The organism is Vibrio zhanjiangensis (genome assembly GCF_030161235.1).
In the GTDB taxonomy this organism is placed as follows: Bacteria; Pseudomonadota; Gammaproteobacteria; order Enterobacterales; family Vibrionaceae; genus Vibrio; species Vibrio zhanjiangensis.
Genome location: NZ_BSPW01000096.1, coordinates 1 through 55701 on the forward strand (window position 1 = coordinate 1; position 55701 = coordinate 55701).

The 55701-nt window shown below is 43.7% G+C and carries 61 protein-coding genes; 38 read left to right on the forward strand and 23 right to left on the reverse strand.

Annotated features, from left to right (window positions below):
• Positions 1-194: 194 nt before the first annotated feature.
• The 4 genes from QQK21_RS20350 to QQK21_RS20370 form a co-directional block, all read right to left on the reverse strand.
• Positions 195-905: a hypothetical protein gene (locus QQK21_RS20350; RefSeq protein ID WP_284193999.1), complete on the reverse strand. Its 711-nt coding sequence runs from the start codon at positions 903-905 to the stop codon at positions 195-197.
• Between the two features lie 623 nt (positions 906-1528).
• Positions 1529-2524, reverse strand: coding sequence for an AAA family ATPase (locus tag QQK21_RS20360; protein WP_284194001.1), 996 nt, complete (start codon positions 2522-2524; stop codon positions 1529-1531).
• Between the two features lie 306 nt (positions 2525-2830).
• Entirely contained in the window at positions 2831-3298 is a 468-nt protein-coding gene (locus QQK21_RS20365) for a cold shock domain-containing protein (protein WP_284194002.1), read from the reverse strand.
• Positions 3299-3509: 211 nt separating this feature from the next.
• Positions 3510-4046: a hypothetical protein gene (locus tag QQK21_RS20370; protein WP_284194003.1), complete on the reverse strand. Its 537-nt coding sequence runs from the start codon at positions 4044-4046 to the stop codon at positions 3510-3512.
• 427 nt (positions 4047-4473) lie between these two features.
• On the opposite strand from QQK21_RS20370, the gene QQK21_RS20375 reads away from it, so the two are divergent.
• From QQK21_RS20375 to QQK21_RS20395, 5 genes are all read left to right on the forward strand, one after another.
• Positions 4474-4875 carry a hypothetical protein gene (locus QQK21_RS20375; RefSeq protein ID WP_284194004.1) on the forward strand — a complete coding sequence of 134 codons (402 nt, stop codon included), beginning with the start codon at positions 4474-4476 and terminating at the stop codon, positions 4873-4875.
• Positions 4876-4929: 54 nt separating this feature from the next.
• Entirely contained in the window at positions 4930-5511 is a 582-nt protein-coding gene (locus QQK21_RS20380) for a DUF3275 family protein (protein WP_284194005.1), read from the forward strand.
• Positions 5502-6593, forward strand: a complete 1092-nt coding sequence (locus tag QQK21_RS20385; RefSeq protein WP_284194006.1) for a DUF6094 domain-containing protein — start codon at positions 5502-5504, stop codon at positions 6591-6593. Before QQK21_RS20380 ends, QQK21_RS20385 begins: the two co-directional genes overlap by 10 nt.
• 103 nt (positions 6594-6696) lie before the next feature.
• Entirely contained in the window at positions 6697-7284 is a 588-nt protein-coding gene (locus tag QQK21_RS20390) for a hypothetical protein (protein ID WP_284194007.1), read from the forward strand.
• On the forward strand, positions 7284-9560 hold the full coding sequence (locus QQK21_RS20395; RefSeq protein WP_284194008.1) for a DEAD/DEAH box helicase family protein: 2277 nt from the start codon (positions 7284-7286) through the stop codon (positions 9558-9560). The genes QQK21_RS20390 and QQK21_RS20395 overlap by 1 nt, the downstream gene beginning before the upstream one ends.
• Positions 9561-9831: 271 nt before the next feature.
• Here QQK21_RS20395 and QQK21_RS20400 read toward each other — a convergent pair whose 3' ends face one another.
• Together QQK21_RS20400 and QQK21_RS20405 are read right to left on the reverse strand one after the other, a co-directional pair.
• Positions 9832-10818 carry a ParB/RepB/Spo0J family partition protein gene (locus tag QQK21_RS20400; protein WP_284194009.1) on the reverse strand — a complete coding sequence of 329 codons (987 nt, stop codon included), beginning with the start codon at positions 10816-10818 and terminating at the stop codon, positions 9832-9834.
• Between the two features lie 11 nt (positions 10819-10829).
• Positions 10830-12041, reverse strand: a complete 1212-nt coding sequence (locus QQK21_RS20405) for a ParA family protein (protein ID WP_284194010.1) — start codon at positions 12039-12041, stop codon at positions 10830-10832.
• A gap of 513 nt (positions 12042-12554) precedes the next feature.
• Here QQK21_RS20405 and QQK21_RS20410 point away from each other — a divergent pair.
• Together QQK21_RS20410 and QQK21_RS20415 are read left to right on the forward strand one after the other, a co-directional pair.
• Positions 12555-13589 (forward strand): DNA mismatch repair protein, encoded by a 1035-nt coding sequence (locus QQK21_RS20410; RefSeq protein WP_284194011.1) that lies wholly within the window; start codon positions 12555-12557, stop codon positions 13587-13589.
• A complete protein-coding gene (locus QQK21_RS20415; protein WP_284194012.1) occupies positions 13589-14542 on the forward strand; it encodes an AAA family ATPase in 954 nt (317 codons plus the stop codon). Before QQK21_RS20410 ends, QQK21_RS20415 begins: the two co-directional genes overlap by 1 nt.
• An 8-nt stretch (positions 14543-14550) precedes the next feature.
• Here the strand turns inward: QQK21_RS20415 and QQK21_RS20420 are convergent, their stop codons facing one another.
• Positions 14551-14856: a helix-turn-helix domain-containing protein gene (locus QQK21_RS20420; RefSeq protein WP_284194013.1), complete on the reverse strand. Its 306-nt coding sequence runs from the start codon at positions 14854-14856 to the stop codon at positions 14551-14553.
• A 276-nt stretch (positions 14857-15132) separates the two neighbouring features.
• On the opposite strand from QQK21_RS20420, the gene QQK21_RS20425 reads away from it, so the two are divergent.
• From QQK21_RS20425 to QQK21_RS20445, 5 genes are all read left to right on the forward strand, one after another.
• Entirely contained in the window at positions 15133-15393 is a 261-nt protein-coding gene (locus QQK21_RS20425) for a sigma factor-like helix-turn-helix DNA-binding protein (RefSeq protein WP_284194014.1), read from the forward strand.
• A gap of 1115 nt (positions 15394-16508) precedes the next feature.
• Positions 16509-18362 (forward strand): MobH family relaxase, encoded by a 1854-nt coding sequence (gene mobH, locus QQK21_RS20430; RefSeq protein ID WP_284194058.1) that lies wholly within the window; start codon positions 16509-16511, stop codon positions 18360-18362.
• Positions 18352-18921, forward strand: a complete 570-nt coding sequence (locus QQK21_RS20435) for a hypothetical protein (RefSeq protein WP_284194015.1) — start codon at positions 18352-18354, stop codon at positions 18919-18921. Before mobH ends, QQK21_RS20435 begins: the two co-directional genes overlap by 11 nt.
• A gap of 47 nt (positions 18922-18968) precedes the next feature.
• Positions 18969-19532: an AcaB family transcriptional regulator gene (locus QQK21_RS20440; RefSeq protein WP_284194016.1), complete on the forward strand. Its 564-nt coding sequence runs from the start codon at positions 18969-18971 to the stop codon at positions 19530-19532.
• A gap of 1166 nt (positions 19533-20698) precedes the next feature.
• Positions 20699-21247 (forward strand): hypothetical protein, encoded by a 549-nt coding sequence (locus tag QQK21_RS20445; RefSeq protein WP_284194017.1) that lies wholly within the window; start codon positions 20699-20701, stop codon positions 21245-21247.
• Positions 21248-21426: 179 nt separating this feature from the next.
• Here the strand turns inward: QQK21_RS20445 and QQK21_RS20450 are convergent, their stop codons facing one another.
• The gene (locus tag QQK21_RS20450) at positions 21427-22020 is read right to left on the reverse strand and encodes a hypothetical protein (RefSeq protein WP_284194018.1); all 594 of its coding nucleotides are present in this window, start codon (positions 22018-22020) and stop codon (positions 21427-21429) included.
• A gap of 250 nt (positions 22021-22270) precedes the next feature.
• Positions 22271-22918 carry a recombinase family protein gene (locus QQK21_RS20455; protein WP_284194019.1) on the reverse strand — a complete coding sequence of 216 codons (648 nt, stop codon included), beginning with the start codon at positions 22916-22918 and terminating at the stop codon, positions 22271-22273.
• A 288-nt stretch (positions 22919-23206) separates the two neighbouring features.
• On the opposite strand from QQK21_RS20455, the gene QQK21_RS20460 reads away from it, so the two are divergent.
• Together QQK21_RS20460 and QQK21_RS20465 are read left to right on the forward strand one after the other, a co-directional pair.
• Positions 23207-23458: a type II toxin-antitoxin system prevent-host-death family antitoxin gene (locus QQK21_RS20460; protein ID WP_284194020.1), complete on the forward strand. Its 252-nt coding sequence runs from the start codon at positions 23207-23209 to the stop codon at positions 23456-23458.
• A gap of 6 nt (positions 23459-23464) precedes the next feature.
• Positions 23465-23806 (forward strand): type II toxin-antitoxin system RelE/ParE family toxin, encoded by a 342-nt coding sequence (locus tag QQK21_RS20465; protein ID WP_284194021.1) that lies wholly within the window; start codon positions 23465-23467, stop codon positions 23804-23806.
• Positions 23807-23886: 80 nt separating this feature from the next.
• On the opposite strand, the gene QQK21_RS20470 is transcribed toward QQK21_RS20465, so the two are convergent.
• Complete coding sequence (locus QQK21_RS20470; RefSeq protein WP_284194022.1) at positions 23887-26577, reverse strand: response regulator; 2691 nt, start codon at positions 26575-26577, stop codon at positions 23887-23889.
• Between the two features lie 235 nt (positions 26578-26812).
• On the reverse strand, positions 26813-27025 hold the full coding sequence (locus tag QQK21_RS20475; RefSeq protein ID WP_284194023.1) for a cold-shock protein: 213 nt from the start codon (positions 27023-27025) through the stop codon (positions 26813-26815).
• A gap of 385 nt (positions 27026-27410) precedes the next feature.
• Here QQK21_RS20475 and QQK21_RS20480 point away from each other — a divergent pair, with 385 nt between their 5' ends.
• Positions 27411-27866, forward strand: a complete 456-nt coding sequence (locus QQK21_RS20480; protein ID WP_284194024.1) for an Hsp20 family protein — start codon at positions 27411-27413, stop codon at positions 27864-27866.
• A 2-nt stretch (positions 27867-27868) separates the two neighbouring features.
• On the opposite strand, the gene QQK21_RS20485 is transcribed toward QQK21_RS20480, so the two are convergent.
• The 4 genes from QQK21_RS20485 to QQK21_RS20500 form a co-directional block, all read right to left on the reverse strand.
• Positions 27869-28048 carry a hypothetical protein gene (locus tag QQK21_RS20485; RefSeq protein WP_284194025.1) on the reverse strand — a complete coding sequence of 60 codons (180 nt, stop codon included), beginning with the start codon at positions 28046-28048 and terminating at the stop codon, positions 27869-27871.
• A gap of 151 nt (positions 28049-28199) precedes the next feature.
• Positions 28200-29579 carry a DUF6880 family protein gene (locus QQK21_RS20490; protein ID WP_284194026.1) on the reverse strand — a complete coding sequence of 460 codons (1380 nt, stop codon included), beginning with the start codon at positions 29577-29579 and terminating at the stop codon, positions 28200-28202.
• A gap of 94 nt (positions 29580-29673) precedes the next feature.
• A complete protein-coding gene (locus tag QQK21_RS20495) occupies positions 29674-30261 on the reverse strand; it encodes a hypothetical protein (RefSeq protein WP_284194027.1) in 588 nt (195 codons plus the stop codon).
• A 434-nt stretch (positions 30262-30695) separates the two neighbouring features.
• Positions 30696-31004, reverse strand: a complete 309-nt coding sequence (locus QQK21_RS20500) for a hypothetical protein (RefSeq protein ID WP_284194028.1) — start codon at positions 31002-31004, stop codon at positions 30696-30698.
• A gap of 364 nt (positions 31005-31368) precedes the next feature.
• Here QQK21_RS20500 and QQK21_RS20505 point away from each other — a divergent pair, with 364 nt between their 5' ends.
• Together QQK21_RS20505 and QQK21_RS20510 are read left to right on the forward strand one after the other, a co-directional pair.
• Positions 31369-32586, forward strand: a complete 1218-nt coding sequence (locus QQK21_RS20505) for a hypothetical protein (protein WP_284194029.1) — start codon at positions 31369-31371, stop codon at positions 32584-32586.
• On the forward strand, positions 32583-32987 hold the full coding sequence (locus tag QQK21_RS20510) for a hypothetical protein (RefSeq protein ID WP_284194030.1): 405 nt from the start codon (positions 32583-32585) through the stop codon (positions 32985-32987). Before QQK21_RS20505 ends, QQK21_RS20510 begins: the two co-directional genes overlap by 4 nt.
• Positions 32988-33005: 18 nt before the next feature.
• Here QQK21_RS20510 and QQK21_RS22385 read toward each other — a convergent pair whose 3' ends face one another.
• Positions 33006-33194, reverse strand: coding sequence for a helix-turn-helix domain-containing protein (locus QQK21_RS22385; RefSeq protein ID WP_431313151.1), 189 nt, complete (start codon positions 33192-33194; stop codon positions 33006-33008).
• A gap of 15 nt (positions 33195-33209) precedes the next feature.
• Positions 33210-33557 carry a recombinase family protein gene (locus tag QQK21_RS22390; RefSeq protein ID WP_431313150.1) on the reverse strand — a complete coding sequence of 116 codons (348 nt, stop codon included), beginning with the start codon at positions 33555-33557 and terminating at the stop codon, positions 33210-33212.
• A 157-nt stretch (positions 33558-33714) separates the two neighbouring features.
• On the opposite strand from QQK21_RS22390, the gene QQK21_RS20520 reads away from it, so the two are divergent.
• Positions 33715-36717, forward strand: a complete 3003-nt coding sequence (locus tag QQK21_RS20520) for a Tn3 family transposase (protein ID WP_284194031.1) — start codon at positions 33715-33717, stop codon at positions 36715-36717.
• Positions 36718-36755: 38 nt separating this feature from the next.
• Here the strand turns inward: QQK21_RS20520 and QQK21_RS20525 are convergent, their stop codons facing one another.
• Positions 36756-37187 (reverse strand): hypothetical protein, encoded by a 432-nt coding sequence (locus tag QQK21_RS20525; protein WP_284194032.1) that lies wholly within the window; start codon positions 37185-37187, stop codon positions 36756-36758.
• A 668-nt stretch (positions 37188-37855) separates the two neighbouring features.
• The gene (locus tag QQK21_RS20530; protein ID WP_284194033.1) at positions 37856-38077 is read right to left on the reverse strand and encodes a hypothetical protein; all 222 of its coding nucleotides are present in this window, start codon (positions 38075-38077) and stop codon (positions 37856-37858) included.
• A gap of 283 nt (positions 38078-38360) precedes the next feature.
• Between QQK21_RS20530 and QQK21_RS20535 the strand changes: the two genes are divergently transcribed.
• Positions 38361-39278, forward strand: a complete 918-nt coding sequence (locus QQK21_RS20535; protein ID WP_284194034.1) for a hypothetical protein — start codon at positions 38361-38363, stop codon at positions 39276-39278.
• On the forward strand, positions 39268-39687 hold the full coding sequence (locus QQK21_RS20540; protein ID WP_284194035.1) for a DUF1240 domain-containing protein: 420 nt from the start codon (positions 39268-39270) through the stop codon (positions 39685-39687). Before QQK21_RS20535 ends, QQK21_RS20540 begins: the two co-directional genes overlap by 11 nt.
• A gap of 182 nt (positions 39688-39869) precedes the next feature.
• Here the strand turns inward: QQK21_RS20540 and QQK21_RS20545 are convergent, their stop codons facing one another.
• The 4 genes from QQK21_RS20545 to QQK21_RS20560 all read right to left on the reverse strand — a co-directional run bounded on the left by QQK21_RS20545 (position 39870) and on the right by QQK21_RS20560 (position 41893).
• Positions 39870-40076 carry a hypothetical protein gene (locus QQK21_RS20545; RefSeq protein WP_284194036.1) on the reverse strand — a complete coding sequence of 69 codons (207 nt, stop codon included), beginning with the start codon at positions 40074-40076 and terminating at the stop codon, positions 39870-39872.
• 102 nt (positions 40077-40178) lie between these two features.
• Entirely contained in the window at positions 40179-40367 is a 189-nt protein-coding gene (locus QQK21_RS20550; protein WP_284194037.1) for a hypothetical protein, read from the reverse strand.
• Positions 40368-40526: 159 nt separating this feature from the next.
• Entirely contained in the window at positions 40527-41456 is a 930-nt protein-coding gene (locus tag QQK21_RS20555) for an integrase domain-containing protein (protein WP_284194038.1), read from the reverse strand.
• Positions 41399-41893 (reverse strand): hypothetical protein, encoded by a 495-nt coding sequence (locus tag QQK21_RS20560; protein WP_284194039.1) that lies wholly within the window; start codon positions 41891-41893, stop codon positions 41399-41401. Before QQK21_RS20560 ends, QQK21_RS20555 begins: the two co-directional genes overlap by 58 nt.
• Positions 41894-42580: 687 nt before the next feature.
• On the opposite strand from QQK21_RS20560, the gene QQK21_RS20565 reads away from it, so the two are divergent.
• The 18 genes from QQK21_RS20565 (at position 42581) to QQK21_RS20650 (ending at position 55676) form a co-directional block, all read left to right on the forward strand.
• Complete coding sequence (locus tag QQK21_RS20565; RefSeq protein ID WP_284194040.1) at positions 42581-43036, forward strand: single-stranded DNA-binding protein; 456 nt, start codon at positions 42581-42583, stop codon at positions 43034-43036.
• A 55-nt stretch (positions 43037-43091) separates the two neighbouring features.
• The gene (locus QQK21_RS20570; protein WP_284194041.1) at positions 43092-43310 is read left to right on the forward strand and encodes a hypothetical protein; all 219 of its coding nucleotides are present in this window, start codon (positions 43092-43094) and stop codon (positions 43308-43310) included.
• Positions 43307-45466, forward strand: a complete 2160-nt coding sequence (locus tag QQK21_RS20575) for a DNA topoisomerase III (protein WP_284194042.1) — start codon at positions 43307-43309, stop codon at positions 45464-45466. The genes QQK21_RS20570 and QQK21_RS20575 overlap by 4 nt, the downstream gene beginning before the upstream one ends.
• Positions 45463-45705 (forward strand): hypothetical protein, encoded by a 243-nt coding sequence (locus QQK21_RS20580; RefSeq protein ID WP_284194043.1) that lies wholly within the window; start codon positions 45463-45465, stop codon positions 45703-45705. The genes QQK21_RS20575 and QQK21_RS20580 overlap by 4 nt, the downstream gene beginning before the upstream one ends.
• 374 nt (positions 45706-46079) lie before the next feature.
• Complete coding sequence (locus QQK21_RS20585; protein ID WP_284194044.1) at positions 46080-46496, forward strand: DUF3577 domain-containing protein; 417 nt, start codon at positions 46080-46082, stop codon at positions 46494-46496.
• 116 nt (positions 46497-46612) lie between these two features.
• The gene (locus tag QQK21_RS20590) at positions 46613-47092 is read left to right on the forward strand and encodes a hypothetical protein (RefSeq protein WP_284194045.1); all 480 of its coding nucleotides are present in this window, start codon (positions 46613-46615) and stop codon (positions 47090-47092) included.
• Positions 47093-47192: 100 nt separating this feature from the next.
• On the forward strand, positions 47193-47600 hold the full coding sequence (locus tag QQK21_RS20595; protein ID WP_284194046.1) for a hypothetical protein: 408 nt from the start codon (positions 47193-47195) through the stop codon (positions 47598-47600).
• Positions 47600-47830, forward strand: a complete 231-nt coding sequence (locus QQK21_RS20600; protein WP_284194047.1) for a hypothetical protein — start codon at positions 47600-47602, stop codon at positions 47828-47830. Before QQK21_RS20595 ends, QQK21_RS20600 begins: the two co-directional genes overlap by 1 nt.
• Before the next feature lie 247 nt (positions 47831-48077).
• The gene (locus QQK21_RS20605; protein ID WP_284194048.1) at positions 48078-48620 is read left to right on the forward strand and encodes a hypothetical protein; all 543 of its coding nucleotides are present in this window, start codon (positions 48078-48080) and stop codon (positions 48618-48620) included.
• A gap of 91 nt (positions 48621-48711) precedes the next feature.
• Entirely contained in the window at positions 48712-48942 is a 231-nt protein-coding gene (locus tag QQK21_RS20610) for a hypothetical protein (RefSeq protein WP_284194049.1), read from the forward strand.
• The gene (locus QQK21_RS20615; RefSeq protein WP_284194050.1) at positions 48917-49042 is read left to right on the forward strand and encodes a hypothetical protein; all 126 of its coding nucleotides are present in this window, start codon (positions 48917-48919) and stop codon (positions 49040-49042) included. The genes QQK21_RS20610 and QQK21_RS20615 overlap by 26 nt, the downstream gene beginning before the upstream one ends.
• A gap of 171 nt (positions 49043-49213) precedes the next feature.
• Entirely contained in the window at positions 49214-49630 is a 417-nt protein-coding gene (locus QQK21_RS20620) for an MbcA/ParS/Xre antitoxin family protein (RefSeq protein WP_284194051.1), read from the forward strand.
• Between the two features lie 3 nt (positions 49631-49633).
• A complete protein-coding gene (locus QQK21_RS20625) occupies positions 49634-50308 on the forward strand; it encodes an RES family NAD+ phosphorylase (protein ID WP_284194052.1) in 675 nt (224 codons plus the stop codon).
• A gap of 248 nt (positions 50309-50556) precedes the next feature.
• Positions 50557-51744: a PFGI-1 class ICE element type IV pilus protein PilL2 gene (gene pilL2, locus QQK21_RS20630; RefSeq protein ID WP_284194053.1), complete on the forward strand. Its 1188-nt coding sequence runs from the start codon at positions 50557-50559 to the stop codon at positions 51742-51744.
• Entirely contained in the window at positions 51741-53228 is a 1488-nt protein-coding gene (locus QQK21_RS20635) for a type II secretion system protein GspD (RefSeq protein WP_284194054.1), read from the forward strand. Before pilL2 ends, QQK21_RS20635 begins: the two co-directional genes overlap by 4 nt.
• On the forward strand, positions 53225-54319 hold the full coding sequence (locus QQK21_RS20640; protein ID WP_284194055.1) for a hypothetical protein: 1095 nt from the start codon (positions 53225-53227) through the stop codon (positions 54317-54319). Before QQK21_RS20635 ends, QQK21_RS20640 begins: the two co-directional genes overlap by 4 nt.
• Entirely contained in the window at positions 54316-54909 is a 594-nt protein-coding gene (locus QQK21_RS20645; protein ID WP_284194056.1) for a hypothetical protein, read from the forward strand. Before QQK21_RS20640 ends, QQK21_RS20645 begins: the two co-directional genes overlap by 4 nt.
• Positions 54910-54914: 5 nt before the next feature.
• Positions 54915-55676: an ATPase, T2SS/T4P/T4SS family gene (locus QQK21_RS20650; protein WP_284194057.1), complete on the forward strand. Its 762-nt coding sequence runs from the start codon at positions 54915-54917 to the stop codon at positions 55674-55676.
• Positions 55677-55701: the final 25 nt, after the last annotated feature.

The following is a 55701-nucleotide window of genomic DNA, read 5'->3' on the forward strand; positions in this document are numbered from 1 at the left end:
GTTAACGTAATGACAAAGTCGCTTGGTAATTAAGGTACGACAGAATCGCTTGGTGATCACATTCGAGAGCAGATTCGGGGTTTATTAAGAATGGACAGAAATCGTTTAGGAGTATCACTCTAAACGATTTATCTCAGGTTAGAAAAAGTATCTTGAAGCCATAGTCGTTTGTTAGCTTGTTACGATTACCTATCTTATTCGGGGTAGTAAATGCTTTCACCGACTGAATTTATGAGAGCAATTAAAAAGTGGTATGAAGAAGATATATATCGTTGTAGGTCAAAATCAATTGAGTTTAAGCTTTGACCTTGGCAACCATTAAAATTTTCAAACTGCGACAATTGTTCATCAACATAATATAAGTGCTTAATTTTATTATTAACCACTCTCAACTCATTTATATTTCCGTATGAACTTATAGCTGTAACATTAACCCCGAAGTTTGACAGATTTTGTTCCACAACATTCCAACGATGAGAAGAGTTACTATCAGGGTTGACCAGTTTCGTCGTCCGATTAGTAAATTGTTCTATAGTCGCCCATAAGTTTATGATTAAGCTTTCATTGGAAATTGCCTTAACTTGCTCTTGTTCTTCTTTCCAATTGAAGTTGGGAAATGACATTCTAGCTAAATGCTTGTTTTCATCAGGAATTTCATCGAACATATGTGCATGATGCTCATTAAACTTATTATATACTGGATCGTATTGTTCTTTATTGCTTTCATATACCGTCATAACATATCGATGAAACATTACAATATCATCAATTCTCTGCTCGGCTTTTAATTTCAATTCAAACCTTTCACTCGAGTGCTCTCCTCTTGGAAAAACAAAAAAATCTTCTTTAAGTGCTAAATAGGTAACATCTTGAGACTTTTCTAGCTCATTTAATGTAAGTAACATAAAAATCCTTTATTAAAATTTTCAATGAAGTAATTTTTGCAAGCTAACGCCCAATTAGGGGTTTTGTGCCCATTTCATCGATAAGTCCAAAGGTGGCCTTTGAAGCCTTACTAGATAAGGGCTCAAAACTTTCAGTATCACGCCGAGATTAAAGTTCGTTATAGGTGTGGTATTCAATATTGGTTCGAGTAGGGTGCTATTTTGCCCTATTTCGAACCAAATTAAGCATAACAACTAGTGATTTGCTTGAAGTGCACTCTATTCGAACCAAGTCAAAGATTCATCGAATACTAATTTTCATACTGCGCCCAATTCACCGAAAAGTTCCACAGAATCCGATTTGTGTTTTAGTTTCAATAACTTAAAATCTTATTTTAAATATAGTCACTTTACATAGCTATAAGTTTAATGCTTATTGCAAAAAGTACCCCTATCCCACAGCCCTTGGTATATAAGGGCTGCAAGCAAAGTTTGGACTTATCGATGAAATGGGCGCAAATCCCCAATTAAGGTGTGAAGCACGCATCCACGACATTCAAATTGAACACCTTAATCACTAAACTTGACCCAAACCTAAAATGCCAAGTGTGCTGAATCACTCTTAAATTGTTTGTTATAAGCAATTATTTGCCCACTTTATCTACAGCTTTCTTTGCAAGATCTAACAACTCTGATGCTGGCAAGTCTTTCTTAGGATTTGACTTTTCCAAGGTCGAGCTTGGGTTGAAATCAATGGTGTTAATCGTTGTTTGTGCCAGTTGAACAAGTAACGAGTCTTTTTCATCACTTTCAGCGAGCTTTTCAATTTGACGCTGGTGCCCTACAAAGGTTTTAGTTACGGCTTCCTTGTGAGCGTATTCTTGCTCAAGGCGCTTGTTCTGCGCCTGTTGCTTGCTGGCGAATAGAGCTAGCCATATCAATGGACCAAAGACCATTAAGCGTTTACCTAAGTCATACAAATACTGAGAGCCTTGACCGGAAATTGAAGCTGCATCTAAACCGAGATAGATCATGAAACCAATAGTTAAGATGAATAAAATAGCCCAACCATTTTTAGGCAGTTTGTATGACTCTTTTTGGTCTTGAAATGCTTTAGCAAGTTCAACATTCGTGGCACCAGTAAGCGCCCCTTCAATTTGAAGTAAAAGTTCTTCCGCTTTAGTTCTATTGGTTTTTAGACTTGACTCATAATCTTTTGCCAAAGTTCTTAACTTTGACTCTAACCCGTCATTTTGGTGACCATATAACAGCTCGGAAGACTGGTTGAAGGACTTCATCAACGCATAACATTCATCGTACACACTCTTGATATTAGTATGTATAGATTCAATGCTTGGAACTAAGCCATCATGAGAATTTGTTATTAGCTCATATTTTTCTTCTGTGTTCTCAAGCAGCGTACTAATTTCTTCTAATTTTTTGTTTGCTTCTTCTCTGGCGTTTAATACCTCAGACTGAATTGATATACCGTCATCATCGCCTTCCAAAAGAAGCACTCTCATTTCTTCAATTTGATCACGCTTCTCTTTAATTTCAGCAATTAGGGTTTCAAATTCGTCTTTGATTTGATTACGTAGACGAGTAAATGAACTTTTTTGACCACTACTTAAATTTTCCATTACTACATACTTTCCTAAAATTGCTTATAACGCTTATTAGACGACAAATTGTCGTCTTTCATCCTTCGATTATGCATTCATTTTTATATTAACTAAACGAACATTCAATACCTTATGCCACATAAAAGCAAGTTAGACTGCAAGATGTCGCCTAGTGACGGGAGTGATGAGTTATCAACGCAATCGAAAAATTTTAAGTAGGGTAAACGCTCGCCCTCTGAATTATGTAGAGTATTTAATCTAAGTAACTTTGGGGCAAATATTTGCTAGCGATATGTGTATTAAAAGATTCAGGCATTGCTGATACTACCAGCTACGACATAATTGCCTTTCACAAGGAATGCCATCATGGTCTCCATCAATTTTAACGCCAGGGCAGTTTGCTAAATAAAATTTAGCTTCATCACACGATCTCATTTGGTTACAGTAGACTTTACTTTGGCAACTAAAATTCATGCTTTCATGCGGTCGACTCAGCTTTGGCATTATTACAAAAAGGTATAAACCAGCACCTAGGATACCAACCAGAAATGCAGAGATTACTATTGAGGGAACTGGATTTTTTTGTGGTTTTACACCAATAAGTAGAGCCTTATCTACACTCAGATTTGTGGATTTTCTATCTAATTGAAATTCGACCTCATCACCAACTTGAGGACGGCGATCCCCCTTTTTAAACTTAGATACATGAACAAAAATATCACCATTAAGTTCTTCCGTATTGATGAACCCAAAACCTCGTTCATCGACCCATCGAACAATTTTTCCTTTCATATATCTTCACTTTTCTCATAGGGAAATTTAGCAATATGATTGGCAAGGCGTCTCTGTATAACAAGCCATACCGAATAAAGTACATGATTAGCCATTAAAAATGGGGCAATCCCAATCCCTTGATTTAAAGAACCACGGGGCAATTCCAAAATGCAGACACCTGCGTCGAACAACCCACTTACTCTATCTCAATCTGACCTATAACCAGCGTTTATTCAAGAACAGCGGTAAAACGAATGTCTTCTGTTTGCGCTATGCCGTTGTTGTTACACATCATTTTGCCCGCAATAAAGTCATCTGAAATATAGGTGAGTTCGTAACGTATGTTATCACCGTACTTGGCGAGCACTCGATTGTTATCTAAGCGCATATTTGCCGCGCAGGCCTTATACCGCTCACTACGAAGAATAAAGATCTCACGTTGATGGTTAGTGACGAGTGTCGTATTGTATCGGCTGTCACCTACCAGTGACACACTCATACTAAATCTCTTATTTTTTAGGCTTTCAAACTGAGCCTCGTCGATTAACCCTCGCCCTAGACCAATTAATTGCGAATACTTAAGCTGTCCACTTGCTGTGACAAAAACAAGCTCATTCACACCATCACCATTAAGGTCTGATATAGAAAAATGTTTAATATCTTCTCCTGGTAAGAGCACTCTTGGATCGCTGACCACATAATCTGAAGCAGCAATATTTGAGGAAAATAATACGGACACAGTAAAGACTAACATCGATGTTCTCATAGTGAATAGGCTCTTTGAAGGAATGCGTACCACATGAACATAGGATCAATCTGTGCGTTGCAGGCGCTGAGGTTAATCTTTGCGACCGAACACACGTTCTAGCAAGAGTGTAAGGCCGTTAGCGCTGGCATACATAATTATATCAATAGAATATCGGCTTTTCGCTTTTCCTTAACGTAGACTTTTGCTACTCTTACCGTGTTCAAAACGTTCGTCACTCACGTTAAGCAGTGTCAAGCACACGGCTCAGCCTTAAATGCCTCTTGGAAGCGTGTCGCGGTCTGACTTAGTCAGATTGAAGAGATTAACCCCCTTCTTTATCGAGAGAAGGAACACAGCGGGCCTTATGCTGTGGCCAACACAATCATACCCATTGGGAATAACATTCCCATTGGTGAAGGTTGTTCCCTGACAATGGAGCAACCTTATGGAAACACAACCCCTACCCTGTTCGGGAACCTTACCCAGTGTTCACAGCGCACCGACTCAACCTTTGGTTGATGTCACGGCGATGGCGAAGTCTGCCGGTATTTATGCCGATTATACAGGAATAACCCTAACCACATGGCATCAAGCCATTGATGTGAAAGAGTGTGCGATCACCTTTAATCGTGATAAGCAACTGCATCGATTATTGGTTCTGGCCAGACGGGCGGCATTAGCGGCATCATCCGACCAGACCATCGTCTTTACCGTTGCCTGCCCACCGTCACGAGGCAGTACCTACCTCCATCAAGCCCTCAAATTAACACTGAATTTGAGTCAAACGGAGCAAGGCACTCACCTCATCATCCAAACCGAATCAGAATGCCAGCATTCTGTCCATTAACCCCCACTGAGAGGCCCCCAGTGGGGGCCTGTTGTACTGTAATCAGGAGTAAACATGGTTCAAATAACTGGCACTCTGACCATCAAAACCATCACCGGTCGTTTCGGTGACTTTAACGTCGGGAACTTAGAATGCGAACTGGGAGAATTCGCTATTCGTGACGCGCTGCTAGAGGAATACACCGAAGGGACGTACCAAGGTACGTTTGGTGTCACTCGTATCTATGCCGGAAGCTATCAAGCCCGTCAACGCATCATCATTGAAGCGCGGGCAGAATTGTCAGCGATTTGGTTGGACGATTACCAAGAAGGGCCTCTGCCGGAGCCCGAATCACTTGAGGCTGAACCGCAAAGTTCAACTCAGCCCGATTCTGAGGTCGTGCCCAAAGTGGCGTCTAACCACGATGAGTCCTCAACACATGCCCATTTAGCGGAGGTCTTCGGCGAGTTGTGGCCTCTCGGTGAGCACGTGGGCGATATCGTCAAACTTGCCCCAGAGGTCGGTCGAGAGCGAATGACTCAACAATTGGCGTTTTTGAAGCGAGAAGTCGACGGCGAGCGTCGCTGGCGGTTTGAACCTCGAGCGCAACATTGGACCCGTATTCGACAAGATGAGGTGCCTTTGTTATGGCCGTGATGCATCCAAGAGTCGCAGGGAACTACTTAAAAGATGGGTATTACCCAACCGATGAGGCCACGTTATCAAAGCTTGCTCGTCTGTTGGTGTGTTTGCCAGGTCATCACCGATTTCTCGATCCGTGTTGTGGTGAAGGTCTCGCTATGGCCCAGCTGCTGCGTGAGATTGAGGGAGAAGCCGATTGCCAGATTGACTCTTTTGGTGTCGAACTCGACGCCAAACGGGCAGCGCTGGCAAAACCTAGGCTGCACCGACTCTTACACAGTAACGTGTTTGACACCGTCATTGGCCCAGGCAGTCAGAGCTTTTTGTTTTTGAACCCGCCCTACGGTGATTTAGTGGGCGATCAACTGGGTAAGACTCAACGTGCGATGGCCAGACTGGAAATACAATTTACTCGCCGCGTGCTGCCGACGTTAAAGCGCGGGGGGATATTGGCGTTAGTGATCCCTTCAACGTCTTTAACGCCAGCCTTTAGCCGCTTTTTGTCAGAGCGCCTCGATGATGTGCGTGTGTTTCGCGCAGAAACGGACCGGTTTAAACAGGTAGTATTACTGGGGGTTAAGCACGACCAGCGAGGAAAGGCCACAGAGCAGCGCCAACACTTGATCGAACATTTAACTCAAATTGGCCAAGGTGAGCGTCAAGCAGGCCCAATGCCAGAGGGCGTGACGCTCTATCAAATCGCTCCCCTATCCCCTCAACCTTTTCGGTTTGAGAAAGTCTGTCCATCAGTGGATGAACTCAGGGAAGCGTTTGAGGCGCATCAAGGATTGTGGCCAACCTTTGATTTGACGTTTGATAAACGCTCTCGCCACTCAGTACCAAGACCATTAAAACGACTCTCGCCCTGGCACCTTTCTTTGTCGCTTGCGGCAGGACAGGTTGCAGGTCGTGTGGTCAGCAATGATGGTAAAACGCAGTTATTAGTGAAAGGAGGGACACAGAAGGTCCAAAAAACTCAGACTCAGGTCGAAGGAGACCAAGTCGTCACCACGAAAGTGGATCAATTTGTTCCCCTCATCAGAGCCATACACATCACCTCTGGTCCGGCCTTTGGCCAAATAGTGGTGATACGCTAACTCAAGGCAGCTTTGCTGCCACTCCCCCCGACTGGGCGTTTTTCCCAGTCAGGGGAAATGCGCTCAATAACCATGACTTTAGACAACTTTAGGAGAAAAAATAATGAACGCATGTCCTCTGATTGAATGGGAAGAAGGGCTTTATGTCGATGCTTTTGTCACAGACCACGACCGCCATGTGCAGTTTCTGTCTTTGTGGGGTCGAGATGGTATCGTTCAACATTTCTTGGCGTCCTTAACGTTACCCATGAGCGACGGCGGGTTGAGAGTGAAAACCCTCACCTTGTCGGACTCGCGTCAGTTTGTTCTTGATTTTGCCAAAGCAAAACAACTGAAAAAACAGACGACACGCTTAGATAAGTACAGTGAGGTCGGTGAATGGGTACATCTGTGGCTCTACGACGAGAGTTTGAATCAACTACAAGGTCAATCGTTGACTTTATTGACTCAAACACCGCTCAATTGGTCTCTGCTTTGGCCAACGGTCAAACAGGTCTGTCACTTGCCGCTCCTTGACAGCTGGCAAGCACCATTAGGACGCTTGCTAGATGACTATTGGACGACTTTACCCAGCTTTGGTGTGTGTGGCACCCAGTTGTCATTGCCCATTGAAGACATCGAACCTTTGGTGATGGAAGGCATTCAGTCCCTTCAACTGCGGTTCGACTCTGTGGAAGAGGAGTGCATGTAATGGAAGGGTTTCAGTCTGCATCGGAGAGCGCATCAACACCCGAAGTGATGACACTCAATGCCTTTATCAATAATTTTGGTGAAGGTCTGCTCGATAATATTGAGAAGGCTCACCCACCTCGGTACACCAGTGACAACCCTCTTCGCCATGCTTATCTCTCGACGCTCAAGCGTGCGCCCTTTGCGGCGCAGGCAGAAGCCATACAAGCGATATGCACCACGCTCCTTGATGACCACGCGCCTGCGGGGATCATCAATGGCGAAATGGGGACGGGGAAAACGCTCATGGGAATTGCGGCCACGGCGGTGGCGTATTCTGAGGGTCAGGCACAGCGCTTTTTAGTGTTGTCGCCTCCGCATCTGGTTTATAAATGGCGCCGTGAGATCTTAGATACCGTCCATGGGGCGAAAGTCTGGGTATTGAACGGACCAGATACCTTACTGTCTTTATTGAAGCTTCGGCAGGCTCAACCACACGACGGACCAGAATACGTTATTTTAGGGCGCGTGCGTATGCGGATGGGCTATCACTGGTCGCCTGCTTATCGAACTCGGTCAGTCAAAGTGGAGGTCGGTCATGATGGTATGGCAGCTCAGCACGTTTGGGTAAAACATTGTGTTTGTCCAGATTGCTATGCCACGGTGCTTAACGAAGATAAAGATCCGATTGCACCCAGTCATTTCCCTACAGACCGACAAGTCGTATGTGACCAATGCGGCGCAGCGCTTTGGACCTTGAGACGCCAACGTCAGAATCAAGGTTTAGGTGACACGGTAAAACGTGCACTGCAAACGCTGCCAACCATTGGGAAAATCACCGCTGGACGTCTGCTCGATGATTTTGGTGAAACCACACTCGCCAAAGCACTCACGGATAATGTGTATGAGTTGGTGAACCTGCTCGATGAAGATGGAGAGTTTGTTTTTAATCAACGTCAATCTGAGCGGATAGAAAGAAAACTTGCCAAGACGCAGTTTGCGTTCGGGCAAGGCGACTTTCAAGCCAGCGAGTTCATTAAACGCTATTTCCCTAAAGGCTTTTTTGACTGGTTAGTTATCGATGAGGTGCATGAGTATAAGAACGCGGGCAGTGCACAGGGGCAAGCCATGCAAGTGCTGGCCAGCCGCACTCGTCAATGTCTGTTACTCACTGGCACCTTAATGGGTGGCTACGCTGAAGATCTCTTTTACTTACTTTGGCGAACCATGCCAGGCATCATGATGAAAGACGGTTATCGTTATCATCGTGGCAAGCTGGGACGGGCTGCAATGCAGTTCTCTCAAGAGCACGGCATCATCAAAGAAGTCATGAAAGTCAGTGACGAAGGAAATCATAAAACGGCCAAAGGGCAGTCACTTCGTATCAGTCAAACCAGAGCACCTGGTTTTGGTCCATTGGGCGTTGCGAAGTATGTCTTGCCCTATACCGTGTTTGTTAAGCTATCGGACATGGGGGAGGGCGTATTACCAGGCTATAAGGAATACTTTGAGGAGGTGTTACTTACCCCTGATATGGCATCCCATTATCAAGAAATGGAAACCGATCTCATGGCTCGTCTTCGACAAGCTTTAAGGGCAGGGGACCACACCTTACTTGGCGTTGTAATGAATGCATTGCTGGCGTGGCCAGACTGTGCCTTTCGCTGTGAAGAAGTCAAACACCCTCGGTCTCAAGAGGTGCTGGCTTTTATTCCCGCGCTGTTTGATGCCAACACACCAACGCCCAAGGAGGAGCGTTTATTAGACATGGTGTTAGACAACAAACGCAAAGGCCGCAGGACCTTAGTGTATACCACATACACGGGTAAGCGAGATACGGCTTCTCGACTCAGGGCATTGATGTTGGAGCAAAACATTCGTTGCTCTGTTCTCAGAGCGACAGTGAAAACAGAAGACAGAGAAGATTGGATATTGGAGCAAGTCGATAGGGGAATTGACGTCATCATTACCAACCCTGAGTTGGTTAAGACGGGATTAGACCTATTGGAGTTTCCATCGATCATTTTCATGCAAACGGGCTTTAATGTTTATACTTTGATGCAAGCGGCGAGACGCAGTTGGCGCATTGGTCAAAAGGAAGACGTCGATGTGACCTTTCTGGGTTATGCTGAAACCGCTCAAATGTCTTGTCTCAGTTTAATGGCCAAAAAAATTGCGGTCACTCAATCCACATCAGGTGAAATGCCAGACAATGGTCTGGATGATTTGAACAGCGACGGTGACAGTGTTGAAGTCGCGCTGGCTAAATCGTTATTGAATCAAACACGTCCCTGTTGAGGTGTTCTATTGCGTCAATCATTTCCCTTCTAAAGGTGCTGGCTTAGGTCGGCACTTTTTTTGTTCATGATATAGCGAGATAAAAGGAAAGGAGCTGCGCCAAAGGAAAAGGACGGAAGGGAAGGGTTTTCCCCAAGGGAAAAGCCCTATCCAAAAAGGAGAAAGGATTGAAATCTCTCAAGAAATGCAGCTTTCACGCACGTGAAACCATGTTAAATTAAATAAATAATTAATCATATTCAATCACTTAACTACAGCGAACATGTCGGCACTAGTTCATCAATTCTTTAATAAACTCTTTTATTTTATTGCGTTTATCTTCTGAAACTTTACGAAGATTGATCACAGCAGAATCTTTACTTCTTATAGCAAAAGTAACACCTCCTCCCAGCTTTTCGATCTTAGGTAATTTTTTATCTTCTTTAGCAACGTCAATTTTTGAATTTTTAATTTTTTTTGCAGACGACAAAAGAATAGCGAGAACCATTTCTGTATGCTCTTCGGGTGTGTTAGATTTGCTTAATGCATTAGATAATTCATCCTGTATTTGTTCTATGAAGCTTTTAGGGGATAATTCATTACTTCTCAAAGTATTACCGATCTCCACAAGAACCTTTGTGTCCTTCTGCGAAGAAACCAAGCTTAAATCTATAAAAACATCGATAATTTCTTCAGGTAACTTAGCAGCATTAAGACATAATGATACGTATCCAGTAGAAACTCCCTCTTTTTCAGCTAAGCACTTAGCGCTAGGATATATATTTCTATCAAGTTTGGACTGATAATATTTTCCCCACTCAATATACGATAGCTTTCTTTTTTGTTCCGAAATTCGAACAATCTCTTCAGCATCTTTTAAAGAAATTTTACAGTCCGCGACTTCCACAGAGAATGAACAATCTCTGAGAATAGCGGCCTTTCTGCGTCTAGAACCATCTACAACTTTAACAATACCATTTTCCATGTAACCAATTGCAGGATAAAGCTGACCTACTTCAATACTAGACAATATATCTTTTAAGCTTTCATCATTTAGTAAATCTTGATTCCTTATGTTTGATGCATCAACATCTGTACAATCCTCTATACTAGACTTTCCAGTGAATGTATAAAGTCGTAACTCAACTGCTTTTCCAGACGCTAGGCTTAATGTTCTGGTTATTTTATTGTCTGAAACAGCATCTTCCGAACTGTAAGAACCAGCCTCAATGGCTTTTTTTCTCTTCTCTAATCTCAATGCAAGTGCGCTTTTACTCATGATTGTTCCTATCAGTTAAGTTTGTGATAATGCATTAACATTTCAATAAGTTCCTGAGCCCAATTAGTAGCTGTAGTTAGAGCTCTACTATAAGCATCTTTGCTACCTGTATAGTCTTTTTTCAAAACTGAAAAAATAGTAGAAGAACTATCAGTACAACGCTCATAAGCTTCCTCTGCTGGGAGAGAGTGCTTCATAACAAATTGATGGCCAAATATTTCATACATTTCAGTTACAGCACTCTCATAGATGTCAATATCATGCTGTTGTTTATGACTCGTATCTTTAGATGTATACGCACCTATAAACTTGAGGTTATCCAATGACATGCCATCAGCTACCATACTTGATAGAACTTCTGGTAGTCTTTCTATAAAACGAATCGTAGAATCCCAATTATAGAAGGTTGGAGGAATAGGAATAACAATACCATTAGCAGCAGCTAAGCAATTCTTCATTACCTTATCCATGTGAGGACCCGCATCAAGTAATATAAAATCATAACTTTTAGAAAGAGGTTTAATAACTCTTTCTTTTAAAAGGTTAAAATACTTATCATCACTACAAATCTCATGGGAATCTAAATCGTCAGCAAGAAAACCATCAGCTGTACCACAAGGTAAAACGTCTACACCTGTTGTAGAAGTCCTTTTTATACCATGCTTGATAAGCTCTTCTTTAGTTATACCTATAGTGGCCATTGCCAATATAGAAGTAAGATCAGAATCAGATATCTCAAAACCAGGAAGAAGTTGTTGAGTACTAGTTCCTTGAGGATCTAGATCTATTACAAGTACCCTATTTTGAAGTAAAACATAACGGTCTAGCAGTTTTAACGCGTCTGCGAGCATGTTTGTTCCTAAAGACTTACCCACACCTCCTTTTAGGTTTTGAAGGATACAAACAAAAGCATCAAGGTTATTGTCTCTATATTTTTCTACTCCAAGGTAATCCGCAACTTCATAACAATGATCAATACTGAGCTTATACTGGTTCGTAGAAGTTTTAGGGAAACTAGATCCTGACTCAGTCATATTAATCATCACATCCTTTAACGTATTCATTGCTATAGGTTTATTAGTAAACCTAAGCAATCTATGGAGTTCCCTTTGGGAATATGTCCTACTAGTAACTTCTTGTTTGACTTCCTGTTGAATCTGAGAACGAACGATTCTTGATCTCTTTGCTTTTTTACCTAACTCTTCTACTTGATTTAGTAACATTATCAATCTCCTATTTATATTCTCATTCTGACTCAAAAAAATGAGTTTGCAACATATTTTTGATATAATAATTCTGAAACGCAGCATGGCGAAAATATCATCTTAGATATTTTTGTTATGCTGGGTTGCCACAAATCTCCTGTGAGATGCAGTGGAGAGAAACTAAAGATCCTAATGGATCTTTAGTTTCTTTATTTCTTAACGAACATGCCAATTTATCGTAATCTGCGTGTTTATTATGGTAATCTGCGTTATCTTTATAGTAATCAGAGTGACACATATCGTACTTATCGTGACACATATCGTATTTTAAGTGAGGTTATTATAGTATTCTGAGTTTTTACTATAGTAATTTGCGTGTTCTATGCGATAATAACTAATAATAAATAGTAATCTGCGTGGTTTTGAGTATACTGTATATATCGTAATCTGCGTGAGTCAGGGTCTTGAAACGTTTTCAAAGGGGCACTGGAACTATAGTATTCTACGTGTTTTTATGTTGGGAGCCATAGAATGGGTAAAGATTTGGGTAGTATTGTTGTTCATGAAGAGTCGGAGCGAAAAAATGCCTTCATTTCTTCACTCTTATATTCTAGAGCAACGGTATTCCATCCTTCGTTGACACTGACAAGCTATATGAAGAAGAGATTGATTGAAGTTGCTGAAAAAGGAGGTACTACATTTGATACTCCTTTAGGTACATCAATCATTTCAAGTTATGGTAATAGCTATCGAGTTGATCTCTACGTCGATTACCTCTTGCAAGGTCACAGAGATTTATTGGACACTTTGTTGGCGTACGCAACAAAGATAACCCTTGATAAAAAATCTCGAGAAGAGGGTTTACCTTTTACATGGTCATCAGTTCTCAAAACCATACCAGGTTTGGAGGTTGTATCAGAAAACCATCCTTACAATATTATCGACGATCAATCTTCCATCGTTCTTTCTATGAGCATGTATGAGTTAGCTATAAGAATGGGGTTAACTCCGCATAGAACTAACTATAAAAAAATAGAAGACCGTATAGCAAAACTATTTGCTGTTTTTTTAACAGTTAGCCAAATAGACGATGATGGAAGCGTAATGGACCGAAAACCTCTTAGATTTATAAAAGACTTTCGAGTTTGTTATGATCCTTCAAAAAATAGAAATGGAAAAAACAATGGAAATGCTGTAGCTAACCATGTCTTTGTCATTTTAGAAAGGTCATTACTTAAGTCTATAAAAGATCACGGATTTTTCTTGAGAGAAGAACAATTTTTAATGGCGAATTATAGTCAACCGTCTATCCGAAGCTTTTTAAAATATCTGAAAACTCATAAAAAACAGTTTGCTTCTGGAAAAAAACTAGATTGGATGATGGAGCAATATATACAGTCAATGGCTAGTCCGGTTGGCGTGAATTTTAGAACTTCTCTAAAGAAGTTAATATTAGAGCCAAATATGATGAAACAAATAGAGAATGATTTCTATATTCAAATTAGGAACAAAGATGATGGTCAATTGTATATATATTACATTGGCACTATCGAGGATGATAAATAATGATTGTTACCAGCAAGATTTCTCAATTGATTAACAATCATCAAAGTGGTGCTAACAGGCCCAGCTATACACTTAAAGGTTTGCTATCTGGGCATTTAGGTATGCTTATCGCAGCTCCTGGAATAGGCAAATCACACCTTGCAATTAGTATTGGTATGGAACACTCAAGCTCATATAACTTTTTAGATATATCAGCCAGAACTGAGCCTAAAAGGACTTTAATAGTATCAACAGAAGACGATTACTCGATTCTAGGAGAACGACTAATAGATAAATATGCTGAGCTTGATGACGCTACAAAGCTTGAGATTAATGAAAATTTAGACTTTTTAGCTGAAATTGAACCTCTCGTAATACCAGCTTCTAGTTCGCCATCCGAGCTGATGAATCATCATCAATACCTATCAGAACTAATCGTTGTGATGAAGGACTATGATCTTGTTATCATTGATACTGTGACAGAAGCTATTGGCGTGTGTGATGAAGTGAAAGATGATCGTCTGATAAAAAACACGTTTAAACAACTAGCTAAAGAATCAGGAGCTTCTATTTTGTTAGTTCATCATGTTAACAAAGATGAAATAAGAGGTAAGCAGGCTATAAATATGGCGTCTGGAGCTGGTTTAACGACAGTCATAAGGTTAGCTAAACTTATATTATCATTGTCTCATAACGGAAAAAATCTGGTATTGAATTTTGTCAAAGCTAATCACCTTAACAAAGAAGAGAGAACACCGATATTATTATCAGATATTAATAGCGGTAGTATTATTAGAGGGTTAGACATGAATAATCAGTTCGTTAACTCGCCAGTAAAAATTAGCGTAGATGAGTCCGCTAGCAAGGGACTTCAAAGAAAAGGGATTAATAAAATTTTTCAAGAACCACCCAAAATAGAAGTTCCTTCAGTTATTGAAGAGGGTGATAATGAAGACTTGTCTGATGTTTTATAGAGATATGATCATTCTAATAAATCTTCAATACGTTTAATAAGATCGAGTTGATTATAATCTAAATCTGCAATTTTTTTAATAATGTTAATTTTTTTTAATGGCATTTCTGAAGATATTTCATCAGAGTAAAAATCCCGTTCACTAACCCCTAAAATACTACAAAGTTTCACTAAATTTTCTCGTGTAATTTGTCCAGTTTTTTTCCACCTTCCTACACTTACGCGAGAAACACCTATCTTTCTGGCGATTTCTGAATCACTTTGGCCACTACCATCTATGTGAAGTCGTATCTTGTCCCGCAAATTGAGCAGCATTTTCTTTTAACCAGTAATTATCTACATATCAAGCATAACCAAAAATTTATTCAGGCGAAATTGAACTTTTAAGGTAACGGTGTTACCTTTTGGGTTACAAGGTTGCTCTTTAAAAACTTACTCAATCCACATTGCTTGAACTTCGCCATACTTTTGCTCTGATGAAGTTCAAGCACAAACACTCCGTCTAACACGAGTGCGACGGTCTATAATGATAGACATAACAACGTAGACAATTGACAGTTGGCGTATTTCTTATGTGATTTAGGGTTAAAGATGCCAGATAAACGCATAGTAGAGCACGCTCAGTTGATTGCAACGATCACTTTTCCGGAGTTACCTCCAAAACAAGCGGTTGCTTTGCTATTGAGTCTCTTCTATTCCCGAGAAGAGTTGTGTGAGCTCATGGATATTCAATCATCCACATTGCGAACACATTTATCCCGTGGGATGAAAACGATTCGTCAAATTAGGGGGAATTCTGGTGTTGATGAGCTGAAATTGGTGGTCTTCGAACGTCTTTCTCAAATGGTGTAAATTTGCTCAACGTATGCCATTCTGTAAACCAATTTTATGATATTACATTTAAAAATGAGAGGTCGTGCAATTCTTGTAGACGCCCCATAAGAGGCGTCTACACGCTCATTTTTATGTAATTGACTATTCGCGTAAAATAGATCCCCTAAAAAGATAAAAAATTATTATTCATTACTGGGAAACATACCTGTTTCACCGGTGAGAAAACGAAACGTCATTGGCTCTTTAATAATCAACCTAACTCAACGAAGGAATCTTTTTTCTTTAGTACAACGTTTTGAGACAATAATCCTGTCCCTAGATGTACGCCTAAGATCTAAGAACTGGGTCAACCTGTTGCCAATTGGTTGCGGTTTGGGTCAATTGACTTCGCCTACACTCGTGTAGGAACACTCTTTTCTGTTTCCTTTGTTTCTTTCATTTGGTGGGTTCGACTCATTATATTGAACTGAACAAGAAGCAGAATTTATCAAATAACATTTTCCATTCTAGAAAGTAATTGAATACTGTGCGCTGTGCCGCTTCACGAGCTTTAGTGAGCGGTTTATAGAGTTTTTGCTTGCATTTTTTTCAGTGATACCTAGACTGTGAACAATATTCACTTGTGTGGATAAAAAGCACACGGCTCAGCCTTAAATGCCCCTAGGAAGCGTGTCGCGGTCTGATTCAATCAGATTGAAGGGATCATCACGAAAAACCTCGATGTTTTTCTTCGGACGCACTGCGGTTGTACTACGTAGATTTGCGGCCACACCAATACCATCAGAGCACGTTGTCTATGACAGCGAGGGCCTGTGTTATTCACTGTCCATTTGCTCTTTACAAGCCAAAAGAATCGATGGCGTAAGCGATACGATGCGTTGTTATGCGCAGCGTGTGCTGATGTATCGATTTCTATACCAAAACCAATGTGATTTATTCACAGCAATGTGCCTCTATCCGGCACTCTATTCGCGCGCCTTGCGTTTGCCTCGGTGTGTCTGGAGTGGGTTGAGTTAGGTATGCCTACGTGTGTCTGAACGTCAGACAGGGCGGGGCAGGGCAAAATGAATATGTTGTCTATCTCGATGCTGCTCTGCAGTGTCATGGCTTAAGAAGAACAAAAAATGAAATGGATGCAGACCTTAGATTCTTTCCTTCGTTGGTGGGGTGAAGAAGAAAAAGTCGCGTTACCTAAGCCTGCTGTCTTGCCCGATGGATTTTTGGCTCCCTTATCACGGGAAGCGTTATTGTCGGACTCGCGCATACAAAGCAAGCTGGTAACGTTAAAACGCAGTGGTATCGGCTTGCCGTATGAGCTTTGGGAATCGTATGTTGTCGATACGGTCGTGAATCTCGCGTCGTATGTGCAGGCCTTACCCGCGTCTCAATATCATCATCATGCGTACCCCCAGGGATTGCTGCTGCACAGTCTTGATACGGCGATTTATGCACTGAGGATACGACGTAACTATACGCTGCCGCCTAATGTTGAGCCGGAAGATCGGATTTTTCGGGAGATCATCTGGGTGTATGGCGTCTTCCTCACCGCGTTGCTGCACGATGTGGGGAAACTCTTTGATTTCGAGATCCAATTGTTGGGGGACAATGATGAGCCCCTAGCGTGGGATTATACAACGCCCATCAAGCAGCCTTATCGCTACCGTTACTTAGACGAGCGCCAGTATGAAACTCACCAAGCGCTCGCTGTGTCTCTGTTGTCGCGTGTGGTCTCGACCGAGCCGATGAAAGCATTAACGCACGATCGAACTCTGTGGGCCACCATGGCGGCGTGTCTGACGGGCCAGCCCCATGATGACAATGTCGTGGCAGATATCGTTATCCAAGCGGATGCGGCGAGCGTTGCCCAAGACCTTGGGGCGGAAGGAGAGGCCATTTCTGAGGCGGCAGAGCAGGCGGCGTCCGGTCATACCCGCTCTTTATCCGGCCAACTTCGCACCACATTAAAATACCTATTAGGGTCGGGCAAACTGCCTTTAAACCGAAAAGGGGCGGAAGGCTTTGTATTCGGGGAGTATGTGTACCTCGTGTGTAAGCCGATCGCGGATACATTACGTATCCAGTTGATGGAGCGAGGGATACAAAATGTACCCAGTAACAACAGTAAATTGTTTAATGAGCTTCAGCAATCAGGATTAGTGGTCTCAGGAGAAGATGGGCAAGCGATTTTGCGCTGTGAAGTCCATTTGTCTGACAGTGATTGGACGCAGACGCTCACGTGCTTAAAATTGGCGTGGTCTTCCCTATTGCCTGATGCCAATTTGGCTTCTCTAACCGGAGAGGTCACGGAGTTGCCGCCGGTGTCCGAGGAAGCGCAAGACGCGGATGTTCCCACGATTGAGCAAGCCAACCGTTTACCGCCAACACCGGATGAGAGTCCTTCACCAATGGCACTGCCCGTGTCTTTGACGTCATCACCTACGGGATCGTTACCTGAAATGGACGATGAGTTGATGCAACTGGCAATGAGTATGGGGTCGGCTCCCGTTTCCACTGAAGATCAAGGGGCCGATGAGCAGGAAGAGACACCTGATCCAGTGACGCCGTCACCTGACGTTTCCATTCTTCTTCGTACTTTATCCCTCACCGATTCGTCAGACGAGCAGCTGACGGATGCCTTTCTCGAATGGGTTGATGCCGTGATTTGTGGCGGCGTTCATCGAGTGAATACGCAAGGCGCCTTATTTCACCGTGTGGGCCGCTATTTAGCGGTGTCATCGCCGAATGTCTTTCGAACGTTTCTCAAAGAGCGCACGACGGGCGGGGATTGTGAACAACGTTATCCAGGTATACAGCGCACCTTGGGTCAAAAAGTGGACCTGAAACCTCAGCCGACTGGACAAACGATACATCGAATTAGCGTAAAGGGAGGCGATAAACCTCTCAACATGATGCTGTGGCCATTGACTGACAAGCTCAGGGCTCGGCTTTCGGTGAACCCTGCATTGGAGTGGAGTGATGATGAATAAGATTGATATTGATTTAGAAATTTCACGCAGCGTGTTGATGAAAATTACGGAAATGAGCATTTCTCCGGACCATCGTCAGGCGCTCATTGATCAATACGGTGTGTCCCCGCAGCGATTGAGACAAATGTCGACGCTTGGAGCCGCTGATATCGCAGAAATCGCCCGCTCTCGTCCCGCTCAAGGTGTGGCTGCGCAGGTATTGGAGCAGTGCTTGGGAACGGGTGTGCCTAAAGAGTTATTGCCGTACCTTGAGTTTAATGCTTGCCGAGCCTTTATTCGCCATTTCTTTGGGGTGACACCCAAACAATACGCCTCATGGGCGGCAAGAGTGCCGATCGATGAGGGGCTTCGCCAGCGTGTAGTGCCCGCCGATAAAGAAGTGGAGGTGTACCACCTTCTATGTGACTACGCCGGTACGTTTCAACGGGAAGGGTCGTTTTGCAAAGAGCCAAACGTGGTGGCATTGACGCACCAAAACATCTTGGCCATTGCCCAAACCTGTCAGATATCGATACGAGCGATTTGGTCAGAATGTGAAAAGTGGAAGAAGTTATCATGATAAAAGAGATGGTGTTATTTACTCATCCTGTCACCAGCCTGTGGGATGTGAACCCCAAATTTTCGAAAAGCTACGCCGAGTTTATGCTAGAGCGGCTGACGGCTTTGGAGATTGCCACCAAAAAAGACGATCCCTATGCAGACTTAGCTCTGCTCAACATTGAGCAAGCCTTATATCAACTTGAATCTGTGGCCAAAGAAGGCCTGTCACAAGAGAGTGATCGTGCTGGAGAAGCCAGTTGGTTGGACTTGCAGGGGCGATGCTTGTGTCCTGATCGTCATACTCCCGCCATGGGATGGTTGATGCTGCGGGTGTTTGGCACGGTAGACCAAGCTTTGGTTCAAAACATGATAGCGTTTCGAACGGCCAGTGTGACGCGCGCGGTGTATGAAAAGCGCAAGAGTCAGTTAGTCAAAGCGCTGCACGCCATGATGAACGTCTTTCACCGTTTCCGCTTTCATACGTCGGGTCTGAATCGTGAGACCATGGCCCAAACTGCGCCAAGTCCAAAACGCGACAAGGTCATTAAGCGCCTCGGTGTGTTGCCACTTGAGATCATGGATTCCATCGAGCGCGCCGATCACGCTCCCTACATTACCCGACGGAATTAATGATTGTGGAGATATTCGCCCACTTACCGCGTTGCTCTGACAATAACACAGCAGCGCGGGTTCGTCCGCGTGATTTGGCGTTCGCTGGCTCTACGAACCCATTATTCAACCAGGTATGGCTCCTGGCTTATCGTCCATTTTTTATCGTTTGGCTGGCTTTGAGAGCGGAGTGTTCGGCCACTACCACGAAGGTATTCATCATGTAGAACGTTCCCAGCACTTAGTCACACTGTGGCTACGCCGCCGTCTGCACATTTACCGGCTTTTTTCTGTCAGGTTGTAACGCTGTTTTAGTTGAAACAGTGCGACCTCTTACGCCTGAAAGTAGAAAGAGGCCCTTTACAAGTTTTGGAGTGAAAATTGGTTTGTTTCTTGTCTCAATTAAAAATGATCACACGTTTCTGTGGCGATGGAGCTGTGAGTTCTCGCTGCTTTATCCTTGCTTATTGTTGTTCAAGTTTCCGGTGAAGGGCTTATATGTGGCTGTTTTCTGAGTGGTTACATATAAGCCTTTCACTAAATAATTAACGGGTTTAAAAAGCACTCATTACCCATTAAAACTAAGTGTCACTTTAGTGACTCTAGCGTTACGGGCGGTTATAGAGACAGGTGGACGCTAGGGACAAACAGAGCAACCAAACACAGTCCGGTGGTTGTTAGCGGTTGGTGCGAATCACAGAGAGCGTATGTTGGGGAAACCCTCGCGTGACACTCTGGCGAGAGGCATAGAGCGAGTATTCTCCTCCTCTATTGATTTGCGGTACGTGGCTAGGAAGGGAGTTGCAGAAGCTTGTTAGGCTGACAAGTGGAGACTCTAAACACGTACAGGTAGAGAGAGACTACGCACTGGATGATTCCTTTTCGACCCGACGGGCGTGATGGACATTTAAGGAGAACCATTACCTGCGCAGTGAGCGAATAGAAGCCTGCGTGGGTAAGGGTTAATTTTACCTAAAATCAAGCCTTTCTCGCCTCTGAGCGTAATATCCACCGACTTTTCGTCAAGTGACATTCGAAAGTAATTATTACAACTTTTGAATAAGTATTTAACAAAATGAATAGGGATGGTGCTTGTAGGAGTAGTCCAACATTATCTTATAAGAACGACGAGTCTGAGAGTCAACGGCCGTTGTTCTTATTATCAACGACAAAAGGGAAGATTGAATATGTTTGAAACAGGTCAAAAAGTACAACTCTGTATGGATGGTGAGCCAATACGTGACGCGATTATTTCAAGAGTTATCAAGCCTCACCCTCATAATGGTGTCAAGTTCTATGAAGTTGAATCGATATTTGATGGAATGGAGCAGGCCATCATAGTGAAAGGATCGCAGTTGTTGCCTAACATTCTGGACACAGGGAAAATGTTAAAAGCTGCATTTATCAACGCCATCTCGATTGATGATTTTCTCCTTAGGGTTTCCGATGAATTACAATTAGATAACAAAACTGCCCTCATAGCATGGCAAGCGATGAAAGTGATTTCTCTAACGGGTATGAAGGGAGAAGAAGCTGAGTACATTAAAGCTTATAGCCAAGGCTTTTCTGCGTCTCAATCAAAGTGTGAATATTCCAATCCTTATCCAATGTATGCGACATGGGGTAATAGCTATGAACGTTGTGAGCATTTTCCAGACGGTGATAGCTTAGAACATCGTGCATTCGAGAATGGTTATTTTGACGCAAGATCACTCAGTGAGCATGGCGAACAATAACCCATTTTAAAAGCAACGTTGTAATGGTATGAAACTATACTAAATTGGAGTTATTTGAGTTGTTTACGCCATTGAGGGGTGTTATTTTGTTGCTCATACCTGACTGACGGTATATTTGACAAGTTTTGTGTTCCAACAGCCCGTCTCATTTTGTGACGGGCTTTTTTATGGCCGACGAATCATGGACTGGGATTGAGATCGAGTGGATACTTTTCTAGATCCAGATAGTCCCAGTTATTTCGACACACCCAAGTCATGATTGTACCAGGGTGGTCCTGCTTTTTAGCAAAGCTCTCCACTGCACTTTCATATTGTTTGAGTGAGCAAGAGTCGTTACCAAATAACGCTTGGTTAGTTCGTAGTCCTGATAGATTGTGGTTCTCTAATCGAGATCGGAAGGTGGTGACAGTGTGATCTGGATTAATCGCGAAGAAAAAGTAATCCTCAGTTTCGAGCATGGTTGAAATGACAGCTTGAACAATCGGATTGCCGGCTGGTACCAAACCGTGATATATCGTATGGCCATAGAATTCAAAGGCAAAGTGAAGCACTTTATATTGGTCAGTGCCAAGAACGGAATGCCCAAAATTCATCCCTTGCTGTGTTACTCTGCTCGGAATTGGGCTTTCGGGTCGAACAGCGATAAAACCGGACTTTTGTTTTCCTTCCGTAACATACCCCAACGCAAAACAAGGCGCTGGGGCGTCCATAAGATCACTAATCAATAATTGATTGACGGTGAGTCGCGGTAGGTAGTTGTGAACATTACCCATCGATTTTAGTTCCTTATGTTTGATAGTGCCCATCAACTTTTACAGCATACATAGACGACGAGATGACTATCTCGAGATTTGATAGGGTGAGGTGAGAGCCCATAAAATAGCCGCTTCTGTATGAGATAGACAGTAAGCGGCGTAGCTTAAGCAATAATAATTCAGATGACCGAGGGGCAGATTATTTTTCTGATCCCATGGCCATCTCTGGAGATAATACTGGATTTTCGTTTTTCTATCGAGTTTTGTGTTAGCTAATATTTGAGTTAGCTTGACGCTCCTCTGACAGCTTCTTGGCCACCCTGATAACCGTTCTTGTCGATACGTTGGTCAGTTTTGCTGTATCGCTAATACTTAGGCCGTTGATCACCCTAAGTTGGTAAATCTTTTCATGTAGTTCGAGGTCGGCCTGCCGTCCTCGATATTTTCCTTCTTCCAAGGCTTTTTTGATACCTTCAGCTTGTCGACGACGACGGTCCTGGTAATCTTTCCTCGCGATAGCGGCGAGCATATCCATCATCATCCCATTAATAGCTTTTATCATCGAACGGGTGAATTCATCGGTGATTTGTGGAGCAAAGGCAATATGACTGGTTGGCAAATCGAGACTGATGACCTTGAGTTCTTTTTTGTACAGCATTTCTTTTAATTTGAACCAACTATCTTCATCAAGACGAGAAAGCCGATCAATCTGTTCAATGATGATGACATCACCAATCGCTGCATCATCAAGTAATCGAAGCAGTTCAGGTCTTTGTAATGACGCACCGGATTCGTTCTCAATATACCATGCTGCTACTCTGAAGCCCTTATCTTGAACAAAACTATTTAGAGTGCCTTGAGCACGTTTTGCGTTTTGATCACTTGTTGAAGCTCTGAGGTATCCGAATATGTACATAAAGTCGTCCTAGGTGACATTAAGGTAATGATCTAACTATGTATGACATTTAGATTATGACAAATATGCTTTTAATGTCAATTTTAGATTATGACATAGAGATATACCTTATTGTCACTGTTTTTATACACAGCCTCTGTAGCTTTGAGTTCAAATTTGGTTCAAATTTGAACTCTTTAGTGTTTGGGTTTATTATCGAGTAGTGCAGCCGAATTAATTCTTATGTTAATAGAGGCTATTTATAAATTTAATAGTTTGTAGAGTCATTAGAAAAAGGTGAGTGTTACTATGGATACGGTAAATGTGGAAACGGTCAGTTTCCTTAAAAAAAATGCAGCTAATCTTCCCGTTGAAGAGCCTCTGACCATTACGCAAAATGGTAAGCCCACTTATGTAGTGGAGTCATATGAAGATTATAAGAAGCGACAAGACGCGATAGCACTTTTGAAGTTAGTTAGTTTTGCTAAAAATGATGTCGTTCAAGGTAGAGTGATACCAGCTGGAGAATTGAGGCGTCGTTTGTCCAACAAAAAAAGTTAACCGACGATGACTAATAAGGTCAATATTCAATACACAGAAACGTTTGAAAACTCAATGAATGATGTTATCGAGCACCTGAAGCAATGGAGTGAAGTGCAGGATGTAATTGAGAAGGTTGAATCATTATTGGATACTTTTGAGGCTCAGGTAAGTGAGAACCCCAATATATACTCGCGTTGCTCAGAGCTTGTAGAGCTTGGTGTGACAAATATTAGGGATTACACAAGAGCAGGGTTTAGGCTACTTTATGAAGTTATGGATGAAGATACGGTTATAGGATTAATTCTATTGAGACAACGTCAGGATATTTCGATGGCTCTTGTTGATTATTGTATTTTGTATAAATAGTTGCAATTGGTTCTTGGTGAAGAGAAAGGGGCCAACCTTGGTGCCCAAGCCCCGATAAAAATGTAGCGAATTATAGGAAACTAAATAGTATTTTCAATCTGATAGAGAAGGGTATCCGTCTTCAATGGTTTGGGCAAATACGCGTCCATACCTGAGTCGTAACAGCGTCGAATGTCATCGTCAATCACGCTGGCTGTTAGGGCGATAATCGGTGTTTTGGGCAATCCTAACAGTTGTTCATGGGCGCGTATTTTTTGTGTGGCCTCGAACCCGTCCATTACTGGCATCATACAATCCATTAGGATAAGACTAAAAGAGGTATCCTCTTTGTATTTATCCACAGCAATTTGACCGTTTTCTGCGACTTCAAACTGGTATCCCGCTTTACTGAGCATAAGCGACGCTACTTTCTGGTTGACGTGATTATCTTCCACTAATAACACACGACCTACTCTTCCCGAAACGAAGTCATTTTTTTGAGGAGGGATACCAGATGTTTCTATTGGGTCATGGTATAAGTTTGAGACAATACCCATGGATAAAAATTTATTTAACTTATCTTTAAGTACGGCGGCTTTAAATGGCTTAGGCATATAATCATCCATGCCCACATCAAAACATTTTTGGATATCATCGTCTGCAACGCTTGCGGTTAAAGCGATGATAGGAATGTTTGATTTTTTATTCTCTTCCTGTTCGAAGTAACGAATTTTCTTCGTGGCTTCAAAACCGTCCATCACAGGCATCATACAATCCATTAGAATTAGACCATAATGATTATGCTTAAACATCTCCACAGCTTTTTGCCCATTTTCGGCTAAATCAAAACGGTAACCAGCTTTTTCTACATGCAGTCCTGCAATCTTTCTATTCACCTCATTGTCATCGACAATGAGTATTTTTTTTGATTGACTACCTTCATAGATATTGGCATCAGTTTGAGGTGAGTGGGTATGGACATTCTGCTCCAGCCGTTCAAGGATTTTTACTAATCTCAGGCCTAGCAATGGCTGAGTAATGATGGCATCGACACTGTCTCCAAAGTTGAAAGTATCGCTATGTAGGTGTTTTATAATGCACACAGGAATACCGGTATTGCTTAGGTGGTAGAAGCAATGTTCACTTTGGCGTGCTAAGTTGGGAACTGTTTCAACATAAATGACGATCACATTGTCTTGCTCTGTGTTCCAAGTTGGCAGTCCATCCAAACGGGTAAAGGAATGCTGAACTGGTATATGATAAACATTAAGTTCATGTTTCAACTGGCGTTCGCGATCTTTATCATCACAGACTAGGCAAAGTTGAGAATGTTTCAACGTGTGCTTAGTATCAACATGATGCTCTGCAATAGGAAGAGAAAGCGTAAAAAAGAATCGGCTACCGTTTCCTTTTTTCGATTCCAGCTGAATAACACCCCCCATTAGTTCTACTAGTTGCGTGCTAATGGCCAAGCCCAGTCCAGTCCCTCCAAACTGGCGAGTCGTGGAATCATCTTCCTGTGCAAACGGCTCAAATATTTTTCTCTGCTGTTTTTCGTCAATACCAATACCGGAATCTCGAACCGAAAATTCTACGATAGCTTGAGAGTCGATGATGTGTAATGTATTGACGGCGAGCTCTACTTCTCCCGTTTCTGTGAATTTCACGGCGTTGGACATAAAGTTCATGAGGATTTGACGTAGGCGGTGATCGTCTATCATCAGACAATAGGGTGTATTGGGGCTAATGGAGACTCTAAGGTGGATCTGTTTTTCTTTCGCTTTTGTTGAAACAATAGAGGCAATGTCGTATATGGATTCACGTACATTGGTAGAATGCGGGCTGATCACTAACATCCCCGATTCTATTTTGGAAAAGTCTAAAATATCATTAATCAAATTAAGAAGAAGGTGTGATGATGTTTCAATGGTGTCCACATAATCACGCTGAGTCGCTGTTAGTTCGGTATCCGAAAGGACTTCTGAAATGCCAATCACGCCATTGAGCGGAGTGCGAATTTCGTGTGACATATTCGCTAGAAAGCTACTTTTCGCTTTGCTTGCTTGGATGGCTTTGTCTTTTTCTTTTTCGGCTTCATCTTTTGCCAAGCCAAGCTCTGCGTAATGCCTGGCAATAAGGTCACTGGACTCGTTAAACTTGTTCGCCAAATGGGTGATTTCATCGTGAAACCAAGGGGTAGGAAGACCTATTTTTCTTGGAGTGTGACAGGGGTTATTTTCGCTGACAGCTTTCTCCATCATGTTAATGCGCCTTATGATAAAAAACCATGTAAAGGTCAGTACACCAGTGAGTAATAATATTATGCGAATACTTTCTGCTGATAGGATATGAAGAAATTGAGACCATAGGCTTTGGTAAGTGTTTGTTAAATCAGATTGAATGATTAGTTGACCCAATGTGTAATTTTTTCCACCGAAATGATGGATTAAAGGCCATGTTTGAGTGATGACGTTATCTTTAATCGCTTCACCTCGCTCGATGATGGATTCTGTCTCTGTCGAAATATGCGCATAATCTACGTTTGGTAAGGTGAATAAGCCATCGATTTGGGCTCGAAGCAACAATCTATCTTCAACCCATACGCTTTCTGTGATACCCGATAGATGACTGTTTTTAATATTGGATAGGTTGTCATTAATGGATTGGATATCTATCTGGAGTCGATGATGAAGGTTGTAACTGGCGGTTGCTAAAGCAAGTACTGTACTCATTATTGCAACAGCGAACAGAAGCTTTTTATTGATACTCAGGTATCGATGTTTTCTACTCATTATTAACCTAGCCTTTTTATCGAATATTCTTTTATTTTTTAAGGATAGTTGCGCTTGGAGGCCGCTGCCTTCACGCCAACAACAAACTTTGCGACAGAACCTTATCTTTTGCTGCAAGCACCAGAGCTTGGCATTAACAACAGTAGACAAAAAAATTGGGCCATCGGCCCAGAAACATCAAAGGATAGTGTACGTTATAGCAAGAATAAAACTTTATTTTTTGGCATTGTGGTTATCATTGACCACGGACATTTTCTGCCATTGGCCCTTTACTACCTTGACCGACGGTATACGCCACCTTTTCTCCATCATGAAGTGTTTTAAACCCAGTTCCGTCAATATTAGTGTGATGAACAAACAGATCTTGAGAGCCATCGTCCGGAGTAATAAAACCAAACCCTTTCGTCTCACTGAACCATTTTACCGTGCCTGTTAGCTGTTGTGTCATTATCAGTCCTTGTTCCTATTCCATACGATACAGCGACATGCTATGTGAATATGAATGCCGCTTAACAAAGATAACCCATTTCCTTCCAATGAAAAGAGTATGACGAAGATCGACTTTTGATTAGCTAAGAAAAAAAATATTTCAATGTCGGACAGGTCACAGGGATTGAATCAAAAAATAGTCGTCCTCATTCAATAAATAAGACATGAGCAACACTTTTATTTATTATTCCAAGCTGTTATATCGATATAATAAAATCGTATTTTAATCCCCCCTTGAATACGCAAAAAAAATTCATATACCTTTCTACAAGGTTAAGTCAGTTGTTTTGATTAACCTTATCATGTTCGTTGAACCATTAATGTTGCTTCATCAGGAGGATGTTATGAACTCAATTGATTTAACCCCGCTTTACCGTACTACGATTGGTTTTGATCGTATGGCTTCTCTGATTAACAGTGCGTTAAGCTCAGAGCCTATTCCCAATGGTTATCCCCCTTACAATATCGAAATGCGCAGTGATTGCGAATACAGCATCACCGTCGCAGTGGCCGGGTTTTCGCAAGATGATATCGATATTCAGGTAGAAAATGGACTCCTCACTATCAAAGGAGAAAGAGAGAACCTCAAAGATGAACAAAGCAAGCTTCTCTATCAAGGCATTGTTAATGGCTCATTTGAACGACGTTTTAATCTCGCTGAATATGTCGAAGTCACCTGTGCTGATATGGAGGATGGGCTACTGACTATACAGCTTAGAAAAGAAATACCTGAAGCCATGAAGCCTAAGCGCATCGAAATTAAGGGACAGGATAAGAAAGCCCTCGAGCATAAGGCGTAACTCTACCTGAGGCGCGCGACAGCGCGTCTCTCTGATGGATTGATTAAACAATGGATATTTTCAAGGAGAAGAAAATGATCACTTGTCCAACCTGCAACACCGAAATGACGTCGAGAAACGGCATCCATGTTTGTCCAAGGCATGAGATTGGGGATTGTGCCTTTGACGCGTACCGCGAGCATGAACATTGCTCCAGCCCTCAACATTTAACCACGCCATATCAAGTCGCACATAAGGAAGATATTGGGTAATAGGCGCAGACTATGAACGAATATGTATAATGGCTATATTCTTCATGCGAGAATCATGCGGCATGATTAAAACGACAGCGCACTATCGGTACTGCCACTGCTCCCAGAAACTGTATTTTCTTGGGTGTTTTTCTTTTAAGCAGGTCAAATACGCTTGATGAGTTAAATGACTTTTCCAATCTGTCACTGATTTAGAGAATGTCTCTGCTTGAGATAAATCATTGATGGCATAACGATAATATTTGGAGCGAGCACTATCTAGGATTTGATTGACCAGTAAGCGCCGCATGAGCACTGCCGATAAGGGCCTTTCGTTCTTACTTAGATACGTGGAAAGTTTGCGATAAAAGCTGTAGTCAGAAGAATTAGCCTCTTTCAATCGAGATAAAAATAAGGTTTCAATGGCGTCAATTTCGCCTATATCCTGAAAAAAAGCGATCCCTTTTTCGATAGGTTTAGCCTTCGCCGCCATTTGATACACTTTCTCTTGAGTTTTCAGAGTTTCGTTGCCTGATGTGAACGACAGGTAAGCCAAGTAATCTTTCGAGTCCATATACCTCTCAAAGCGTGCCCAAATCAGCGCTTTTTCTTTTTCTTTATCGCCCTCAAGTTGATAGGCTTCTTGGAGAAGCGTGTATTTATCCAATATCATCCTTGAAGTTTCTGGAATGCCTTCTAGCCACTCAATCGCCTTCTCCGACTGAAATTGATTATTCAGCCTCGAGGCTATCTTGCAGCGGCTCTGATCATCGATACCTGTCAATTGACACAAATCTATATATCGGTCGACATTCTTTTCTTTATCAGCAATTTTTTTATGTATTGACAGTTGCTTGGCATGATTTTGGAATATTTTCCACTCTACTTTTCCATCTCTTCGACTGAGTATGTCCTTTGAAGGCTCAGGTAACCGTTGTTTAAACTGTTCAATCACTTCAGGTGTTAAAGCGTGATTCAATTTGTCGATAATAGCATGTCGATTGCCATAATCATCACTAGAATAAATCTGGGAAATATAATCGACGATAGCGCTTGGGCTAAGTGAAGATAAAGGCAAGGCTTTATCCAAAACATCAAACAGTTGGTAATAAAACCCACCCAAGTCACCATGTGAATCATCCACACGTTCGAATAGTTTCCCATCCATTTCAATGAGCGATTGACACAATTTAACCGCTAAGCTAGGCGCTTGAGTAACCAGGTATTTTTCTGCCTTTTCTGAAATCGCATACAACCTGTCACAAAATGGCCCTGACTCTCGATAATCGATGAACTTCGTTCCTCGTTTAATGGCAGAGACCTCCTTGTTGAGTGCCTTGTACATAGCGTCAGGATCATGCATCGCCATGAGCGTGGTAACGACTTTCTTGCAATCTCGGTTTTCATTGTGAATTTCAACAAGCAAATCCACAAGGGCGTTTTTATCCAATTTTTGGAGTTTTTTGGTCAGAGTGGCAGACATACATCACCTTATCAAGGAAGGGGAAACGATATGTTTAATTCAAACACACGAAACGGTTGTGTTATAGTACCACCCTAAAAAGCACTGAAAAACTTCAAACAAGACGATAGCTCGCCATTTTCCTTTTGGTTCCGGTAAAGCTGTCTGACACGTCAATGCGTTTCATCTCAATGTTGAGGTGAGAATGACGTTTTTTAAGCTTCTCGATATTGCTGGCAATGCGCTTGCACTGTAAAAATAACACCCCATCCAAGGGCGTTAGGGTATCGCCCACTTCAAGGCATTTCAGCAGGTTACTTGAACTCAACGTCTGCGACCTTCCGTTCACTATCCTATGGGCAGTGTATTGGGCCTTATAGTTAAGTGTTTTGGGTATCATTTGCTCACTGCGTGAGTAGACGACCCCCGTCTTTTTGTTGTTTATCACCCGCTGCTCTTTGTAAACCGACGTTTCTTCTGCAATTTTCGCCATGGCTTGCGGTGCGCGCGAGATGAGCAAGCGAAGCTGCAGGTCATCGCTGGTGATGTAATCAACGAGATTAAATGCCAGTCGAGCTCTAGCCAGCTCACCATAACACTCACTGTTGACGATATTCATGACATTCTGCCACTGCTGGGTCAGTGAGCTAGATTCTTTGTCAACGTCTACTTGTAGGCGTTGAATATCGTAGTGAATATTCAATTTGCTCCATCCTTTTCTAGGTAGCGTGATGCTTGAGCTTGTTTGTGTTCGTTTTCGAGATCAGTGACGCTCAAGCCAAACGGTATTGGTTTTTGTTTGTAAACCTTGCCCACACCTATCATTATTACATGACTTTCAAAGCCTCAACAACACACTGTGTTACTCTTACCGCATTAAGTAGCCCGTTAGCATGGCTGACATCAGGCTAGGGTTTACCCTAGATTGATAATCAACTTATCGAACAAAAAAAGAACATCATTAAAGTGTATTTAATCAAACAGTTAAGTTAGGTGAATGGACGTTTTTTACCGCGTTTGTAGTTAGACCACTCGTATAAATCTCATTTCTAAAGTCGGTTATCAAACCTGCATACAATGCAAACGAGACAAAAACGAATATGTCGATAATTTCATTTGCGCCACCGACTTAGAGCCCTACATTGCCTGTACCTGCCAAATTCCATTTATCGACCGATAATCTTTAAGTAAGGTTCTGTTTAAAAATCCTTTCATCTCCTCCCGACTGCTCCAGCGAACCACTTTCTTTAAGTTCGGATCGTAATAGTACAGATATCCACTAGGGCTAAAAAAACCTTTCGCTTTTGTAGAGACAACAGCAATCGCATGAGAGCCACTATCCGCTCTCACCTGCACCACATAATAACGCGTTGTATCACTTAACTTGTCAAACTCAGCGCTCAATCCTATCAAGTTAATATTGTCAGTGGATCTCACTACCTTCATATTGCGAACTCTCATTAACATGATTTTCTTTGTTTTCTGAGAGGTTAAGGGGTTTGAGGTCCAATGGAACGAAAATGTACGATAAGATGATCAAGTTTTTGATTTATATACATTTAAGTGTTTTCACGAAACTCCCTTATGAAAATTATACATTAATGTAGATGTATAAAATCATGCTGATAATGCCGTTAGTCTTATTTGTCTTACATTCAAAGAAATCCAGTGAGTCATGAGCAGATCACAAATATTGGTTTATAGGCAAAATAACAATGGGAAAAGTCATTTGGATTATACATTTAGTCAATATTCATCCAAAACATCCTTTATAATACGGGCAGTACACACCATCACAACACGGCTTATAATGGAAGAAAATAAACCCGACCGCAAAGCAGAGCGAGATCATCATTACGACTTTGGTTACCCGTTTCCCCCAAGGCATTGTGACTGGTACTGGTCTGATGCTGATATGACGTACGACCAAGCGCTAACAGCCTTTCATGCTCAGACTGAACAAGAGCAACGCATGAAGCGCAATCCAGTCAATAGAAACCGACCTAAAAGGCCCGTGGACCCCAATTATCACGATGGCAAAAGCTACCCGTTTCCGCCTCGCTATTCGATGGCGTGGGAAAATAACGAATATGGCATCAGCTACGATGAAGCAGTGGCACTGTACGAACATGAAAAAGCGAAATGGGCCAATATAAGACTCACGACGCCTAACCCTCTGGTTTTGGTGACGCACAAAAACCCGCAAGGCTCACGCTTAGCGGTTCAAGCCATGAATGAAGAACTGGCAGCAAAGCAGAAAGCGGAGCAAGCCGCAGAGAGCTCAACGCCTGTAATTAATCCCAACAATGCCTACTGGCCGCCGTACAACTTTGTGGCCGAAGAGGGCAAAGAGCACATCAATGTGACCTACGAACAACCGATCAAAGATTACGCTTGGTTATCGGTCGAAGAGGCGGAAGAGTTCGCGCAAAACCTCTATGAAGACATGGGAGGCAAAGATACGGTAGGTAATATAAAAAATTATGGATTTGGCTTGGGTAAAGCTACCTACGACGCGCATTCGATTGCCAAAGGCTTGGGCGGCTTACACGTTCAGGCTTACACCAAAAGCATAAATGGGCAAGATTGGATCATCATCAAGAACTACCGCAAGCACCTCAAGACACTCGAACGCGGCCATATGTGGCAAGCGAACAACCCAAGGATTATTCAATTAGGACTTGGACTGAATGACTTAAAGGGGGCCACTCGATATGTGCGTTTTAACGTGGGGTTAGAAATCGCCGTGTCGGTTGGTATCAATGCGGTTGATTATGCTCTAAGAGATGAGGCAACTATGGCCGAATTTGTAGGCAACTCAGCAGGGGATATTGTTAAGGGAATGCTATCCCTCGTCGGGGGAGCACTTTTTACTGCTGTAGTAGTACCTACAACAGTTGGGGTTCTTGTTACATCGGTAGTATTCGCTTTGGCTTCTTTTGCTTTTGGGCATTTATTAAATGTAATAGATGAACAAAACGGCTATTCAAAATCGTTTACTCAGGAAGTCGCGGAGTTTTTTGAGTGAGCTATATCAGAGTATTATTCAGTTTATTGCTAGCCATTCTAGGAGGTTGGATTAGTAAGGGAAATATAGAAATTGCATTCTTATATAAACATCCAGTCATTGAGAGAAGTGGTATAGTTAACGTATTATCTGGTTATGGTTGTCTATCGATAGGTCTTTATTTGGCTTTGTTTTGGTTAAAGGATCAGTTTGGTTTTCCCCTCAACATCGGCAAAGCAAATAAAGTTATTGCAGGACTGATTGTCATCTCTCTTATATTAAGTGTCATGACGTTCTCTGCAATCAATCGCCAAATCGATGGATATGTAGAATGTAAAGATCAGCGAAAGCTATCAAGCCGTTATTCAAGCCGGACTTATGCCATTTCACAAGAGAGGTGCGAGTCTTTAGAGGTCAAATAAGATCATTACGTGGCACACTTATGTCATTTCTTTTAGAATCTTATAGACTGTAGATCTTGCGATCTTTAGCTGCTGGGAAATCTGTGTTGCCCCTATACCATTTTTATGTAAGGTCAGCACTTTTGCGCGATCGATAAAACGCTTTCTTCCAAATTTAACTCCTTTAAGTTTTGCTTCTACTCGGCCTTCGTTTGTTCGCTCAAGTATCCGTTGCCGTTCGGCTTAGGCAACAGCAGATAAAATTGTGACAACCATCTTACCCATCTCCCCTTCGGTACTGATCCCATCGTCCAAGAATTTAATAGCAACGCCAAGATCATCAAATAGTTTGATCAAACTAATCATATCCGCGGTGTCACGCCCTAATCGGTCTAGTTTTTTAACTAAAATGACATCCCCTTCTTCTACTTTCATCTGAAGTAACTCGAGTCCTTTTCTTTCATTGCTACTACCGGACGCTTTGTCGCTAAGAATTCTACTCGGTTTCACACCAGCACTTTTTAAGGCTTTAAGCTGGATATCGAGTGATTGTTGATTAGTCGATACACGTGCATACCCAAATAATCTCAAAATCGTCTCCTATATCGAATAGTAGACACTCCTTGTCTACTATCTCATTTTGTCGATTAAATAGACACTCATAAGTATCTGCTTTATGGTGTCTGATAAATTATAACATTTCGGACGGTTGCGAGATTGTTAAATTTTCAGTTTGTAGGAAAAGAGTATGCCCGTCGATTTTTTGACCGAAGAACAAAAACAAAACTATGGATGCTATGCTGCCGAGCCAAATGATGTTCAATTAGCTCGTTACTTCCATCTTGACGAGCGCGATCTAGCGTTTATCCAGCAACGTCGAGGAAAGCACAATCGTTTAGGGATAGCACTGCAACTGACCACAGTTCGTTTTCTTGGAACGTTCGTTACCGACTTAGAGCCGATTTACCTCAGTGTGAAACAGTTTGTCGCCAAACAAATTGGGGTCCGTCATCCGCAGGTGCTCATGCGTTATGCTCAGCGTCCCACCACTCACCGTGAACACACCTTTCTAATTAAAGAGCATTACGGTTATCGAGATTTTGGTAGTTTTCCTTGGTCTTTTCGTCTAAAGAGACAACTGTTCGCTCGTGCATGGCTGAGTAATGAACGTCCAGGCCTCATGTTTGATTTTGCTACTGCATGGCTACTTCAAAATAAGGTCTTGCTCCCAGGCGCCACAACATTAGCTCGCTTGATTAGTGAAGTTCGTGAGCGAGCACAGAAAAGACTCTGGAAGAAGTTGGCTGCACTTCCTAACCAATGGCAAAATACTCAGTTGCTGGCGTTGTTGGAAGTGCCTGAAGGTCAACGCTTATCACAACTTGAATTACTAAGAAAAGGACCAACCACCATTAGCGGCCCCTCCGTTCTGAGTGCACTCTCTCAATATTCGACTTTACGTAGTTTAGAGATCTCTGAACTGAATTTTACAGGTCTCCCCCTCATACAGCTGCGTAACTTGGCTCGCTATGCGGGGATGGTTTCGGTGAAATATATTTCTCGAATGCCAGAAGAGCGAAAACTTGCCGTACTGACGGCTTTCGTCAAAGCGCAAGAAATCATTGCTTTGGATGATGCCATTGATGTACTTGACCTATTGATCACTGACATTACACGTGAAGCTAAAAAAATCGGTCAAAAAAAGCGACTCAGGACATTAAAAGATCTTGACCGAGCGGCCCTATTGTTAGCTAGAGCTTGCTCTGTTTTACTTGATGAAAACACCGGTGACACAGAGTTGAGAACGTCAATATTTAAGCGAGTTTCAGAAGAGAATCTGCTTGAGTCTGTTGAAAAAATCAATGAGCTCGCTCGCCCCCAGAACAACCATTTTTATGACGAAATGGTTGAGCAATATGGGCGCGTCAAACGCTTTTTACCAACGGTTTTAGAGGAGCTTCATTTCTCAGCGGTTGCCGCTGGGGAAAGTACGCTGGAAAGCATTCATTACCTTGCTGAACTGAAAAAGACGAAAAGACGCTTTCTAGACGATGCGCCTGAGCACATCGTTAAGACATCATGGAAAAGGCTTGTATATGACGGGGATGGTCGCATCCAACGCGCAGGTTACTCTTTGTGTTTCTTAGAGCGTCTGCAAGATTCACTGCGTCGCCGAGATGTCTGGGTGACAAAGAGTGACCGTTGGGGTAATCCTAGAGAAAAGCTTTTAAATGGTGAAGCGTGGCAAGCTCAACGAGTGCCTGTTTGTCGAGCTCTTGGACACCCAACGAATGGTCATGAAGCGATGCAGCAGCTCGCACGACAATTGGATGATACATGGAGAGAAGTCGCTGACAGATTTGATGAAAATACCGAAGTGAGTATTTGTACCGATGGTAAGCACCCATCACTGACCATCTCGAATTTAGATAAACTTGAAGAGTCTCTGTCATTAAAAACTCTGAATCGCCGAGTAAAGCAGTTGATCCCGCCAGTAGACTTAAGGGAGTTATTACTCGAAGTTGATGCTTGGACAGGCTTTACTCAGGAATTTACCCATGTTAGGGAGTCCGAGGCGAGAGCGCAAGGGTTACACATCAGTGTATGTGCGGTGTTGATGGCTGAAGCTTGCAATATCGGTCTAGAACCATTGATCAAATCGAATGTACCCGCCCTAACTCGACACAGATTAAGTTGGGTTAAACAAAATTACTTTCGAGCAGAAACATTAACTAACGCCAATACTAGGTTAGTTGATTTCCATATAAAACAACCATTAACAAATTCTTGGGGTGACGGGAATGTTGCTTCTGCGGATGGAATGCGTTTAATCTCCTCAGCAAAAACAGTGAATGCAGGTCCGAATCGGAAATTCTTTGGTGCTGGACGTGGGATCACTTGGTACAACTTCATTTCAGATAAATATTCGGGGTTTCATGGGATCGTCGTGACAGGAACGTTACGAGACTCACTCTATGTATTGGAGGGAATACTGGAGCAGCAAACAGGGCTCAATCCCATTGAGATCATGACAGATACCGCCGGAGCGAGTGATATTATCTTTGGTTTATTCTGGTTGTTAGGATTCCAGTTCTCCCCTCGATTGGCGGATGCGGGAGAAGCGGTATTTTGGCGAGTAGATAAGTCTGCTGATTACGGGCCGCTAGATGATTTAGCTCGAAGTTGCACGGATCTTTCAAAAGCCGAAGAACAGTGGGATGAAATGATGCGAACCGCTGGCTCATTGAAGCTTGGCACTATTCGGGCATCCGAGTTGGTTCGCTCTTTGCTCAAGAGCAGTCGTCCATCAGGTTTAGCACAAGGCATCATGGACGTTGGAAGAGTGAACAAAACTTTGTACTTGCTTAATTATATAGACGATGAAGACTATCGTCGCAGGATTTTAACACAACTCAATAGAGGAGAAGGTCGGCACGCAGTCGCTAGAGCGGTTTGCTATGGTCAACGTGGAGAAATCAAAAAGCGCTATCGAGAGGGGCAAGAAGATCAGCTGGGCGCTTTAGGCATCGTGACCAATGCTATTGTGTTATGGAACACTCTCTATATGCAGGAAGCATTAGATTGGATGCGATCCAATAATGAAGAAATTATAGAAGAAGATATATCTCGGCTATCCCCATTAATATATAAACATATCAATATGTTGGGTCATTACACATTTACCTTGCCAGAAGACTTAGAGAAAGGAGAGTTAAGGCCTTTAAACCTTAATAATGGTTATAAATACTGAGTCGACGTGTGAAGCATAAATGATTTATAATCAATAACTTAACCCTCTAAGCGTACACTTTCGTTCCGTTGGACCTCAAACCCCGTTAAGGAATCAAGAGCGGGTGTTCTCGCCATAACTAATGCCATTGCTTCATGAGGATGGCTTTGCCCAAAATTTGTTTTCGTCAACAGCATTTGTATATTTTTCTGCGCCTTTAACTGCTCCATACACTCAAGTTGTGCTTGTTGCTGAAAATGAGATTGATAGAATGCATCGTTCTCGGTCGCTGCGTGAGCCGTGGCGCACCACAATTCGCCGTAATTTGTCCCCCGCATCATTTGGCCTAGCCATGCCGTTGTTAAAGATTTGCAAATATCCGGTTGATAACGATTTGCTTCATACAGTGTCATACTCATTATCGTCTTAGCCCTTTTGTGAATTCTGTCGATAAAGACCACCATGGGTTTACCCGTGGATGAATGTTCCAAAATTACGATCACCAGGCGAATTACTTTTGGTTAAAGCTTTAGCGTTGGTCTTCCCAAGGGGGTCTACATTAATTTCCTATGGGTTCTATTTTGTTCAATCAATATAAATATAGTTGAATAATAGTGTCTTTTCACAATGACCAGACCAGGCTAATTGTTGCTCTATAATTTGTCTATAATCGAGTGAGTATCAATGTTTTTTCCTTCAACTAACAAGGCATTGGCTGTCTCTGACCTTTGGTAAACCCTCTTTCTCTTGTCATGATGTTTGCTCGCTCGATGTTCGACATGATTTATATGTTTGTAATAACACAAACCAACTTAGAGCAAAAAGCAGACACAAAATAAGAAGCGTGACAACGTGACTCGAATGTCGGGAGCGAAATAGCTTGGGACAAGGCAAAAAAAGCCGCCTCGCAAACACGAAGCGGCCTAGCTTAAGCAATAATAATCTCAACAAAGTAAGAGTCTCGCAATGAGACACCTCCTTTATCTGAGAAGTATTCTATCAATTTACACATTGGCTATCTACCCTGCTATTGATAAGGCTAAGTAAAGTAAAACCTTTGTCCCAATCACAAAAAAACAAGGCGCGCTAACCCCGATAAATAGCCCCGCTATTTACCTTGGTCTTCAAATACACGGTTCATGGAGAGCGCTATTGTCTTTTACTTATCAAGCTCTGCAGCAATATCACGCAAGACAATGGCCCATTGCTTTCTAATGTCGCTTTTCAGTGCCGCATTATCAAAACACTGCTTGAGCGAGAACGACGACACGGGGATCTCCGGTGACAGGTTAATGCTGACATGGCCAGTTGCGATATTATCAATGACCAAAGTGGGCTTGATAGGCCAGGACAAGCCCTTGGGGTCGGTTTCATACTGCATAACTCACCTATCCGCTGATAGCGTTTATTATTAAAAGTATTAGGGTGACACTTTAATCATAGCGGGTTGGTGGGCATTGTTAATAGGTGGCAATCAATCTCTAACTATCTCTATGACAATCATGATTTTTTATTTACTCCCGTTAAAATCGCCCTTTCATTTTGAGCGTTTCGCTAGTCAGAATAACTATTTGACTGAATTCGTAGCCAAAACACCCCATCAGAGATGATAAGCACCTTAAATTACTGGTATCCTTGTGTTTATTTTATTGACAAAGATTCGTATGAGATATCAGTCTTCCCCTTATGCTCCCGAAGAAAGGCAAGAAACCACAAGAGAGCGCGCGGAGCGTCAACGCCAGGAGCGCAGAGCGGAACTAACCTACACAGCTAAGGATTATCAACGTTGGGCTGAAAACCGTGAACGGGTTATTGCTGAGCGTGCCGCTGCACAGCAGGCCTACGATCTTACTAAAAAGGAGTGGGATAAGGAGTTACAAGAGCAAGCGAAAGAATATCAGTGGGATACATCTCAACAAACCAATGTCAGCATTGCTGTTATGACAGTTGAAGAAGCGAACGAGTACTTAGATTTACTCATGAAAGACACTCACGGAGAACTTTCTACAGGCAAAGACTATACAGGCGTAAGCATGGGATTAAAAGGTGCCTATGAAGTTGCTAAAGAGCTTGGCGGATGGGGAGCAACCGCTAAAGCGGTCGATATCAATGGAGTGACGAATATTGTGGTTGAGAATTACAAACCTCGATATTTGGATCTCGGTATTCGCTGGCAGGAAGCGACACCTCAAATGCTTAAAATCGGTTACGCACTGAATACAGTCAAGGGCAATATTAATTTCTTGAAAGGCAACATCTATGTAGAGCTTGTTTTCAGTGGTGCAGTTAATGCTGTGGATTACATACTGCATGATGAAAAAACTTTGGGGGAAGTTGTCGGTCAATATTCCGCTGACGTGGCCAAGGGAGTTGTTGCTGGCATTGCTGCACAAGGGTTTACTCTAGTTATTGGTGGGATAGCTGCGTTTGCTTTTGGCGCAACACTACCCGTGGCTATCGGTTTAAGTGTTTTTGCTGTATCTGCCTTTGTCATTGGTGGGTACGTTTCGGATATTGATGATCATTATGAATACACAAAGCCATTAAAAGAAAAAATAAAGGAGCTGATTGATGAAAGTTAGTCGGTTTAAAGCTCTTCTTTTCATGCTGGCTTGTAGCCCAATGATTTGGATTTCTTGGGAACAATCTACAAGGATTATTAATAACGTCAATCATCTAAGTGACGTGATAAAAGTTAGCGGTGCTGTCAATGATGCGTCATCTTTTGCTGGTCTCATGATATCCGTTATAGCGTTTACATTTTCAACGATACCTTTAATCACTGGAAAACAGGCGAAATGGGTTCCTAAAATAGTGTTCATCATTTTAGGCTTGCTAACTATGTTGTCGTTTATTACTGGCTGGGGTATGAATGTAGCGTTGAAAAAAGAAATTGCGAGTAGAGGCTATATAGAATGCACATCTAAACGAGAGCTGGCTTTGAAGTTTTCAAGTAGAACTTATGCTTTAGACCCTAAGTTGTGTGATTAAATTATCCCGCAATTCCTTTGCACACAAAACCTGCTAGCGCGTGCACATCCTGCGTATTAAGCGACAATTAGATTGACAGGTTGATCTGCTGGGCAAACTCTCTATTGGGAAGCTTCTGTTCATCAACGTGTCAGCAAGATATTGGCTGACGGATGCGTTATTTGACCGGATTAGGCGTATACTTACTCTTCTTTTTGCTCGTGTCTCTGCGATAGCATACGCCTGCTAAGTACAGTGATAACGATTCCTAAAAGGGTAGTACTTGTACCAACGATAAGAACAAACGGCCAAGAGAAATCTTTGTTTATATACCCTTGAACACCATAGGAGCAAAGTAACATACCAAAGAAAAAACATAGAAATCCTACTGAAGAAGTGAGTTTTCCCATGTGTGATTCCCCATGCGTCGAAGATACAAGACTATTAATGAAGTCAACTGTATTGAAAAGGTTAGAGAGTAAATCAACTTTAATATTAGCTCGATATGAGTTTTATTGCTTATCTTTATTCGAGGGAAGAGCATTAGTAGTTAGAAAAGTATAATTCGACATCAATGCTTCAGCAGCTTCGACATCGATGGTCATTGTTTGATGAGCATTTTGTTTGGCCTGTCCTAATTCATATTGAATGACTGAGAGCTTTGCTTCTATTTCCAATTCCAGTTTAGTGATTTCATCCATTTTCGTTCCTATTCATGCCGGTAGTATTTGTAAGAGTCGCTGAGTAGTATCAAAAAACGCTCCGAAGCCCAACACGAGTGTGCTTAAATGCGAGTGTATAGTAATTTGCGTGTCAATAACCTGTAAGAGTCTCATTTTTATTACTTTAAAGACTCACGTTTATCTTGGCTGACAAGGGTTAAGGTAATGTTCAGTAATGCTAGGCCTGAAGTGACCAAGCTCCTGACTGACGATCCCCAAACTGTGCTCACAAGTACCGCCAGGGACTGCGAACATGCGATTCTGTGCGTAATCATACCTTAGGCCATGAGCGCCCCGTGAATACCCAAGTACCGATTTGGACAGCTTGGAAAATGCATCACTAAAACGTTTACCACCACTGAGGTCATAGTAGGACGTCAGCTTGACCCCACGGTCGATGACCGTTTTTGGTGTGGCAAGCCGCCGCCGCTCAAGCTCATCAGCCAGATCGTGCGGGACCATCACCGCACGCAATAGCCCTCCTTTGCCATTTACGACATACTTAACCCCGTCCAAGCCCTTGAACAGGTCATCTCGCCATTGTCTTCGTGTCGATGGAGCTTGTTCATCAAGCCTTCTCAGTGTCAGTAACTCCTGTGCTCGTAGGCCAGAACGGTAACACAGCTGAGTCGACAGCCTGGTATGAGGCTTTTGTCTGGCCATGATTTTTTCGACAGAACGCGGTGAATAGGCGCGGTTTGTCCATTGTCGCTCGGGTAAATGACTGGGTAATGTCAGCGTGATACCTGGCTTTTTAATGGCAAGCATTCGTTCTAACACGCGTTTTTCATTCTGTAATGTCCGTTTAGATACCGAGTCTTTGCGCTCATTTAACCACTGCTTTGCTTGCTTAGGTTTAAAATATTGAATGTCACGAACATTGAAGCGCTTTAATACCAAAAGCGCGGTATTCAAATGATGATGAAATGTTCTGACACTGCGAATCGCGTGTTTATTATCAGCCGTTTTACTTTCGCCCAAAGCGTTATAATGTTGATTGAAAAACGCCTTTATTTTGTATTTAACAATTTTTTCTTGTTTAGGTGTGAAAGGGGATAGCTTTTCCATTTTTTTAATGACCTAGAAATTGTGTTAGTAGCGCAATGGATCTTTTTGTAAATCATAAGCCACAGTTGTATTTCTCTTAGCGTACAGTCTTCTTCATGTCGAAGAAATAATACCTCATGCTTCATAAGTTCTAGCTTTGGATATAAGTTGTAACCAATCATCCAAGAATCATTCAATGATTTTTTATCTGCCTCAATCGTATGACCTTTCCATTTTTTTATATAGTGGTGTAAAGCGTTATGACTTATCTCTATGGGCGTAATTTTTGCCACAATTCTTGCGATGGAAGAAACAGAGTAGTCTTGTTGGTGCAATAGTAAGATCCAATCTCGATAAGGATCTAACTTGCTTTTATTGAGTTGACGAGCTTGACGCTGGATAATTTGGCTTTGCTGCCTCAATGTCGCCTGTTGTTTTTTTGAAAGAAAGTGAGTCATACTTTATACACAATAAAATAAGCAATTACAGGGTAACATCAATAAAAATCAGCGCTTATTGAGATCACCAAAATCTGCACCCATGATACTTTTGGATCAATCGCCTATGACATGCCTCAAAAGCCACCAAGCATCTACAGTTTGAAGCCTCCCTCAGGGCCAAATCTCAGTCGGCCCTGAGGGAGGTGAAATGGAAAAACAGAGAGAAAATAGCCAAGGTTGAGGCAATCAGCTAATAACACTGAGGCAAATCGTTTTTTATCTCTGTCAATAGGCATCCAGCATAAACAATAAAAGGCGATGTCATCGCCACCTTATTCAAACCTAATAGAAGAGGTTTGACCATGAAACAATGATTAATAGGATGAGGCAATTAATATTAATGGTTAAACCATCATTGATTTATGAATTGCCTTTATTAAATATAAACTGATTAATACTTGTTTAAGCTATTTTATTATTATTTTGTGATGTATTTCAATGAATATAATGAAATAAAAAGAAATTAAAAATGATTACCACAATTGTTATTTTTTGTCATCAATTAGACGGATTTAATTTTGTGTTTTTTTTGTTTCTTCTAATCCGTGACTTATTCGTTTTGTTTTTTAAACTGATGATGATTTGTCTTTTTGTTAGACAAAGTAAACGTAATCGATAAACAAATGAAGATAATAGGAAAAGACGATGGCAAGAGGTATTTTTACATTTGATGGCAATATAGGCCAAGCACCAGAAATCCGTTTTCAACCCGGTAATGAACGTTCTGAAGATCAACCAAGACCATTATTAAAACTGACCGTAAAATACGACAGACTCGTTAAGTCCAATCATCCAGATCGACTGTATGATGATAAAGGCGGTTTTTGGGTCAATGTGGATTATTGGAAAAAGAATGCTGAAGAAGTTGCCAAGTTATTAAAAAAGGGCATGCGAGTGCGAGTCGAAGGCGAGCTCAGAATCGACACATGGGAAGACAAAAATAACCCAGGCCAAATGCAATCAGGAATGGCGTTAACCGCTGAGTCCATCACCATTGTCCCATCACGAATTGAATCGATTGGAATGAAATCCAGTCAAGCGGCGAGTTCTCAGTCGGCGCCTATCGAACACTATAGCAACGCGATGATGGGGATTGACTGAACGTGAACGCATCCAAACGTTCACAGGTTGATGGTTGAGGTTTAACGGAGGGAATATGGCCAATATGAGCCGAGCCATTGTGTTGCTGCGCCAGCGACTCAAAGCCAGGCAAGAAGGAGACGCGGCCCAGCTGACCGCGTTGGATCAGGACATTGCGGCTTGCCAGCCCTATGTCTGGCAAGTTCAACAAGCCCTAAAATTCAACACTGACGGTATGACGTTATCCAAGGTCTATCCCTCTTGGGTTAAAGCACGCTTGAGGAGAATGACATGAGGCTGTATTTGTGTGAAAAGCCGTCTCAGGGAAGAGACATTGCAAGAGTGTTGGGGTGTCACGAGAAGCAGGAAGGCGCACTGAAAGGGCACAGGGAGATTGTAACCTGGGGCTTTGGGCACTTACTCGCACTCGCAGACCCTGATGAATACCACGAGTCGTTGGAGCAGTGGTCTCTTGATGATTTACCGATTTTGCCCTCTCCTTGGAAAATGGTGGTTGGAGAAGGGAAGGCCAAGCAAGTCAAAGTCATTGCGCGGTGGCTTAAGCAGGCAAATGAAGTGGTCATTGCAACGGATGCGGATCGGGAAGGTGAAGTCATTGCTAGGGAGCTCTTAGCGTTTTTGGGCTATCAAGGCCCTGTGCAACGGCTTTGGTTGAGCTCTCTAGATGAAGCGAGTGTGCGAAAAGCCTTAACGCATTTAAAACCGGATCAAGAAACCTGGCCTCTGTATCAGGCGGGGTTAGCGCGCTCGCGCTCGGATTGGTTATTGGGTATGAACCTTACTCGGTTGTGTACCCTAATTGGGCGCCTGCGGGGCTATCAAAGCGTCTTGTCCGTTGGGCGAGTTCAAACGCCAACGCTGCGTTTGGTGGTTGAACGAGATTTGGCTATCGCCCAATTTGTTTCTGCCCCGTTTTATCAGGTGAAAGCGCTCGTGCATCCCGCCTCGCCCTTTGTTATGCAGTGGCAAGTACCGGAAGACGCAAGTGACGAGCAAGGACGTTGTTTATCGAAAGCGCGTGCCCAAGCTGTGCTGTCACGATGTCAATCGCAAATGGGGGAGGTAATTGAAGCGCAGACAAAACGCGTTAAAGCGAAACACCCCGCGTTGTTTTATCTTGGCTCTTTGCAAAAAGCGATGTCGTCTCGTTATGGGTACAGCGCGAAAGCGGTCCTTGATGGTGCACAAGCGTTGTATGAAACCCATAAGCTTACCACATACCCGCGTACCGACTGTGCGTTCTTGCCTTGTACTCAACAAGGCGACATTGCGGCTATTTTTGATGCACTGCACACCCACAGTGACTGGAAGGAGTGGGTATCGATGGCGGACCCGACGATAAAAAGTGCTTGTTGGAACGATAAGAAAGTCGCACAAAGTTCTCACCATGCCATTGTTCCAACCCCAAAATCGGGGGATTTGTCTCGCCTATCTCCGATTGAGCGCGACCTCTATCAAGCCATTGTCCAGCGCTACCTCGCTCAGTTTTACCCTGTCGCCGAAGACGATGCGACCAGTGTCGTATTGGCGTGTATGGGCGAGCGTTTCAAAGCCAGTGGTAAGATTGAGCAAGTGAAGGGTTGGCGGGTGATCATGAAAGACAATGATCGAGATAAAGCAGAGGATAAGGAGGAGCAATCACTCCCCATGCTGACCGCTGGAATGACGATAGCCATGACCCAATTAGAGGTCGTCGATAAAAAAACGTCGCCGCCTTCGCACTACACTGAGGGCACATTGCTTGATGCGATGGCCAATATTGCTCGCAGTGACGCAGTCCCTCGGCAGTTTAAGGCGATTTTAAAAGAAACGGCAGGTCTTGGAACCGAAGCGACGCGCGCTGATGTGATAGAGAGCCTAAAGAATCGAGGCTTTATAGAGACGAAGGGGAAAACCTTGCTGAGCTCTGCATCAGGACAAGCGTTTATTGCTGCTCTGCCAAATGAAATAAGCAGTCCGATCATGACCGCACTTTGGGAGCAAGGCTTAGATAGCATTGAAAAAGGCCAGGGAACCTTGGATGCCTTTATGCATCAGCAAACCCAATTTGTGTCTACGTTAGTTGAGAAAATGAAAAACGGCACAATCAAGTTGAACCTGCCCAAAATAGAGCAGCCGACGATGCCATGTCCTGTATGTAAGAAAACCATGCGATTGATCCACGGTAAATCTCAGTTTTGGGCCTGCGAGGACAAAGACGTTTGTGGGTTGATCCTTGATCACGTGCGTGGGAATGTGGTGAAGCACCAGTCTTGCTCATGTGGCCAAGGCGTGTTGATTCGGCGGTCTGGAAAGAAGAAAGGGGGGCACTACTGGGGATGCAGTGCTTGGAAAAAAGGGTGTCAGCTTCGGTATTTTGACAACAAAGGTAAGGTAGGCGAGCGCATAGCAGAAAAGGCGCCGATGACTTCAAAGGAGGGAGTTTCATGAAAGTTAGGTTAACCGAACCTCAATGTCAGGGGTTATTGTCACTGTACTCTGAACGGGATTTTCCGATGAAGAGTCGTGAGGCGGTCAGGCTACGTCTGGTTGATGGCCTGAGTTATGAACAAGCAGAGCGATGCTCTGGCGTGAGCAAGCGCAACATTCACCGAGGAGCCAGAAAGCTCGAGCGAGCTCATAAAGTCATGATGGCGGTCTATGGTACACAGACGAATGGCCAAAGATGATGCCTAGAAAGATGGACGCTCATAAGTGTGGATAGCACGCGATCACATGAGCAAAAAAGCCATCATTTTCTCGCATTTTTGGCGTCAAACTACTTTACACCTATTGGTTTTTTGCTACCCTAAAAAGGCTTAAAACGTTCGTCACTCACGTTAAGTAGTGTCAAGCACACGGCTCTGCCTTAAATGCCTCTTGGAAGCGTGTCGCGGTCTGACTCAGTCAGATTGAAGAGATTAAACCCTTCTTTATTGAGAGAAGGAACACAGTAACGGTCTTACTGTGGTCAACACAACCATTACCCACGCGGGAAAATCATTTTCCGCAGGGAAGATAGTTTTTTCTCGCTTTTCATTTTTTGATTAAAGAGAGAAAAACGATGTCTACAAACACTACCCAACAACCCCAACGCCATTTTGATTTGCACACCAAAGGATTTGGTTATCTTAATCGTATCCGCAAAGTCATACCGCGTAAGGGTCAGCCATTTTGGGCGGTCGAAATCAATTGTCTTCATGGCAATGATGGAGAATCGACCCGCTTCGATTGCAATGTGGTTGGTCAAGAGGCCATTGCATTGTTCGAACAGCATCTGGCTGAGGTGAAGAAAGAAGATAACGTCATGGCCAGTGTGGTCATGGGCGATATCAATCTTCATTCGTTTATCTATACCAACGGTGATAAAGCCGGCGAAAAAGGTGCTTGCATCAAAGGCCGACTTTTAAAAGTGAAGTATCTGAAGGTTAATGACTCTGTGGTGTATACCTCAGAGCCGCCTAAGACACACGCTGCCTAAACACAACCTATCAGCCTGCCCCACTTGTTGGGGCAGCGCCTTCACCCTCGCGGGAAGTTCATTTCCGCTGGGGAATGCTTTCTCGCTTGCGATCACATCAATGAAAGAGAAAGATAATGAACGACACGATTCAAAGCGCACTGCGACAGCTTGTCATCTACTCGCCTAAACATGCGACTCATTACGATTTGTCCACTCAAACGTATTGGTCAACGAAGGAGGATCAAGTGCGTTGGTATTGCTTGACGAGTAAACAGTGGTTAGACGGAGATTTAACCTGTGAACAGGTTAAAGATGATGAAAACCCAAACAACTCAATGCTCGACATTGAGAACATTTGGCATCACAACTTTGCGACACTGTCTATGCAAGCTTGCTCTTGCGGATCACCAAAAATGGCAATCACCATCAATGGCATTTTTGCAGGATCTGGTGAGCAAAAAGACGGCGGCTTTCTTGAATGCCACCGATGCGGTGTCAATGCGGAGGTCACATGCCTTGAGGCCTTTGAAAAAAGCGGACTGTTGCCTGAGCTTGAAAAAACGATGATGACATTAATGTCGATGTCTCAGTGTTTCAAGCGTTCTGGTTTTTAGGTTTAAGCGCTTTCACTACCCTTGCGGGATAACCTCGCATGGGCGGGTGTTTTCTCGCTTTTAACGACGACTTAACGTAATTGATTGAGGAGAAAACATCATGCAAAAACCTTTGAGTACAGAGCAGCAAAAGGTGATGGTTGAGCGGTGTCAGGTGTTGTTCCTGTACTATAGTGTGGTAGGCCGGAATCGTCTCGATGCTTATATGGCATGGGATGCAAGGAAGGCTGAGCACATGCTCAATACATTGTATGAGTTAGTCCAAACTTGGCCAGAACGTTACCCTGAAATGAAGTACGTGTTTATGGCTGAGGCGAGTAGGCTCAGTCTTTGGCATGATTACTTTATGAAGAAAGTGCAGGCTGAGATGAAGTCTCAGGAAGAGCCGAAGACGCAACAAGCTACCCAGACCTCATTGTGGGGGCGTGTTCAGCAGGTATTCACGCGAGATGCATCACATTCACAGGAAGGTATGCCGGTGACTTTGCTTCCCAATAAGGAGGCATAATGTTCTGCGCTGACACTCCAGAGCGGATTGCCATCGGTGCTCGTGTGTGCACACAAGATCGGCATTCACAGGCGAAGAAGGAAATCGATATCATGATCCCTGATACGCTGTTGGATAACGAATATTTTGGTGAACGTATCGCACTCAATGTGGTGGGGATGGTACTGAACCAAATGGGCTTAAATCGAGCCTTTTATATTAAGGAATGGGTACTCAAGCCGATGGCTTGATATCCCGAACCATTGAACCTTCAAACCCTGCCCATGTTAGGCAGAAGGAGACAATGACAACAGGGACCTCAGTTGGACCCTACTGCGCTCGCTCAGCGATGAATACAGAGCACAAAGTGAGTCAGCTCGTCTGTACTCACTTTTCTTAAGACAGTCACAGAGTGATTAAGAACCACTCAATATTCCCACTAAGGTGCAACCTATTCCTTAGTGGGATAGTGTTGCCTCATTACTAAAGGTAAAGGTTATGAACAACACTCTCACTATTGAAGATGGCATCGGAAACACGGTTTATGTGCCTGACTTTATTCGTGAAAATGTACTTAATCTGGAAGGACATAAGTACACCACTGAATGCCCAGAATGTGGCGCAACGGCTATCGAAAAAGATTACGACAGGAATGATGGGGGCTGCATCAACAGCTATTACTCGATAAGTTGTACTGCCTGTGATTATCATGATTGTGATGATGACTTTTGTGGTACATGTGAAGCCGTTTTTGATGCAGAGTTTGGTCGAAACGATCAACTCTTTGAGATGGCTGGTAAAGTGGATTTGATGCTTGACCATCTTGTTGACACGTTAGCGACCCAAAAACATGTCAAAGCGTCAGTGATAACAGAGATGAAACTGATGTTGTTATCAGACTCTGAGTTGCCAGCGCTCTTTAATCTGATTTATGTCCCACGGGGCGTGAGTAATCGACGACACATTCAAAGGCAGTTACTGGATGCGAAGTTTAACCGGAATTTGGAGGAAAAAATCAACCAAGCGAAGAACGAAATATAAATACTGAATCATCATTCAGTGATCAAACCACGACCACTAGGGTAAGCCATTCCCTAGTGGAGTGGTTTACCTCTCAAAGAGAGGAAACAATATGGATACGAAAATACAAAGCGAAAGCGAATATCAGAAATTATTAAAGCAACTTGTGGATACCTATAGCCACCCTTTGTTCGGTGATATCCCTGTTCGGGGTAGTTTTGAAGAGGATGAAAAGTGCTTTTCTTCTATTGAGAAAAAACCAGATGAATGGGACGAGTTAAGAGGTTCTTATATGGGGAAAGTAGGAGAACGGTGTCATGATCGAAGTTCAATTTTGGTCTGAACGTAAAAACGCTTACTTTTGCCAATGGGATGGATTTAGTGGTTACTTAACTGAAGAAGACTTAGATTTTGAAGAGAAGTACGGTGACGAAGTTATTTAGAACTGTGCAGCATAGAGAATGATTGACTTTAATGCCCCGTTATTCGGGGCATTGTTATTTTATCTTCAGAGTCTTGGTTTTATTAAGTCACCCCATCGCAATTATAATGGCGTCTCCATGTGGACATTTATTATTAAAAAGTCTATATTTGGAATGCGAGGAGTAAGAGAGATGAGTACAAGTATGCCAGCAGTCAATGCTTATGATGCAGTATCAAAAAAGAAAATGGCACAGGTGGGTTTTAAAGCCGCAGTGAACATTATGGATAACTGGGGGTGTAGCTCAGGCGAGATACAAAAAGTATTACGTATAAAAAAATCAACGTTTCATAAATACAAATCGAATCCAGAGAGCATCAGTTTGGATGATGACCAACTTGAAAGGTTGAGTTATATCGCCAACATTCACAGTAGTTTGCGGATTGTGTTTGACAACCCTGAAAATGTTCGAGGTTTTATGACGATGAATAACGGCAATGCCTTCTTTAATGGAAGAACGCCGCTATCTATCATCAGCAGTGGCAAATTCTCAGATTTGTATGAAGTATTTTGTCGTGTCGATGCACTTCGGTCAGGACAATGGGGATAGACAGTGAGTGAGACCCAAAGTTATAGGTTGATTGCATCCAAATATCCGCCGATAAACTTGTTTGATGACGTGGTTGATCCTGAGGATTTTGAAATCATGTATCAACTTCAAGCGCTAACCAACCCTCGGATACAAGACGAAGCAGGGAATGTGTCACTCATTAAGCCAGAAGAGATCCCTTACCATTGTAAGCGAGGTCGAAGCTATGCGGTGGCGGCGTTCACCCACATTAACCGCGATGGCTCTCGGTTTGCGGATGGGAGTTTCGGAATGCTCTACACAGGGGATACCGAGATGACCGCGATCAAGGAAGTGGAATATCATCAACATCGTTGTTGGTCAAAGGTTGAAGGTCTTCACTATGACCGACTGGTGTTTCGAGCACTTCGAGTGACTTTTGATGCGACTCACCTGTTCGATGCGCTTGATAAACCCATGGACGATCCTATCTACGATGCAGAGTGTTACACCGCTGGCCAAGCGCTGGGACGTCGTGTTCGAAACGATGAAACGCTGAATGGGATTGTTTACCGCTCTGTGCGTCATGAAGGGGGTATCTGTTGGGCACTCTCTACTCCCAAAGTTGTCAGTGATGTGGTCCAGTGTTATCACTTGGAAATGATATGGGATGGCCATCAAATCAGCCATATTGAAAAAATTACCACACTCACCGATTAAACCTGAGATTCCCTTACTCTTCTCGCCCCTTATTAGGGGCTTTTTTATGTTCACAATAAATAACCTATTGCCTACCACAAAATACTCCTATTGTCACGAAACAGCAGCGCTTAAATTCATACGAAATTAGACCCTCCTATTTTCCCCAGCTTTTGTCTTCCTTGGTATCGTTTCTGCCAAGCGTGGTTCTGTCCTAGTTGAGAGAGGGCCCATGTTGAATGTAAACGAGATAACTCAAGGAGAATGTCATGAAACCCTCCCAAATGGTGGTTGGGGTACTGTTGTTGTCAGGGTGTGCGCATGAGCCACCGCCTGTCACACCGATACCAATATCGATGCCGCCATCGAATTTACGTGTGGCGCCCGAACTGACCGACAAACCTGTGGTTCAAACGAGTCGTTACACGTTAGCCAACCCCGCTTCAGGGGCAGCATTGGTTGATATTTTGAATGTCCCTGTGGAAGTGCGTATTCCCAAAGTGGGTCCGATGAACATCGGTGATGGCCTGAACTTTTTGCTCAATGGCAGTGGTATGGCACTGCGCACGCCGACCTCTTATGGTGAAGCGCAGCGTTATCGTCAACCCTTACCCCTCGCTCACACCAATATGGGCACCATGCCTTTGCGTGAAGCGTTGCAAGTGATAGGTGGTGAAGCGTTTGAATTGGAAGAAGACGTGGTGAAAAGGGAAGTGGGCCTTCGCTTGAAAGCTGGCTACCACTGGGATGCCCCCACACCAACGCAGGCGGTGACGGTGTCACAATTTGATTCTGTGCAACGCCCTGCATCTCTAGGCGCTTTGGGTGCCGCGTCTTCAGGCGAATCGTTAATCGACACGCTTTATGGCCAGTCTGCTCGAAAAGACACCAAAGGTAAGAGTTCAACGAAACCTTCCAAAGCGAAGAAGCCAAAGACCGTTTTCAAGCTTGCGAAAGGCGAGCGCTATAGAGAGGCAGTGATGCGATGGGCGAGACAAGACGGCTATAAACAAGTGGCCTTGGCGCAAGACCCCGCATTTTTACAAGCACTGGATGCCTTGTCGCCACAAAGCTGGACGGTCACAGGCAGTCTTGCCCAATCTGTTGCAAGGCTCAGCGCAGAAGTCTCTGAGTTACGAACGCTCTCGGTTGACCAGCGTCCGTCTCTGAAATTGGCAGGGTTTCATCCTTGGTCCAATCAGCGTACGACGACAACCGTCGTAGAAGGGACTTCACTCAAAGATGCCACGCATCGTTTGGTGAAAGATTACGGTTGGCAGTGGGACGACGCTCATTCATGGCAAGCCGACGATTTACCCTTTACGGGCGCCTACCCCATCGTGACCCCGAAATACGACATCACTCAGGCCTTGGCCGTCGTCCTTGCACAATACCCGCTTAAAGCGCAAAAGCTCGATGCGACTCAAACCATTTACATTCGTGAGGCGAATCAATGATACGACATACCATCCTTTGGGCGACCTTGGCTCTGGCTTTATTGGGCTGTGAAACCATGGGGTTCAACGAAGCAAAAAAGCGTAATGACGAGTCCTCGGCTGTGCTCAGCCGAATTGAAACCTATCGTGGGCCCAATCTGAGCAAAGTGGTGTCCATTGAGCAGCCTCCGGTCAATTTGACGCCCATTCGACCGGAAACACAGACGCAATATTTACAACATCGGGTCAAAATAAGAGCCGAACTACCCTTATCCATGGTGTTAACGGATGCGCTCAGTGCCACCGGTATCGACGTCTGGTACGGCGACGGTGTGAGTCCCGAAATGGCGGTGAATATCGACCATGAAGGCACATTGTTAGGCTTACTGAATAAGCTTGAGCGTCAGTTAGATCTTGGGTTCACCCCAAGCGGGAAGACATTAAAAGTGGAGCAATACGTTTCCCGCACGTTTGAGTTGGTGCTTCCTCCAGGGCTGTTGAGTGACCAAATTGGTGGTGCAGACCAAAGCAGTAACAGTGATGAAGAAGGCTCGGCACGAGTCGATGGCCAGTTTGTCACCCTATCAAGCAGTGATGTGGATGTGTTTAGCGAAGTCGCCGAAGGTGTTCGAGGCTTACTCGCACTTGATGCCCAAAATGGTAAAGGGACGAATGATAAGGCCCTGATGGGCAGTGTACGCTCTGTGCCTTCCTTGAGCCGTTTAGTGGTTCGCACAACCCCTGCTCGAATGAAAGAGGTGGCGGACTTTGTTGAGCAGTCGAAAGCCGCGTTAACAAGACAAGTGGCCCTTGATATTCAAGTGCTGGAATTTCGCTCTAACCTTGGTCACAACCGTGGTATCAACTGGGATTTGGTGCGGGAAATGGGCAGTGGCGGCAGTCTCAGCTTCTTTGTGCCAGGAACCGACCTGATTTCTAATGGGGTCAGCCCAGGTCTTGCCTTCACCGGTGGCGGAAAATGGGACGGCAGTAGTGCCCTAATTAATGCGCTAAACCAGCAAGGGCAGGTATCAACGGAAACGCCAATCACTATCTTGGTTCAAAACCATCAGACTAACCACATTACTCAAGGTCGCACGATTGAATTTCTTGAAAACCTCAGCTCTGATTCAAGCGAAGGCGTTGTCAGCACTGAGACTGAACGGGGGAAACGCCGCGAAGGCGTGGACTTTATCGTGGTGCCTAACATTCAATCCGATCATGTTTATCTTCGCACCTCAGGGATGTTGACCAAAATCGAATCGCTAGAACGTCAGCAAGTCGCGGGTGAACTCTTAATTTTCCCTCAAATGCGCGAAGCCAAGATCAACTTTGCCAACAAACTCAAATATGGGCAGACCATTATCATTGCTTCTGTGTCTCAGCAAGAATCCCAAACGGAAGGCAATTCGTTCATGGGTATCCCTTTATTAGGTAACACCAGTGCGGTGAAACAACGCGTTGATACCCTAGTGCTTCTAACGCCTAGGAGGGCTGACGGATGAGCCAGGTAGCGATCAAGGTAGCGGTCTTGCCTCACCAAGGCAACATCTTTCGTACCAGACGGCGCCTAGAAAAAGCGCACCCTGCACGATATCGCAAAGTGGTGGTGAGAGGTGACTACGTGTGCCTATACACCAGTGATGTGCCTGCGGTAGCCATCAGTGAAGGGTGGGTCGAGTGGTTGATAAGTCAGAGCCGCTCACTGGAGAGTGTTGCGCTCTTTATTGAAGACGCAGAGAAGCTCTTACTTGTCATGGTCGAGCAGGGTGTGGTGAGTGACATTTGTTACCTCCCTAGAGAGGAATGGGTGAGCGTCACCGCAATACAAACCTTATGGATTGGCGAAAGTGCCCCCGTGGGTTTCGAGGGGGATGTGTTTGATGACGTCATCGTCACAGGTCCCTCTCTCAGTAGAGTGACCCGTTTTCCGCTGATTGGCGCGGGGCTTGGCCTTATGTGTATCGGTACTTGGTTGGCATGGAGCCAAATGAGTTCAGAGCCGACACCGCCGACAACCGCCGTTCAAACCGACCCGTTTGAGCATTATCGGCAGCGTATGGCGCAAGGGGTATCGGCGCATCAAACTCTCAGCGCATTGTCGACACTGTGGAGCCTGGCGCACTCTCTGCCCTCTGGTTGGCACGCCGAAAAGATAGTGGGCGAAGGCCATACCGTCACACTCCAGTTTATTCGTACGCCCGCAGGTTTCATGCAGGGTATGACGCTCTGGGCAGCGCAATATTCAGAGTGGGCCCGCTATCTCTCGTTTGATATGCAAGGCGGGAAAATTCAGCTGACATTGACGCCGGATTTAACACCGTGGGTGCATCAAACGGTGACGCCAAGCCAGTCTCAAGCTTGGTTGTCTGATTGGCTGATTTTAGCAGGGGTATCGGCAGCCTCGACGCAGAAATCCGATGACAGTGCCAGTATCACACTCGACATCGATACGCTCAGCCCGAGTCAATGGGTGGTCATCGCCCAGCTTTCTCAAGCACTGCCCGCGCTGGTTGAGCGCTTCAGCTTCTCGATGGGGGAAGCCGGCGCCTTGTCTGGCCCTTTAACGATAACGTTATATGGAGAATCACTATGAACAAAAAAGTGTTGGTCACAACCGTCATCGCAGGGGCACTGACAGTAGGCATCGTCGTCAATTTATTGATGCCAAGTCCGCCCTCGAAGTTAAATCAAGTGACTCAATCCCAAGAGCCGAAATCAGACGTTTCAGAAGTCACCTTTAGTGCAGCGGTGTCTATCGCTCCGCCGCCAACGCCCGTGACGCTACCCCCATTGCCTGATGACATTCAGGTGTATTTGGATAAAGCCAAAATCTTGTCTGAGGTGAAACAAGAGGCTGAGCTTGCCGAAGCAAAAGCCAGGGTGAGGCGGGCCGACCAAGAAGGTCGTGATGAGGTAGGAAACTCACTTGGGCTCGCGGCGCTGCCAAAAGCCAAACGAGCGATGCCAGTGGCAGCAGCGACAGAGTCACAACCCGCTGCATTGCAAGTGCGTGGCATTACTCAAAAAGGCCAATCCAAGGTGGCCAGAGTGTGGTTTAGGCAGCAGTGGCATACCGTCAAAAAAGGTCAGCGATTTGGGCCTTATACCGTGACGCGTATTCAAGATAATCAGCTCACGGTGCGCAGTGAGCAAGGCTCTGAAACGTTCACGGTGGGAGGGTGAAAGCAATGGATGAAGACTTAATGGTCATGCCGGACGCAACCTTGATGGCCTTGTGTCTTGAAGATGGCCACACGGTTGTCGATAGCCAAGGCATCATACATGTAGACGATGCTCAACACGCGCCAAAGCTGAATGTCATCAAGGCCTACGTACGAAATCAGCCAACACATGAAGGACGGGCGCCCGTGGTCAAAAAATCAGACCCTGCGCTCGTGCAGCGTTTGCTTGAAATGGCGCCCTCTATTTCGTCAAAACAGTCGGAAGAGGCCGACCAGTCTCAGATGGCTGAAAAACTGACCGCACTGTGCCAAGCGGCGGTCAATGCCAAAGCCTCTGATATCCACATCGAAGTGGTGCGGCAGGAGACGCGTATCTTGCTTCGTGTGGATGGGAAGCGTCGACAGCTTGATAAGTTGGCCAATGGAGAAAGCGCCCGTTTGCAAAGCGATAAATTGGGTAAGCAATTGGCCCGTTATGCGCTGCAGATGAAGGGCAATCACAACTACACCGAACGGACACCGCTGAACGATCGTTTTGAATTGACCTTAACGTGCGATGGACACGGTGAGAAAGTAGAGCGCGTGGATAAGCGGGTTGAGTGGCGGGTTGCGTTGATGCCACTCGATAGGGGGATCAAAGTGGTGCTGCGCTGCTTGACGCCCCTTGGCGCGCCACTGACCTTCGATGCCATGGATTTGCTCCCCACACAACGAGACTTGTTTATGAGTTGGGGTATTGCGCCCAATTCACCGATAAGTTCCACCTAATCCTATTTCATCAATATTTTCATAT

Bases quoted from the DNA above. Each gene is read 5' to 3' on its own strand.
- QQK21_RS20560 (WP_284194039.1), bottom strand. From the start codon at position 41,893: ATGACTCACTTTCTTTCAAAAAAACAACAGGCGACATTGAGGCAGCAA.
- QQK21_RS20575 (WP_284194042.1), top strand. From the start codon at position 43,307: ATGAGGCTGTATTTGTGTGAAAAGCCGTCTCAGGGAAGAGACATTGCA.
- QQK21_RS20400 (WP_284194009.1), bottom strand. From the start codon at position 10,818: ATGAGTAAAAGCGCACTTGCATTGAGATTAGAGAAGAGAAAAAAAGCC.
- QQK21_RS20640 (WP_284194055.1), top strand. From the start codon at position 53,225: ATGAGCCAGGTAGCGATCAAGGTAGCGGTCTTGCCTCACCAAGGCAAC.
- QQK21_RS20570 (WP_284194041.1), top strand. From the start codon at position 43,092: ATGGCCAATATGAGCCGAGCCATTGTGTTGCTGCGCCAGCGACTCAAA.
- QQK21_RS20505 (WP_284194029.1), top strand. From the start codon at position 31,369: ATGGAAGAAAATAAACCCGACCGCAAAGCAGAGCGAGATCATCATTAC.
- QQK21_RS20580 (WP_284194043.1), top strand. From the start codon at position 45,463: ATGAAAGTTAGGTTAACCGAACCTCAATGTCAGGGGTTATTGTCACTG.
- QQK21_RS20520 (WP_284194031.1), top strand. From the start codon at position 33,715: ATGCCCGTCGATTTTTTGACCGAAGAACAAAAACAAAACTATGGATGC.
- QQK21_RS20485 (WP_284194025.1), bottom strand. From the start codon at position 28,048: ATGCTCGCGGTACGCGTCAAAGGCACAATCCCCAATCTCATGCCTTGG.
- QQK21_RS20375 (WP_284194004.1), top strand. From the start codon at position 4,474: ATGGAAACACAACCCCTACCCTGTTCGGGAACCTTACCCAGTGTTCAC.
- QQK21_RS20360 (WP_284194001.1), bottom strand. From the start codon at position 2,524: ATGGAAAATTTAAGTAGTGGTCAAAAAAGTTCATTTACTCGTCTACGT.
- QQK21_RS20545 (WP_284194036.1), bottom strand. From the start codon at position 40,076: ATGGGAAAACTCACTTCTTCAGTAGGATTTCTATGTTTTTTCTTTGGT.
- QQK21_RS20445 (WP_284194017.1), top strand. From the start codon at position 20,699: ATGTTTGAAACAGGTCAAAAAGTACAACTCTGTATGGATGGTGAGCCA.
- QQK21_RS20635 (WP_284194054.1), top strand. From the start codon at position 51,741: ATGATACGACATACCATCCTTTGGGCGACCTTGGCTCTGGCTTTATTG.
- QQK21_RS20385 (WP_284194006.1), top strand. From the start codon at position 5,502: ATGGCCGTGATGCATCCAAGAGTCGCAGGGAACTACTTAAAAGATGGG.
- QQK21_RS20365 (WP_284194002.1), bottom strand. From the start codon at position 3,298: ATGAAAGGAAAAATTGTTCGATGGGTCGATGAACGAGGTTTTGGGTTC.
- QQK21_RS20390 (WP_284194007.1), top strand. From the start codon at position 6,697: ATGAACGCATGTCCTCTGATTGAATGGGAAGAAGGGCTTTATGTCGAT.
- QQK21_RS20415 (WP_284194012.1), top strand. From the start codon at position 13,589: ATGATTGTTACCAGCAAGATTTCTCAATTGATTAACAATCATCAAAGT.
- QQK21_RS20420 (WP_284194013.1), bottom strand. From the start codon at position 14,856: ATGCTGCTCAATTTGCGGGACAAGATACGACTTCACATAGATGGTAGT.
- QQK21_RS20600 (WP_284194047.1), top strand. From the start codon at position 47,600: ATGTTCTGCGCTGACACTCCAGAGCGGATTGCCATCGGTGCTCGTGTG.
- QQK21_RS20530 (WP_284194033.1), bottom strand. From the start codon at position 38,077: ATGCAGTATGAAACCGACCCCAAGGGCTTGTCCTGGCCTATCAAGCCC.
- QQK21_RS20500 (WP_284194028.1), bottom strand. From the start codon at position 31,004: ATGAAGGTAGTGAGATCCACTGACAATATTAACTTGATAGGATTGAGC.
- QQK21_RS20645 (WP_284194056.1), top strand. From the start codon at position 54,316: ATGAACAAAAAAGTGTTGGTCACAACCGTCATCGCAGGGGCACTGACA.
- QQK21_RS20405 (WP_284194010.1), bottom strand. From the start codon at position 12,041: ATGTTACTAAATCAAGTAGAAGAGTTAGGTAAAAAAGCAAAGAGATCA.
- QQK21_RS20380 (WP_284194005.1), top strand. From the start codon at position 4,930: ATGGTTCAAATAACTGGCACTCTGACCATCAAAACCATCACCGGTCGT.
- QQK21_RS20550 (WP_284194037.1), bottom strand. From the start codon at position 40,367: ATGGATGAAATCACTAAACTGGAATTGGAAATAGAAGCAAAGCTCTCA.
- QQK21_RS20555 (WP_284194038.1), bottom strand. From the start codon at position 41,456: ATGGAAAAGCTATCCCCTTTCACACCTAAACAAGAAAAAATTGTTAAA.
- QQK21_RS20370 (WP_284194003.1), bottom strand. From the start codon at position 4,046: ATGAGAACATCGATGTTAGTCTTTACTGTGTCCGTATTATTTTCCTCA.
- QQK21_RS20450 (WP_284194018.1), bottom strand. From the start codon at position 22,020: ATGGGTAATGTTCACAACTACCTACCGCGACTCACCGTCAATCAATTA.
- QQK21_RS20455 (WP_284194019.1), bottom strand. From the start codon at position 22,918: ATGTACATATTCGGATACCTCAGAGCTTCAACAAGTGATCAAAACGCA.
- QQK21_RS20610 (WP_284194049.1), top strand. From the start codon at position 48,712: ATGGATACGAAAATACAAAGCGAAAGCGAATATCAGAAATTATTAAAG.
- mobH (WP_284194058.1), top strand. From the start codon at position 16,509: ATGCAGACCTTAGATTCTTTCCTTCGTTGGTGGGGTGAAGAAGAAAAA.
- QQK21_RS20605 (WP_284194048.1), top strand. From the start codon at position 48,078: ATGAACAACACTCTCACTATTGAAGATGGCATCGGAAACACGGTTTAT.
- QQK21_RS20585 (WP_284194044.1), top strand. From the start codon at position 46,080: ATGTCTACAAACACTACCCAACAACCCCAACGCCATTTTGATTTGCAC.
- QQK21_RS20590 (WP_284194045.1), top strand. From the start codon at position 46,613: ATGAACGACACGATTCAAAGCGCACTGCGACAGCTTGTCATCTACTCG.
- QQK21_RS20620 (WP_284194051.1), top strand. From the start codon at position 49,214: ATGAGTACAAGTATGCCAGCAGTCAATGCTTATGATGCAGTATCAAAA.
- QQK21_RS20595 (WP_284194046.1), top strand. From the start codon at position 47,193: ATGCAAAAACCTTTGAGTACAGAGCAGCAAAAGGTGATGGTTGAGCGG.
- QQK21_RS20535 (WP_284194034.1), top strand. From the start codon at position 38,361: ATGAGATATCAGTCTTCCCCTTATGCTCCCGAAGAAAGGCAAGAAACC.
- QQK21_RS20425 (WP_284194014.1), top strand. From the start codon at position 15,133: ATGCCAGATAAACGCATAGTAGAGCACGCTCAGTTGATTGCAACGATC.
- QQK21_RS20565 (WP_284194040.1), top strand. From the start codon at position 42,581: ATGGCAAGAGGTATTTTTACATTTGATGGCAATATAGGCCAAGCACCA.
- QQK21_RS20395 (WP_284194008.1), top strand. From the start codon at position 7,284: ATGGAAGGGTTTCAGTCTGCATCGGAGAGCGCATCAACACCCGAAGTG.
- QQK21_RS20480 (WP_284194024.1), top strand. From the start codon at position 27,411: ATGAACTCAATTGATTTAACCCCGCTTTACCGTACTACGATTGGTTTT.
- QQK21_RS20410 (WP_284194011.1), top strand. From the start codon at position 12,555: ATGGGTAAAGATTTGGGTAGTATTGTTGTTCATGAAGAGTCGGAGCGA.
- QQK21_RS20475 (WP_284194023.1), bottom strand. From the start codon at position 27,025: ATGACACAACAGCTAACAGGCACGGTAAAATGGTTCAGTGAGACGAAA.
- QQK21_RS20650 (WP_284194057.1), top strand. From the start codon at position 54,915: ATGGATGAAGACTTAATGGTCATGCCGGACGCAACCTTGATGGCCTTG.
- QQK21_RS20470 (WP_284194022.1), bottom strand. From the start codon at position 26,577: ATGAGTAGAAAACATCGATACCTGAGTATCAATAAAAAGCTTCTGTTC.
- QQK21_RS20540 (WP_284194035.1), top strand. From the start codon at position 39,268: ATGAAAGTTAGTCGGTTTAAAGCTCTTCTTTTCATGCTGGCTTGTAGC.
- QQK21_RS20435 (WP_284194015.1), top strand. From the start codon at position 18,352: ATGATGAATAAGATTGATATTGATTTAGAAATTTCACGCAGCGTGTTG.
- pilL2 (WP_284194053.1), top strand. From the start codon at position 50,557: ATGAAACCCTCCCAAATGGTGGTTGGGGTACTGTTGTTGTCAGGGTGT.
- QQK21_RS20465 (WP_284194021.1), top strand. From the start codon at position 23,465: ATGACTAATAAGGTCAATATTCAATACACAGAAACGTTTGAAAACTCA.
- QQK21_RS20350 (WP_284193999.1), bottom strand. From the start codon at position 905: ATGTTACTTACATTAAATGAGCTAGAAAAGTCTCAAGATGTTACCTAT.
- QQK21_RS20460 (WP_284194020.1), top strand. From the start codon at position 23,207: ATGGATACGGTAAATGTGGAAACGGTCAGTTTCCTTAAAAAAAATGCA.
- QQK21_RS20490 (WP_284194026.1), bottom strand. From the start codon at position 29,579: ATGTCTGCCACTCTGACCAAAAAACTCCAAAAATTGGATAAAAACGCC.
- QQK21_RS20615 (WP_284194050.1), top strand. From the start codon at position 48,917: ATGATCGAAGTTCAATTTTGGTCTGAACGTAAAAACGCTTACTTTTGC.